A 55,031-nucleotide genomic window follows, 5' to 3' on the forward strand; every position below is an offset into this window, starting at 1 on the left:
CACTTCCCCACGAGGTGGGGAAGAAGAGCACCGAGCCGCTTTCCCCGGATTTATTCCGGGGTCTGGCGGCGTTTCAGATGCAGGCTCAGCCGGACCCGGCACAAGGCCGGGGAAAACAGAGCGGGATGGGCGAGAACTCAGCTGTCCAGGGTGGCGCGGACTTCGGCGCGCAGGATGTCGATCGGGGCGAGACCCTGCTTGGTGCGGACGTGCCAGTAGGTCCAGCCATTGCAGGACGGGGCGCTTTGCAGCTGGGCGCCGACCTGGTGGATGGAGCCGGCGCGGTCGCCGGCGATCAGCGTGCCATCGGCCCGCACACGCGCCGAATGACGGCCCTTGGGGCAGTAGAGCGTGTCGCCGGGCTTTACGAGGCCGCGTTCGACCAGGGCGCCGAAGGGAATACGCGGCTGGGCGCGTTTGGACTGGGTGACGTTCAGCGCTTCGGTCGAGGCCGGCGTGATGGCGGCCAGCCGGGCGCGGGCGACGTCCAGATACTCCGGATCGCGCTCGATGCCGATGAAGTGGCGGCCAAGGCGTTTGGCGGCGGCGCCGGTGGTGCCGGTGCCGAAGAAGGGGTCGAGCACGATGTCGCCCGGATTGGTGGTCGACAGCAGGACCCGGTGCAGCAGGGCTTCGGGCTTTTGCGTCGGGTGCGCCTTCTTGCCGTCCGCGCCTTTCAGGCGCTCGCCGCCCGAACAGATCGGCAGCGTCCAGTCGGAGCGCATCTGCACGCCGTCATTCAGCGCCTTCATGGCGGCATAGTTGAAGGTCGGGCGGGCCTCCTTCGACTTGGCAGCCCAGATCAGGGTCTCGTGCGCATTGGTGAAGCGCGTGCCCTTGAAGTTCGGCATCGGGTTGGACTTGCGCCAGATGATGTCATTGAGCACCCAGAAGCCGGCATCCTGGAGAATGCCCCCGACGCGGAAGATGTTGTGATAGCTGCCGATCACCCAGATTGCGCCGTTCGGCTTGAGCACGCGGCGCGCCTCTTCCATCCAGCCCCAGGTGAACAGGTCGTACTCGTCGAACCCGCCGATCTGGTCCCAGTCATTATCGACCGCGGCGACCTTGGAATTGTCCGGGCGGTGCAGATCGCCGCCAAGCTGGAGATTGTAGGGCGGGTCGGCGAACACCAGGTCGACGCTCGCATCGGGAAGCGACTTCATCACTTCCACGCATTCTCCCTCGAGAATCTGGTCGATCCGGGACTCTGCCATGACACGCCACTCCACTCGTTCTTGCGAGGGGAAGTTTTCCCGCGTCTATGGCTAACGGGCCGTTAAGCATCAATCAAGTTTTCCACAGTCGCCCGCACCTGGGGATAACCCGGCGATTCGCAGGGCTTCGCGCACCGGCGCATAACTTGTTCTGTGGATCGGACAGGGGCCGAGGGCCATCAGGGCCTCGCGGTGGGGCTTGCTGGGATAGCCCTTGTGGCCTTCGAACCCGTAGCCGGCAAAGCGCCGGGCGGCCTCTTCCATCAGGGCATCGCGCAGCGTCTTTGCAATGATCGAGGCCGCGCCGATCGCCGGCTCACGGGCATCGCCTTTCACGATCGCCTCGGCCGGGCAGGGCAGGCCGTCGGGCACGCGATTGCCGTCGATCAGCACACGGTCGGGCCGCACGGGCAATCGGGCGACAGCGCGGGCCATAGCCGTCATCGTGGCGTGAAGGATGTTCAGCCGGTCGATCTCGGCCGGCTCGGCAATGCCGATCCCCACCCAGGCCTTGTCGCGGATCTCGCGGGCCAGCGCCTCGCGGCGGCGTGCTGTCAACGCTTTGGAATCGCCCAGCCCGGCGATCGGCCGCGCCGGATCGAGGATGACGGCGGCTGTCACGACCGGGCCGGCCAGCGGCCCCCGGCCCGCCTCGTCGACACCGGCGACAAGCATATCTGCAGCGTTGTCCACAGCGTTAAGGCAATCCTTGTCTTTTGCTGAAAGGGTCATCGGCAAAGCAGATCCTTCGAGGCGCCGAGTGTATCGCGTTTTTTATTGCGTGACGGTCGAACATGACCTTCGGCTCGTCGCGGTTGCCGCCCTTTTGTGCGCCTTGTCGGCCTTTGCAGCCGTCGGGATGGCGCGCCGCGGGCAGTCGGCACCGGACGACCGGCAGTCTTTGTGGCTGATCGTGACCGGATTCGTCACGGGCGTCGGCATCTGGGGCACACACTTCGTCTCCATGCTGGCCTATGAAGCGCCGGTGCCGGTCGAATACGGCCTGTTCGGCACAGTCGGCTCGCTCCTGCTCGCCATTTTCGTGACCAGTTGCGGCTGGACCTATGCGGTGCGCATGCCGCAGGCCTATGGCGCCCCGCTGGGCGGGGCCGTCGTCGGAGCCGGGATCGCGACCATGCACTTCATGGGCATCGACGCGATGAATGTCGGTGCAAACATCGTCTGGAACGCACCGCTGGTGCTGGCTTCCATCGGGGCCGGTGTGCTGTTTGCGGCCTTGAGCGCAACGCTTCTGGTCCGCGTCCGCAGCCTTGCCGGGCTTGCGGGCGCGGGCGCTCTGCTGGTGCTGGGCGTGGTAAGCCTGCATTTCACGGCGATGTCGGCGATGCAGCTGGTGCCGTCCGTTCCCGGCGTGCTCTACGACGCCGCGGTCTCTTCCAAACTGCTGGCCGTTACCGTGGCACTTGCCGTGGTCTTCGTGATCAGTGTCGGTCTGGCCGCAGCGGCGCTGGATGTCATCCTCGGCGCCCGCCGCAAGGCCGAGGCGCAGCGTCTGCAGGCGCTGGCCGATGCGACCTTCGAGGGCATCGCCGTTGTCCGCGAGGGGCTGGTGCGCGAGGTCAACGAACCGCTTTGCGACATGCTCAGCCTGCGTCGCGCCGATCTCCTCGACATGCCCGTCAGCAAGCTGGCGCTCGACGCGGCTGCGATGTCTGCCCTGGCGGACATTGATGACACGCGGCCCGTGACCTGTTGCCTGCGCGGGCGCAATGGCGGCGGCCTGACGGTGCAGGTGCGGGCGCGCAAGATCGATTTCAGCGGCGAGACGTCGGACGTGCTGGTTTTCCGGGATGTCTCTGCGGAGGAGCGGGTGCGGGCACGAATGACCCATCTGGCGCACCACGACACCCTGACAGGGCTGCCCAACCGGTTGCGTTTCCGCGAGGCCCTGGACGATGCCATCGAGCTGGCCTGGCAGAACGACACCATGGTCGCGGTGGTGATTTTCGATCTCGACCGGTTCAAGGAAGTCAATGACGTCCATGGCCATGCGACCGGGGATGCGCTGTTGAAGACGGTCGCGGAACGCATGCTCGATACGTTGCCGGACAAGGCGATTCCGGCGCGCCTGAGCGGCGATGAATTTGCTGTCCTTTTGCCGGATGTGTCCGGCCATGACGAGGTGCTCGGCGCGGCGCAGCGCGTGGTCGATCATATCGGCGTGCCGGTGGTTATCGACCAGCTGACGCTGAATATCAGCGCGTCCGGCGGGGCCACGGTCTTCCCGCTCGACGGCGAGGACCCGGACCGTCTGATGAACCAGGCCGACCTGGCCCTCTATCACGCCAAGGGTCAGGGCCGGAACCAGGTGCGCGGTTTCGATCCCCAGCTTGGCCGGATGCTGCAGGAACGGCGCCTGCTGGAGGCCGATCTGGCCATGGCGATCGAGGACGAACTCCTGGAACTCCACTTCCAGCCCCAGGTCCGCCTCGGCGATGGCGCCATTGTCGGCTACGAGGCGCTGGTGCGCTGGAATGACGAGAAGCGGGGCTATGTCTCCCCCGCCGAATTCGTGCAGATCGCCGAGGAAACCGGCCAGATCCTCAAGATGGGCGAATGGGTGATGCGCGCGGCTTGCCGGGAGGCGGTCAACTGGCCTGAAAGCCGCCGCGTTTCCGTCAATGTCAGCCCGGCCCAGTTCCGCCGGGGCAATCTGGTTCTGAGTGTGCAGCAAGCGCTGCGGGCGTCCGGCCTCGAGCCGGGACGGCTGGTGGTCGAGATCACCGAGGGCGTGCTGATCGACGACGAGGACCGGGCCCTGCAGGTGATGCGGGCGCTGAAGGATCTTGGTGTGCGTCTGGCGATCGACGATTTCGGGACGGGCTATTCTTCCCTTGCCTATCTGCGCACCTTCCCCTTCGACAAGATCAAGATCGACCGCTCCTTCATAACCGGGATCGAGGACGATCGCGAAGCGCAGATCATCGTCCAGGCGACGATCGATCTGGCGCGGGCGCTGGGTATCAGCGTCGTCGTGGAAGGCGTCGAGACGTTCGGCGAGCTCGCCGCGCTGGGCTGCCAGCCCGACCTCGTCCTGCAGGGCTTCCTGGTCTCGCGGCCGGTCTCGCGCGGGCATGTGCCCGGTTTCGACAGTTTCTCGGCCGAACAGCGCCAGGCCATTGCCGACCAGGTCAATGGCGGCAGCGGCGACCTGCTGCGCGACCGCGGCTGATCTAGCGCGGCTCAGAAAAGACTCGGCTGACCGGCGGAGCCGAGAGGGCGTTCGAATTTGGAAAAGTCGAGCTCGGTGCGCGGTGCGGTCAGGCCGTAGCGGCGTATGGCAGCGCGCACGCGGTTGACGATCAGTTCGGCCAGCGGGCCCTGGCCGCGGCCGCGCGTGCCCCATTGCGGATCGTAGTCACGCCCGCCGCGCATCTGGCGGATCAGCGACATGACGCGTCCGGCCGCATCGGGCCGGGCCGTCTGCAGCCATTCGCGGAACAGGTCCTTGATCTCGAGCGGCAGGCGCAGCAGCACGTAGGAGGCGTTCACGGCACCCGCTTCGGCGCCGGCCTTGAAGACCGCCTCGATCTCGTTGTCGTTGAGGGCGGGAATGATGGGCGCCATCATCAGCGTGACCGGCAGGCCGGCCTCCGACAGACCCCGGATGGCGTCGAGCCGCCGGTGCGGCGCTGCCGCACGCGGCTCCATGTCCCGGGCCAGACGCCGGTCTAACGTGGTGACGGAAATCGCACCCTTGGCGAGGCCATCGGCGGCCATCGGGCCGAGAATGTCCAGATCGCGCAGGACAAGTGCCGATTTGGTGATGAAGCTGACCGGGTGCCGGTAGCGGGCGAAGACTTTCAGGATTTCGCGGGTGTGCTGCAGGCGCCGTTCGACCGGCTGCCAGGCATCGGTATTGGCGCCGATCACGATCGGTTTGGGCCGATAGCCCGGACGGTTGAAAAAGGCCTCCAGCAGGGCCGGTCCTTCGGGCTTGGCGAAGATCACGCTTTCGAAGTCGAGGCCCGGCGAATAGCCCCAATAAGCGTGGCTGGGCCGGGCATAGCAGTAGATGCAGCCATGCTCGCAGCCGCGATAGGGATTGATCGACTGGTCGAAGGAGATGTCGGGCGAGCGGTTGGTCGCGACGATGGATCGCGAGGCATCCTTCAGGATCGTCGTGCCCAGGCGCGGCGCCGGCGCATCCGCCTCGGTCCATCCGTCATCGAAGGCTTCGCGGGCAAAGGCCTCGTACCGGCCGGACGCGTTAGACCGAGCGCCCCGGCCCCGGACGCCGGCCCCCGGGGCGGTGGGGGATCCGGCAGAGGGGGCCGCCTGAGGGGCGTTTAGGGCGTAGCCACCTGGGCGCTCGGTCATGAGCGCACTATGACTCATGACCAGAACAAATCAAGAACAAATTTTCAGGGGCCCTGAAAAACGTGGAAGGCGGGCCGGATCAGCCCACCTTCCGCAGGTCAACCAGGAAGCTGGAGATATTGTCTCGCAGCGCGTTCAGGCTGCGTTCCTGGCGCAGGAGGATGTCGGTCGAGCTGATCACCGTTTCGACCGAGGCCTGGGTGGACTCGGTGGCGGAGTGAACCACACCGATGCCGCTGGAAACCTCGCCGGTCCCGGCGGCGGCCTCGTTGACATTTCGGGCGATCTCGCTGGTTGCGGCGCTCTGTTCTGTGACGGCGGCGGCGATGGCATTGCACGCGGTATTGATGTCCTCGATCGCGGACGAGATGACCGAGTTGGCCGACACCGCGCCGGTCATGGTGCGCTGCAGGTCCTGGATCTGGTGGCTGATATCGTCCGTCGCCTGGGCGGTCTGGCCGGCCAGCGTCTTCACTTCCTGGGCGACGATGGCAAAGCCCTTGCCGGCCTCGCCGGCCCGGGCCGCCTCGATGGTCGCGTTCAGCGCCAGCAGGTTGGTCTGGTCGGCAATGGCCTCGATCAGGCGAACGACATCGCCGATCTTGCCGGTCACGCCGGCCAGGCCTTCGATCGTCGCATTCATGGCGCGCGATTTCTCGACAGCGCCGGCGGCGAGATCGGCCGAACTGACCACCTGGCGATTGATCTCGGAGATGGAGGAGGTGAGCTCCTCGGCCGAGGCGGCGATGCTCTGCATGTTCGTGGATGCCTGCTCGGCGCCGGCGGCGGCGCTGGTGCAGCGCTCCGAGGCGTCGCTGGAGCGGGCATAGAGCTGATCCGCCGTATCGCGCAGCGAGCCGATCGTCTCGGAGACCTTGTCCATGACGTCGGCCAGTTGTGCTTCCAGACCTCCGGCCAGTTCGATGAAGCTCTCATGCCGGGACTTGATGCCGAAGAGCGTGGTGTTCACGGCCTGGGCGGCATTACGGAACGACCCGACCATCCCGGTTTCCGGGATCAGGCGAAAGTGCTTGTTCTTGCGGACATATTCAACGCAGGTCTGGCTTTCGCGCAGATAGGCGTCGGTACGGTCGATCAGAAGATTGATGGCCAGTTCCATCTCGGCGATCTCGGGGTCGTCGGACACGCCGATGATGCGCTTTTCGAAATCGCCTTCGGCAACGGCGCGGACGATCTCCGCCGCGCGGCGGATGGCCTTGCGTTCCTTGGTTACAAACATCGAACGGGCTCCTAGCGATCGCCGCGACGCTGGCCCTGGCCGAGCGTGCAGATGAATTCATCGTATTCGAGGCCAAGATCGGCCAGGTGACGGGTCAGCTTGTCGGTGGAGGCGGCGAGACCCTGTTTGGCATTCTCGTGCCGGGCCTCTTCCTCGCGCAGGGCGGTGTAGAGCGGGATGACCTCTTCCTTGAGGATGCGCTCTTCCGGTTTGCGGCGGTTGGAGTGGTATCCGACAATCTCCCCCGCATCGTTGAAACTCGGCGTGACGTGGGCATAGACCCAGTAGTGATCGCCATTCGTGGCACGATTGATCACATAGGCGAAAATCTCGTTTCCGCCCTGGATCGTCTCCCAGAACATCTTGAAAACGCAGCGCGGCATGTCCGGGTGCCGGATAAAACTGTGCGGCTGCCCCAGCGACTGCTTCTCGGTAACGTTCGACATCTGCTGGAAGATGTCGTTGGCGTAGGTGATGCGGCCTTTCAGGTCCGTCTTCGTGACGATGACCTGGTCCTTGTCGAACCGGCGCTCGACGCCTGTGAGATATGTGTCCCGGGGCATGAGGAAAGAGCCTTCCTGCTCAAGAGTACGGCCGGGCCCGGCAAGCCGGATCGGGGCCAGATTTCGCGGAAGACCGTCGCGGTTTTAGGGTTAATCAACGGTTGCAGATCGGCGGTCATAATAGTTTATTACCAGTGTGATATGCATCACAAATCCATCGTTTTTCACTTGTTTTTCAAATCATTGACAGGGCAGCACACGGAATGCGTGCTGCTTCTAGCCCGCAAGCCGCGCTTCCAGGGCCAGCATGTCCTGCCACGCCAGACGCTTCTCCGGTGGCCGCCGGAGAAGATAGGAGGGGTGGAAGACGGGCAGGACCGGAATGGTCCGGCCGGTCGGCTCGCCCTGCGCATCCCGCAAGGCATATTCGCCCCACTGGCCGCGCAGCCGGGTGATCCCGGTCGATGTCCGCATCAGGGACTGGGCGGAGATGCCGCCGGCGACGACGAGAATATCCGGTGCCTTGAGGGCGATGTGCCGTTCGATGAAGGGCAGGCACATCGTGATTTCTTCCTGGGTCGGCGTGCGATTGCCGGGCGGGCGCCAGTTCAGGATGTTGGAGATGTAGAGATCGTCCGGCCCCAGCCCGATCGCGGCGAACATGCGGTCGAGCAATTGCCCGGACCGGCCGACGAAGGGCAGGCCCTGCTCGTCCTCTTCCTTGCCGGGCGCCTCGCCGACCACCATGATCCGCGCTTCGCGATTGCCGCGGGCGAAAACCGTGTTGCGGGCCGTGCGCTTGAGTGGACAGCCTTCGAATTGCGCAATGGCGGCCTGCAGAGCATCCAGAGTTGAGGCGCCGGCTGCGAGTTCGCGTGCTGAGGGGCCATCATCGGGTGCCTGGCCGTAGCCGGCTGCCCGTGCCGCCGCCGCGGTGGCGGTGCGCTGGGGCGCGGCCTGTTGCGTGTCGCGGACAGTCGCGGGTGTCGCCGAGGCGGCCGTCCGGTCATGCGCCGCGCCGGCCGCCGGCGCGGGCCGGGGCCGCTGGATCGGAGCATCGAGCTCGATCCCGGCTTCCTCCCACCACGCGATCAGGGCCTTGAGAGCCCTTTCGTCGTGCGGGTCGAGTGTGGCACCTGGGTTGGACATGGCTTACGCGTACGTCAACGTAATAACTTTGATCCGGACAGCCGGACACGCTAGATGGGTATTCGATCCTAAGGTATGACCGAAGGCCTGCAAGCGGGGCAGTGCTGAAACCGATGAGAAAAGAGTGGGAGCTGGGATGACCGACGCACCGATCGAACGCGAATCCATGGAATACGATGTGGTGATCGTCGGGGGTGGCCCCGCCGGTCTGTCAGCCGCGATCCGTCTGAAACAGCTCGCCGACGAAGCGGGGCAGGAGCTGTCGATCGCCGTGCTGGAAAAGGGCGCCGAGGTCGGCGCGCACATCCTGTCCGGTGCGGTCGTCGATCCCAAGGCGCTCAACGAATTGATCCCGGACTGGGCCGAGAAGGGTGCGCCGCTCAACGATCCCGTTAAGACGGATATTTTCGAAGTGCTCGGCGCCGCCGGTTCGATCAGCCTGCCGACGCTCTTCTTCCCGCCGCTGATGAGCAATCATGGCTGCCATATCGTCTCGCTGGGCAATGTGTGCCGCTGGCTGGGCGAGCAGGCCGAGGCGATGGGCGTTGAAATCTATCCCGGCTTCCCCGCCGCCGATGTGATTGAGGAAGATGGCGCCATCAAGGGCGTGGTGACGGGTGATTTCGGTCTGGCCCGCGATGGCGGTCACAAGGACGGCTACCAGCCCGGCATGGAGCTGCGCGGCAAGTACACGCTGATTGCCGAAGGCGCCCGCGGCTCGCTCGCCAAGAAGCTGATCGGCCGCTACGGCCTGTCCGAGGGCAAGGAGCCGCAGAAATTCGGCATCGGCCTGAAGGAGCTCTGGCGCGTGAAGCCGGAGAACCACAAGCCCGGCATGGTGAAGCACACCATGGGCTGGCCGCTCGACAATTCCACCGGCGGCGGTTCCTTCATGTACCACTATGGCGACAATCTGGTCTCGATCGGTTTCGTCGTCCACCTCAACTACAAGAACCCCTGGATCTCGCCCTTCGAGGAATTCCAGCGCCTGAAGACCCACCCGGCCATCCGCGACGTGCTGGAAGGTGGCGAGCGCATCTCCTATGGCGCACGTGCCATCACCGAAGGCGGTTTCCAGTCGGTGCCGAAACTGGCCTTCCCCGGCGGGGCGCTGATCGGTTGTTCGGCGGGTTTCGTGAACGTGCCGCGTATCAAGGGCAGCCACAACGCCATGAAGACGGGCATGCTGGCGGCGGAAAGCGTGTTTGCCGCCATCGGTGCCGGCCGCGCGCATGACGAGCTGGCGGAATACCAGACGGCCTATGAGAATTCCTGGGTCGCCAGGGACCTCAAGGCGGTGCGCAATGCCAAGCCGCTGTGGTCGAAATTCGGCACCACGATCGGTATCGCCCTGGGCGGGCTGGACATGTGGTGCAATACGCTGTTCGGCGGCTGGTCGCCCTTCGGCACGATGGGCCACGGCAAGACCGACGCCGAAAGCACCCAGCCGGCGGAGAAGTTCCGCAAGATCGATTATCCCAAGCCCGACGGCAAACTGACCTTCGACCGTCTGTCCTCGGTCTTCATTTCCAACACCAATCACGAGGAGGACCAGCCGGTTCACCTCAAGGTGGCCGATATGCACCTTCAGAAGGCATCCGAGCTGGAGGTCTATGGCGGCCCGTCGGCGCGCTACTGCCCGGCCGGCGTCTATGAGTGGATCAAGGACGAAACGACGGGCGAGGAACGCTTCCAGATCAACGCCCAGAACTGTGTCCACTGCAAGACGTGCGACATCAAGGATCCCAACCAGAACATCAACTGGACCACGCCGGAAGGCGGCGGCGGTCCGATGTATGCGGGAATGTAATCCGGCTCACAGCCATCAGGCCTTGCGCACCGGGCGGTGCGGAGCGAGCATGACGCCATGACAAGCATCCTGCGCGCCTGGCCCGCACTGCTCGCGGCCACGGCTCTGACATCCTGTGTGACCGTGCCGGCCGAGGAGGAAACCTCGGCCTATGGCGCCTTTCTGGCTGCCCGCTATGCCGGCGTGAACCGCGACGCGGCGGGAGCGGCGGACTATTATCTCGAGGCGCTCGACCGTTTGCCGGGCAATTCGGTGCTCGCCGACCGGGCCTTCATAACATCGGTCATCGCCGGCGATCTGGACCGGGCCTCGGCCCTGGCCGTCTCGGCAAGCGAGGCGGGCGATCCCAGCCGGCTGGCGACCCTGTTCCGCGCCTCCGACCGGATCTCGCGTCATGACTATCGGACAGCCCTGAGCGTTCTCGACGCGGCGCCGGACTATGGCCCCTACAATACCTTCTTCCAGGACATATTGCGCCACTGGGCGCTGATGGGCGCAGGCCGGGGTGACGAAGCCCTGACCGAGGTGGGCGATATGCAGGCGCCAGGCTTTCTGGCGTCCCATCTGTGGCTGCACAAGGCGATGCTGTTCGAGGCCGCGGGCAATCCGGCGGCGGCCGAGGCGGCTTACCGTTCGGCGGTTTTCACCTCGACCTTCCGCCGCCTGTCGACGGAAATGTATGGCGGCTTCCTGATGCGCGAGGGGCGCCGCGCCGAGGCCGCGACCCTGTTCGAGACCTATCTGGAAGACGATCCGAACGAGGCCAGCATCCAGGCGCTCTACGAGACCGCCAGCCAGGGCCGGAGGGCGCCGCGCCGGCCGGACATTCCGGGACTGGCCGCCCGCGCCGTGCTGGGGCCGACGGCCGATCTGGCGGCCCAGGCCGACATGGATCTCACCATCATCTACATGCGCATGGTTCAGCGAATGGATCCGGACCTCGCGCCTCTGCACATCGTGCTGGCCGGCTCGCTCGACCGGATCGGACTGCATGATCTCGCCCTGGCAGAATATGCCTCGGTTCCCGAAGGTCCGTTCCGCTTGGGTGCGCAGATCGACCGGATCGTGCTGATGGCGACGCTGGGCCGGATCGAGGCAGCCCATGCTGCTGCGCGCGACCTTGCCGAGCGGACGGGAGCCGCAGAGGCCATCCTGCTCTACGCCGACATGTCCCGGATCTCGGGCGAATGGGCGGCAGCGGTCGATCTCTATGGCGAGGCGATGGCGCTCAACCGCGAGCAGGGCCTGCCGGACGACTGGCGCTATCACTATTTCCGGGCGTCCTGCTTTCTGATGCTGGACAACTGGGAGGCTGCCGAGGCCGAATATCTCGCCGCGCTGGAACTGGCCCCGGGCCAGTCCACCGTGCTCAACGATCTGGGCTATATGTGGATCGATCGCGGCGAGCGGGTCGACGAAGCTTTCGAGATGATCGCGCAGGCCGCCGACATGGCGCCGGAGAACGGCAATGTGATCGACAGCCTGGGCTGGGCCTACTACCAGCTGGGCCATTACGATCTGGCGGTGCAGGAGCTGGAGCGGGCAGCAGAACTCAATCCGGGCAGCGCGACGGCCAATTACCATCTCGGCGATGCCTACTGGCAGGTCGGCCGCCGGCTGGAAGCGGGCTTCCAGTGGCGCCGGGCCATCGATCTCGGTCCCACGGACGAGCAGCGCGAGGGGCTGGAATACCGCCTCGAGCACGGTCAGCCGCCGGAACACACGCCTGTCTATGCCGCCAATGGCGACGCACCGGCCGATCCCGCCGAGGTGCCGGAGCCGTGAGCCCGGGCGAAGTCCGGGAATTCGCACCGGCGAAGGTCAACCTCACCCTCCGGGTCGGACGGGCCCGGGCGGACGGCTATCACCCCCTCGACAGCCTTGTCGTCTTTGCCGACTGGGGCGACGAAATCCGCGTCGATGACAGCCCGGCCTTCCTGCTGACCATGTCGGGCGAACCCTCGCGGCGGCTCTCCGGCGGGCACGACAATCTTGTCATGAAGGCCGCCGTCGCCCTGCAGCGCGCGGCCGGTCTTGATCGCGCGGCGCGCATTCATCTGCACAAGGCGATTCCGGTGGAAGCCGGGCTGGGTGGCGGATCGGCGGATGCGGCTGCGACGCTGCGCGCGCTCAACCGGTTCTGGAAGCTGGACTGGCCGCTCGACCGGCTGGCCGAGCTGGGGCTTGGCCTGGGCGCGGACGTGCCGGCTTGCCTCTACTCCCGGCCGCTGCGCATGCGCGGGATCGGCGAATGGATCGAGATGGTCGAGATCGGGCCGGGCCTGCCGGCTGTCATCGTCAATCCCGGCGTGGCTGTCCCGACGGGACCGGTCTTTGTCGCCTTCGACAGCCGGGATCCCGGACCGCTTGCGCACGGCCCCTGGTATCAGGGCGATCTGGCGGGCTGGCTGGCTGGTGAGGCCAATGATCTGGAAGCCGTCGCGATCGGCCGGGAAGGCGCGATCGGCGATACGCTGGAATGGCTGCACGCCCGGCCCGGCGCCTGGCTGGCGCGGATGACCGGATCGGGCGCCAGCTGTTTTGCCCTGTTCGACACGCTGGACGAGGCGGAAAGCGCCGCCGGGGCCTATCCCGGTTTCGCGCAGGCGGTGACCCTGGGAGCGCCGGAGATGCCGGCATGATGGCGGGGCTTGTCTCTGCCCTGACGGCTTTTCTCGTGGCGCTGATCGTGGCGGGTGTCATGCTGCGGGCCGGCATTATCGACCGGCCCAATGCGCGCTCCAATCACGACAGTCCGACACCGCGCGGCGGCGGGCTGGGCGCGATGGCGGGCGTGTTTTCGGCCTGGGCGCTGCTGGACGCTGGCAGTCCGGCAACCGGCGCAGCGCTGGCCGGGATTGCGCTGGGCGGCGGGATCGCGGCTGCGCTGGGTCTGCTGGACGATCTGGTCACCCTGTCCGAGACGCTCAAATTCATGGTTCTGGCCCTGGTCTCGATTGCCGTTGCCGGCATGGCAGGACCGGTCACCGAGCTGGGGATTGCCTTGCCCTGGCTCGTCGGACTGGCCGGCTCGGCGCTGTGGATTTTCACCACCGCGAATGCGGTCAATTTCATGGACGGGTCGGACGGGCTGATCGCCGCGGTCCTGATCCCGGCTGCGCTGGCGCTGGGTGTTCTGGCCGGGGGCAGTGTCGCCGTGGCAGCGTTTGGCGTGGCAGGCGCAATGGCCGGGTTTGCCGTGTGGAATGCGCCGCTGGCCGGCGCGCGCGGACGCCTGTTCTGCGGCGATGCAGGGGCGCTGGGGATGGCGGTCGTCTTTGCCGGACTGGCGCTGTTCTGGGCCCGGATGTCGGGCGAGGGGACGGTCTGGCTGGCGCCGCTGCTGATCCTGCCGCTTCTGGGTGATGTCCTTTTGACCATGGCCGCACGGGTGCGCGCCGGACGGTCAGCCTTCGTGGCGCACCGGGCGCATGCCTATCAGCTGATGATCGCGCTGGGCGCGAGTCATCGCCGGGTGGCGGGGCTGTGGGCGGTGTGGAGTGCGGGCTGCGGTGCCGTGGCCCTGGCGGCCCAGGCGCTGGGCGGAGGCTGGATCAATGCGCTGGCCCTGGCGGCCGGGATTGCGGCCTTCTGGATCTTCCATCGCCAGGTCCGCAAGCGGGCCGACGCGGCCGGTCTGGACGTCTATCAGTAGCGAAATTGGTGCATCATCCCTATGACACAAGTGCACCATAAGGGGCACATGACGCACCCATTGCGGTGACAATCAGGCATCACGCTCGCGCAGGATTCCGGCATCGCGTTCGCGGCGCGTCGGGAAGCGGTAGAAGATGTGCGTACCGATCCGGCGCGTGCGCACCAGATTGTCGTTCCAGTAGGGATCGACGGCGACGGTGTGATAGTGCGTCGCGCGGCGGGTGACATCGCGGCCGAAGCCCATGAAGGCGTGCTGGGCGACCAGTTGCGAGCGGCGCCAGGAGCGGCCGCGCGGCTCGCGGATCATCGAGCCGTCGCAGGTGAAGGTGAACTGGCAGCCGGTCATCCGCTCGGCGCCCTCGAACACCACACCGCAGATCGTGCTCGGATAGGCCGGATGGCGGACCCGGTTCATGATGACCTGGGCGACGGCCAGCTGGCCGACAAAGCTCTCCGAGCGCGCTTCGTAATAGATCGCGCGCGACAGGCAATCGACCTCGGAGGTCAGATTGGCGGCGGTGGAGAAGTGCGAGCTGTCGAAGGTCTGCAGATCGTCGAGCGAGCGGGCGCGCAGGATGGCGCCGGCTTCACTGTCGGACTCGAGCAGGATGGAGGCGATGCGCAGCGTGCGCGGCGCCTGCCAGTCGGTGTCGACATCGCCGCGGGCGAGATAGGTGCCGGCCAGGCGCTGCCATTGCAGCGTCTCGTCCTGTTCGCGGGCGCGGGCCGAGGCCAGGTTCAGCACCAGGATGGTCAGTGCGCACAGCACCAGGGCGGCCAGCATGTGAAATGCGGTCGCGAGCTGCTTCTGCTGGCTGCGTGCGTCGTCCAGATTCATCCGATCACTGTTCGTTCTGACCATTCGTCGAATCACTCTGCAGATTCTCCGAATCTATCATGGCCGCTGCTTACTGAATCCTTCATGAAATAAGGAGCGCGTATCTATGGGCGTGCGCCGGTCAGGTCAATATCACCCGCCGATTACAAATAAGAAATGACTCTCCCCTCGCAAGGGAAGAGCCGATTTCTCTTGTGTTTTTCTTGCCTTGCCTTGGCCATCCGCAAAGGAATGGCGGGCCTGCACCCGGTCTCGTCAGAGCCGGCGCAGCCGGGCCTGGGCAGCGGCAAGCCGGGCGATCGGCACGCGATAGGGCGAACAGGAGACGTAATCCAGGCCCACTTCCTCGCAGAAATCGATCGAGTTGGGATCGCCGCCATGCTCGCCGCAAATGCCCAGCTTGAGGCCCTCGCGCTCGGCGCGGCCGCGTTCGACGGCGATGCGCACGAGATCGCCGACACCGTCGCGGTCGAGCGAGACAAACGGATCCTTCTCGAAAATCCCGGCTTCCAGATAGTCGTTCAGGAACTTGCCGGCATCGTCGCGCGACAGGCCGAACGTGGTCTGGGTGAGGTCATTGGTGCCGAAGGAGAAGAATTCCGCATCGCGGGCGATATCCCCGGCGCGCAGGGCGGCGCGCGGCAGTTCGATCATCGTGCCGATGAGATATTTCGGCTTGCCGCCGGTCTCCTCGGCCACGGCCTTGGCGACGCCGGCGACGCGGGCCTTGAGGATGGACAGCTCGGCGGCGGTGGCCACGAGCGGGATCATCACCTCGGCGAGGGGCTGGAAGCCGGTCTCTTTCTCGACGGCAACCTGGGCCTCGAAAATCGCCCGGGCCTGCATCTCGTAGATTTCCGGATAGGTGATGCCCAGGCGGCAGCCGCGATGGCCCAGCATGGGATTGCTCTCGGCGAGGTCGCGGGCGCGCGCCAGAAGCTGGTCGGCCGGCAGGCCGGTCGCCTTGGCAACGTCCACCACATCCTCTTCCGAGTGCGGCAGGAATTCGTGCAGCGGCGGATCCAGCAGGCGGATCGTGCAGGGCCGCTCGCCCATGATGCGGAAGATCTCCTTGAAGTCCTCGCGCTGCATGGGAAGGATCTTGTCCAGCGCCGTGACGCGGCCGTCCTGGTCGTTCGACAGGATCATCTCGCGCACGGCGGCGATCCGGTCGGCCTCGAAGAACATGTGTTCGGTGCGGCACAGGCCGATGCCCTCGGCGCCGAAATCGACGGCGGTCTGGCAGTCGGCCGGCGTTTCGGCATTGGTGCGCACCTTCATGCGGCGGTGCGTGTCGGCCCAGGTCATCAGCTTGGCGAAATCGCCGGTCAGCTCCGGCTTGATCATCTTGGCTTCGCCATAGAGGACCTGGCCGGTGGCGCCGTCGATGGTCACGGTCTCGCCGTCCTTGATGATGCGGCGGCCGACCGCGAACTGCCGGTTGGCATAGTCGATCTTGATCTGGCCGGCACCGGAGACGCAGGGCCGTCCCATGCCGCGGGCCACCACGGCGGCGTGGCTGGTCATGCCGCCGCGTGCGGTGATGATGCCTTCGGCCGCATGCATGCCGTGAATGTCTTCCGGCGAGGTCTCGATCCGCACGAGGATGACTTTCTCGCCGGCCTTGCGGCGCTCCTCGGCCTCGTCACTGTCGAACACGACCTTGCCGCAGGCCGCGCCCGGCGAGGCGGGCAGGCCGGTGGTGAGCACATCGCGCTCGCCTTCCGGATCGAGGGTCGGGTGCAGCAGCTGGTCCAGCTGGGCCGGATCGACGCGCATCACGGCCTCGTCCGTGGTGATCAGGCCTTCGGAGGCCATGTCGACGGCGATCTTCAGCGCCGCCTTGGCGGTGCGCTTGCCATTGCGGGTCTGCAGCATCCAGAGCCGCCCGGCCTCGACCGTGAACTCGATGTCCTGCATGTCGCGATAATGGCGTTCCAGCTTGTCGAACACCCGTGCCAGTTCGGCAAAGCTCTCCGGCATGGCGGTTTCCATGGACGGGTTGTCGTCGCCCATCTTTTCGCGCATCGCCTCGGTGAGGCATTGCGGCGTGCGGATGCCCGCCACCACGTCCTCGCCCTGGGCATTGACCAGGAATTCGCCGTAATAGCCGGTATCGCCGGTCGACGGGTCGCGGGTGAAGGCGACGCCGGTGGCCGAGGTCTCGCCCATGTTTCCGAACACCATGGCCTGGACATTCACTGCCGTGCCCCAGCTGGCCGGGATGTCGTGCAGGCGGCGATAGGTCTTGGCGCGCTCGGTCATCCACGAGCCGAACACGGCGCCGATGGCGCCCCACAGCTGTTCGCGCGGATCGGCGGGGAAATCGCGGCCCAGCTCGCGCGCGGCGGCCTTCTTGTACTCGGCCACCATGTGGACCCAGTCATCGGCCGACAGCTCGGTGTCGAGCGAGTAGTCGTTATCGTCCTTGAACCCGTCCAGGATGTCCTCGAACACGGCATGGTCCACGCCCAGCACCACGTCGGAATACATCTGGATGAAGCGGCGATAGCTGTCATAGGCAAAGCGGCGGTCGCCGGACAGTTTCGCCAGGCCCTCGGCGGTCTCGTCATTGAGACCGAGGTTCAGGACCGTATCCATCATGCCCGGCATGGAGGCGCGGGCGCCGGAGCGCACCGAGACCAGCAGCGGGTTGGCCGGATCGCCGAACTTTTTCCCGACCGTCGCTTCCAGCTTGGCCAGCGAGGCCTCGACCTGGGCTTCCAGATCGGCCGGATAGGCGTGGTCATTCTCGTAATAGGCGGTGCAGACCTCGGTCGTGATGGTGAAGCCCGGCGGTACCGGCAGGCCCAGCTTGGCCATCTCGGCCAGATTGGCCCCCTTGCCGCCAAGGAGCTCACGCATACCGGCTTCGCCTTCCGAGTCCCCTCCACCGAAGGCGTAAACCCATTTGGTCTGTGCGCTCATGCTATCGAACTCCCGGAGTTAGATGTGCGACGTGGCCTGCGCCACGACCTTCTTCTCCCCGGCCGGGGAGAAGGTGGCCCGAAGGGCCGGATGAGGGGCGGCCGCGAAAGCGGCCAGGCAAAGAGTCTTCAGCGGCGCCCTGGCGGGCGCGCCCCTCACCCCTCGCTGCGCTCGGACCTCTCCCCGGTCGGGGGAGAGGCGGGACGCCAGGCCGGCGGTCTGGAACAAGGCTGTCTGCAATGAAAAGCATGATGCCTCTAGCCTGCAATCCGGTCGAAATCGGCGACGGCGCGGACGGCCGTGCGGATTTGCGACAATAAGAAAAGCCGGTTGCGGCGCAACGCGGCATCTTCACTGTTGACGGTGACATGCTCGAAAAAGGCATCGATCGGTGCACGCAGCGTTGCCAGGGCCGCCATGGCGGCCTCGAAATTCTCCGCGACCAGCGCCTGCTGGGCCTCGCCCTTCACCGTGTTGACGGCGGCGATCAGCGCGCTTTCCTGGTCTTCCGGGGCGGCGGCGAGATAACCCGCTTCCAGCTCGCCCTCGAAAGCGCCTTCGCCATCCTTCTTCTCTTCCGCCCGCACGATGTTCGAGGCGCGGTTATACCCGGCCAGCAGCGCCGCGCCGTCCTCGGTGTCGAGGAAAGCCTGCAGCGCGCGCGCCTTGGCCGTGACGCGCACGAGGTCGTCATCGCCGAGGGCAAAGACGGCGTCGATCACGTCATAGCGGATGCCCTCGTCGCGCAGGTGGACCTTGAGGCGGTCGGCGAAGAAGGCGAGGAGGTCGGAAACAATCTCGGGAAGCTTAACGTCCAAATGGGCAACGCGACCAGCTTCTGCTCGGTCGATATCCTCATCGGAAACATCGCTATAGGCCTCAAGATCGAGAAGCCCTTCGGCAAGAAATTGCTCTCTGTAGGCGGCCCCAGAAAACTCCAGAACACGGCTAAGCGGGAGCTTTAGGCCATTCTCGAGAGCAATTCGTATAACGCCAAGCGCCGCACGCCTTAGTGCAAACGGATCTTTTGAGCCTGTTGGTTTTTCACCAATCAACCAGAACCCAAAAAGGGCATCGAGTTTGTCAGCGAGCGCGACAGCGATCGACACAGCCTGACTAGGTACAATGTCACTTGGACCTTGTGGCTTATAGTGATCACGGATCGCATCTGCGACCTCTGTGGCTTCTCCTGCTGCAAGTGCGTAGTAGCGCCCAATCACTCCCTGCAATTCAGGAAACTCGTAAACCATCTGGCTCACCAAGTCCGCTTTTGCATAGTGGGCGGCTGTCCAAACATCGTGCTCGTCGGCGCCGACAAGTTTCCCGATCGCTTTCGAGAGACTGGTAAGACGATCAACCCGAGCTTCAACTGTTCCGAGTTCAGCGTGAAACGTTACGTCTTCAAGGCGGCCCACCATGTTGCTGAGCGGGGTTACTTCGCCCCCGAACTCTGGTGGCACGTGTTGATCGACATCCCAGAAGTGGCGGGCATCGGAGAGCCGCGCCGAGAGGACGCGGGCATTGCCGGCGGCGATGGCCTTGCCGCCATCGGGCGCGAGCTGGTTGGCGATGACGACGAATTTCGACGTCACGCCGGCTTCGCCGGGCTTTTTCACCGCGAAATACTTCTGGTGGGTCTTCATGGTGAGGGTGATGACTTCCGGCGGCAGGTCCAGGAAGTCCGGATCCATCTCGCCCAGCAGCGGCACCGGCCATTCCACCAGGCCGGCGACTTCGGTCAAAAGGCCCGGGTCCTCGACCAGTTCCAGACCGGCCTCGGCGCACACCGTGCGCGCGCCCTCCAGGATGATCGCCTCGCGCTCCTCGCGCTGCTGGATCACATGGCCCTTCTCGCGCAGCACTTTCGTGTATTGCGCAAAATCCGTGATCTCGAACGGGCCGCGGCCCATGCGGCGATGGCCTTCGGTGAGGTTGCCGGTGCGGATGCCGAAGACCTCGAAATCCACCACCTGGCCGTCGAACAGGCACAGAAGACGCTGGATCGGACGCACCCAGCGCTGGGCCTTGCCGTCCTCGCCGAACTTCATGGATTTGGGCCAGGGGAAGGCTTTCATCACTTCGGGGATCGCCTCGGCGATCACTTCGGCGGTGGCGCGGCCGGGCTTTTCGATGATGGCGACCCAGAATTCGCCCTTCTTGTCCTCGCGCGTCTCGCAGGCGTCGAGACTGTCGACACCGGCGCCGCGCAGGAAGCCTTCCACCGCCTTGTCCGGCGCGCCGACGCGCGGACCCTTGCGTTCCTCGCGCACGTCTTGCGTCTTCACCGGCAGGCCGTCGATGGCGAGGCCCAAGCGGCGCGGTCCGGCAAATGTGGTCAGCGAGGACCAGGCGAGACCCGCCGCCGTCAGCTTCTCGCCCAGCAGACGCTCGAGATCGGCCTCGGCCTTCGGCTGCATGCGGGCGGGGATTTCCTCGCAGAAGATTTCAAACAGGAGTTCGGACATTATCGGGTTCCGTTACGAGGCGTGCTCTTGTGCCGCCCAGCGCTCCATCAGCGCGTAATAACTGTCGTCGGGCGCTTTTTCATAGGTCAGCGCGTTTTCGTCGAACGTCATCCAGGCCTGGGCCGAACGGGTCCAGATATGGCCGACGGGGCGCAGTCTGGCGCGCTCGTCCAGCGTGCCGGCCTTCAGCGACAGGGCCGGGCGGCCCTCGGTGTCGTTGGCGATGCGCGTGCCGCACTTGCCGCAGAACAGGCCCAGCTTGTTCGATTTTGACTCGGTGGGAATGGCGAAGGCCGCCACCTCGCCCTTGAGGAAGCGGAAGCCGTCGCGCTCGACCAGCATCGACATGCCGAAGGCCGAGGAGGACTGCTGCTGGCAGGTCGTGCAATGGCAGGTGTACAGCGTCAGCGGCTGTTTGGTGACCTCATAACGCACCTCGCCACACTGGCAGCCGCCGCGAAGGGGAAGTTTCATGAAGCGGCCTCCGTACAAGCTCCATCCTCCCCCTTGATGGGGGAGGGGGACCACGGCGCAGCCGTGGTGGAGGGGGTGGGGGCGAGATGCTTGAAAGGGCGAACACCGGGATTCACCCCATCCGACCCGAGGCTTCGCCTCGGCCCGCCTTCCCCATCAAGGGGAAGGATGTTTGCTGTCCGCACCATCACACCTGCTCCAGCATCGCGCGTTCGCTGGCGACCCAGGCTTCCGCGCAGCCCTTGGCGAGCTCGCGGACGCGGGCGATCCAGCTGGCGCGTTCGGCCACGGAAATGGCGCCGCGGGCGTCGACCAGGTTGAACAGGTGCGAGGCCTTCAGGCAGAAATCATAGGCGGGCAGGGGCAGGGGCTTGTCCAGCGACAGCAGCGCCTTGCACTGGTTCTCCGCACCCTTGAACCACTCGATCAGCATGTCGACATCGGCATGCTCGAAATTGAAGGCGGAATACTGGCGTTCGGCTTCCTGGAAGACGTCGCCGTATTTCAGGGCCTGATCACCTTTGGCGCCGTTGAAGTCCAGATCGTAGACATTCTCCACGCCCTGGACATACATCGCCAGACGTTCCAGCCCGTAGGTCAGCTCGCCGGAGACGAGGTCGACATCCAGCCCGCCGACCTGCTGGAAATAGGTGAACTGGCTGACTTCCATCCCGTCGCACCAGACTTCCCAGCCCAGGCCCCAGGCGCCCACGGTGGGGTTTTCCCAGTCGTCCTCGACAAAGCGCACATCGTGCAGGTCGCGGTCGATGCCGATGGCGTCGAGCGAGCCGAGATAGAGGTCCTGGATGTCGGCCGGGCAGGGCTTCAGCAGTACCTGGAACTGGTAATAATGCTGCAGCCGGTTGGGGTTCTCGCCATAGCGCCCGTCGCCGGGGCGGCGCGAAGGCTGGACATAGGCGGCGCGCCAGGGGCGCGGGCCGAGCGAACGCAGCGTCGTGGCCGGATGCAGCGTGCCGGCGCCGACCTCCACGTCATAGGGCTGCAGGATGGCACAGCCCTTCCCCGCCCAATAGGTCTGAAGACGCAGGATCAGCTCCTGGAAGGAGGGCGCAGTGTCGGCGGCCATATCTCAAAGTCCCGGCGAAAGAATACGCGGCAGAAATCGGGCGGACACTAGGCAAGCCCGCCCGCCTAATCAAGCACGGGAGTCCCTGTCCCGCTGCGCTTCCTGTTGCGGCGCAGCACCGCCATCGAGCCGCGCCTGCACCGCCCGGCGCGCCGCATCGGCGGCCGCATCGCGGCTGGCCGTCTTCCGCCGCCCGAAAGCGAGCCAGAGAATGACGGCGAGGAGGACAAGGAGCGCGGTGGCGATCATGGGATGCTGATACGGTCTATCAAGCGCCCGGACCAACCATCCTTCCCCTTGATGGGGAAGGGGGACCGCGCCGAAGGCGGGGTGGATGGGGTGGCGGCGAGGTGGCCGGATGGACAAGCACCGGGTTTCACCCCTTCCGACCCGAAGCTCCGCTTCGGCCCACCTTCCCCGTCAAGGGGAAGGACGAGAGGCGAGCCTGCGATCATCCGCCCATCTCCACCACGGCGCGGCCGCGCAGAATGGCCTCGGCCTCGGGGGTGTGGCGCTCGCCGGCATGCAGGATGAGCGGCGGCAGAAGCACCAGCGGCGCGCGTCCGCCGATGCGGGCGGAGACGATGACGCGCTTGGCCGGCTTGTCGATGCGCGGATGGACGGGCTTGATCACGAGCGAGCCGAAACTCTTTTCCAGCCCGTGACAGATATCGCCCAGCCGGTCGGCGCGGTGGATCAGGGTCAGCCTACCCTTGGCGTTGAGGCTGCGCGCGGCGGCCTGGATCCAGATGCCCAGGGGCGCGCTGCCCGACAGCCAGGCGTCGCGCTTGCCTTCCTTCGGTGCACGCAGGGCGTCCGGATCGTCGAAATAGGGCGGGTTGAAGAAGACCTGGTCGGCGCCGTGCCCGGCGCCCAGGCGGGCGATGTCTGCCGTCTCGATCTCCACATTGCCGTCCAGCGCGTTGGCGGCGACATTCTCGCGCGCCAGTCCGGCCGCGGCGGCGTCCTTCTCGTAGCCGGTGATGCGCACGCCCGGCATCCGCCAGGCCGCACACAGAAGGGCCGCACCGGCCCCGCAGCCGAACTCGACCAGATGTTCGCCGGGACGGGCATCGATCGCCGCGGCCAGCAGCACGGCATCCATGCCGGCGCGATAACCGTCCGCGCCCTGGCGCAGCAGCACCTGTCCGTCCAGCAGCCGGTCCTCGGTGATCTTCTGCGCTGCGCTCATTCGCTTTCCGCCAGCGCGTCGTCGATCAGCTGCCGGGCGCGATCGGCCTCCTCGTCGATGACGGACAGGCGTTTCTTCACGAATTCGATGCCGCCGCCATACATCGAGGCCATGCCCTCATCGAGCACGAAACTCTCGATCCCGGCGTCGCGCAGCACCGCGCGGGCAAAGGAGAGTTTCACCGGATCGGCCGTCTTGAGGACATCTTTCACGGGCTTTTCATTCCCTGTGCTGTTTCGTCACCGCCTCCGCGGCTTGCCGCGCGGGGATCGGATTTCTATTGTCTCGATCCGTTTCACCGGGTGCAAGAGGAAGCTGGCTTGGACAGCATGCTGAAAGCCGACACGGCAGACGTTCCGGCGCGGGAGAACGCCGCCGAACGCCTGGCCGCCCTGGCCTATGACGACATGCGCCGTGTCGACGCGCTCATTCTCGAGCGCCTGGACAGCCATGTCGCGCTGATCCCGGAACTGGCCCGCTACCTGATCGAGGCCGGCGGCAAGCGCGTGCGCCCGATGATCACGGTCGCCGCGGCCAACATGCTCGGCCATACCGACATGGCGCCGATCCGGCTCGCCGCGGCCGTGGAATTCATCCACACCGCCACCCTGCTGCATGACGATGTCGTCGACGAGAGCGGCATGCGCCGCGGCAAGGTCGCGGCCAATCTGGTCTGGGGCAATGCGTCCAGCGTTCTGGTCGGCGACTTCCTGTTCGCGCGCTCCTTCTCGCTGATGGTCGAGGCCGGCTCGATGAAGGCGCTGGGCGTGCTGTCGGCGGCGGCGTCCACGATTGCCGAGGGCGAGGTGCGCCAGCTCTCCGCGGTCAAGGATATCGGCGTCTCCGTCGACACCTATATGCAGATCATCGACGCCAAGACCGCCGCGCTCTTTGCTGCTGCGGCACAGGTCTCGGGCATTGTCGCTGGCCGCCCGTCCGACGAGGAAGCCGCGCTGGAAACCTATGGCCGCGAGCTGGGTCTGGCCTTCCAGCTGGTCGACGATGCGCTGGATTATGGCGGGGCTGCCGCCCAGCTGGGCAAGTCGACCGGGGATGATTTCCGCGAGGGCAAGGTCACCCTGCCGGTCGCGCTGAGCCTGAAACAGGCCGGTCCGGACGAGGCCGCCTTCTGGCGCCGCGTGATTGCCGAGACCGACCAGAAAGACGGCGATTTCGAACGGGCGCTGGACTATATGCACGAGCACGGCGCGCTGAATGCCACCGTCGAGCAGGCCCGCGATCACGCCGCCCGCGCCCGGGCGGCCCTGTCCGGTTTCCCGGACAATGCCTGGCGCCGGGCGCTGGGCGATCTCGCCGACTTCGTGGTCGAACGCGCTTACTAGGCCGGGTTTTTGACGGTCGCGTGATCGAACCGGCGAACCGGGTTCCACTTCACCTGATCACGCTCGACTTGAGCGGTCGCGTGATCGAACCGGTCAACCGGTACCCACTTCACCTGATCACGCTCGACTTGAGCGGTCGCGTGCTCGAACCGGCGAACCGGGTTCCACTTCACCTGATCACGCTCGACTTGAGCGGTCGCGTGCTCGAACCGGCGAACCGGGTTCCACTTCACCTGATCACGCTCCTTCCATCTCCGGCAGCGCATTGGTGAAGGCCTCGATGGCGCACATGCGCGCATACCAGTCCTTCAGCCGACCCGTCGCCGGCCGCCAGCCGGCCAGGCCCAGCTGGGCGATATTGCTGGCAATGGCCAGGTCGGCGATGGTCGGCGTGGCCGTGCCCGCGATCCACGCCCGGTCGGCCAGGCGTTTCTCGATCATCGGTGCCAGCTCCGCCATCCGCGACTTGCCGCGCGCGATCGCATCCTCGTCGCGCAGGTCCGGCGGTGCGAAGACCGAGTTGAACACGATATCGATCACGGCCTGCGCCATGCGGCTCTGGCACCAGTCGGTCCACTGGTCGACTTCCGCGCGCACGGTCGGCGCCGACGGATACCAGTTTTCCAGCGCATGACGATTGCACAGGAAGCGCAGGATGGCGGTGGATTCGTGGATTTTCAGATCGCCCTCGACGAGGGTCGGAACCTGGTGGTTGGGGTTGATGGCCAGATAGGCGTCGGACAGGTGCTCGCCCTTGTCCATCGCGACATGGCGGGCGGTCCAGGGCAGGCCCTCGGCCTCCAGCAGCGTGATGACGCGCCGGGCGTGCTGGGAGAAGGGGAAGGTGTAGAGGACGTACATGGTGGGCGGATCCCGATAGTCCGGCACTGCCCCGCGCAGCGCCGTTCGCCCAATGTTCTTACGCCGTGCGCCCTGACAGCATGGCGTCAGCAGTCTCGTCGTCAGCGTGCATTTGCGCGAACATCGCGGGACAGTCATTGTTAATCATATCGCGGCATGATCCGGCCAAACGCGAATTGCGCGAAACCCGAAGCGGAGACGACATGGCGACCGCCGACACCGGCACTCCCGACCGTATCTGGCTGTGCATGGCCGACAGCAACCGCACCCGCGTCGTGTCGCGGGCCCTGGCCAAGGGGCTGGGCATGACGGTCTATATGGGCCCGACCATGGACGAGGAAGGCCCCGTCGCGCTGGTCGTTGCCGACGACGCCCATGCCGCGCGCATCGCCGAGGCAAAGGGCAATGCCGCCCCCGGCCAGGTCTCGCTGCTGGTGACGGCGGCCGCCCGCCGGTCCGGCGCCGACGTCTTTCTCGATCACGACACCGATGCCGGCACGCTGACCAATGCCATCGAGGGCCTGCGGGCCTGGCGGGCCTATTCGCTCGCCGTGCCGCACGCGCGCGATATCGGCCATGGGGCGATGGCGGCCTTTGCGGGCGGCGAGTTTTCCGTGCAGACGCTGGAGCAGGCGCGCGATGTCGCGATCTTCATCGGCCATGCCTGTCCGGACCCGCGCCGGGCCGCCGTCGGGCTCTATGTGCTGATCGCGAACGGGATCGAGCACGGCAATCTGGAATTCGACGCGACCGAGAAGGCCAAGGGCCTCGCCGACGGCAGCTGGGCGCGCAAGCTGAATGCCCGCATGGCGGAGCCCGCCTTTGCCGGCCGGCGCGTCCGGGTCGGCTTCCATCGCGGCATGCGCACGATCAGCGTGCTGGTACAGGATGACGGGCAGGGCATCGATGCGGAGACCGCGGAAATGGCCAATCCCGCCCGCGCCGGCTATCGCGGCAAGACGGCCCGTCTGGCCCGCTCGATGGGCTTCTCGCAGGTGAACTGGCTGGGCACCGGCAATACGGTGGAGGCCTCGATCGTCCTGCCCGATACCGATAACGGTGCCACGGAAGCGCCGCGCCGCACGGCCGCCGCGTCCTGATTTCCGCCTCCCGGCGGCAAAGATGAACGCCAGCTGACCGGACGGGTCATCGCAGGCTCAGCGCCGCTGCGGGATAGTGTCCTCGTATCATTCACGAGGACGACCGACATGCCGCGCACATCATCCCGATCCATCGCCGCCGCCGCCCTGGCCGCCCTGCTGAGCCTGCCCGGCCTGGTATCGGCCCAGACCGTGCCCGCGGTCGACGGGGTTCGCGGTGTGCCCCTGGCCTCGGGCGATGTCTGCGGCCTGCAATTCTATCGTGCCTATCGCTCGGGACCGCTGCTGGCGAAAGTCGAGGGCGGCCGCCAGGGCCATTACACGCTGACGCTCTGGCGCCGCGGGCCGGGCAATGCCGTGCTGGCCGAGCTGGCCGGCGATTATGACAGCCGCGGCCGCCCTGAAGCGGTGCTGGCCGAGTCGCAGCTCGAACGTCACTTCATCCAGATGCGGGCGCCGGGACCGCAAATGGGCAGCAGCCAGGTGGACCCGTCGCGCATCGCTGCCCAGCTGGACGTCTATGACGCGCGCGGGCGCCGGATCTGCTCCAGCCGCCGTGTCGACGCGATCGGTATCGGCGCCCTGCGCCCGGCTCCGTCTGCCCGCCCGGGCCTGAGCGCACCGGCGCCCGTCCGGCAGCCCGCCGCCCGCCGCTACTAGTTTCAGCCGCTCTCCATCCGGCCCCGACTGAAGGCCCGGAACATCCTGTTCCGGGCCGCTTTTTTGTCCGGACACGTCCGGTCAGCTGGCGTTCATCCACCTGATCGAAGTCTGAACGCGGCTCTCAGCATCCGCTCATCGGGCCTTCGCTAAACAGGGATCAGGCTTCGATGCATTGGGCGTCGGCCAGTTGGAAGGAGTACAGATCATGAAAGCACGTCTTCTCATCGCCAGCGCCCTCGCGGCGGTTTCGGTTCTTGGAACGGTGGGCGTCGCCGAGGCGCAGTCGCGCAACCGCGTGAGCATCGCCCAGGAAGGCTATCGCAATGATGTCGCCGGCCGTCAGACCGGCTATCGCCAGCGCATGGTCATCAACCAGCGCGGCGAGCGCCAGTATGTCACCGTCATCCAGGATGGCGCGCGCAACGGCACCACGGTTGGCCAGCAGGGCCGCTACAACGAGGCCCATGTCGACCAGTACGGCCGCGACAATGACGCCGTGGTCGGCCAGCTGGGCCGCAACAATTACGCGACCAGTGTCCAGACCGGCCGCCGCAACATCTCCGGCATCTCGCAGATGGGTGCGAACAACACGGCCGTCACCGACCAGTATGGCTCGAACAACGCCGCCGGCGTGATCCAGGTCGGCAATGGCCAGGACGCCCGCGTCACACAGACGGGCAGCGGCAATGTGACCCTGGTTATCCAGGGGGACCACTAGCCCGGTGACCGTCCCGGGGGCCTGGCCACCAGGCTTCCCGGGACCCGTCCGGGACAGGAAGACAGCAAGCAAAGGAGGCTGTCATGACAGGTAAACTGGCAATTCTCGCATCGGCCGTTTCGGCCGCCGGCCTCTGGTTCGTCGCCCAGGCCGATCCGCTTCCCGATCTCGTCTCGGATCACATCCGCGGCGGCGAGGCGGCCTGTGGCATCGACGTCTCGCAGACCTCGGACGGTCTCCTGCTGACGGCGTGGAGTGCCCCGTCCCGGACCCGGACCTGGCGGATGGTCGTCACCCAGCGCACCGGCGGTGGCGGATTCGATATCGTCCAGGAAGGCGATGTGCCGCCCGGCGACGGCGCGGTCGCGGTCTCCGATCTCCTGATCGATACAGGCGCGGACTTCTCTGCCCGGCTGACGGCCTGGGACGCCAATGGCGATCCGGTCTGCCGCTTCGGCGACCGGGTCTAGCCGGCCTCGACGACGCTCATGTCCCCGGCTGCCCGGCCGGGGGCAGGCGTGTCCAGCGACATCGGCGCATGCCCTTTATTCTCTTGCAACGCCGGACCGGCGTCCCATCTCCTGCCGGTCAACTGGTCTTGCGGGAGGAAACCATGACCACAACCCTGTCCGACATTGCCCGGATCCAGCTCGATCAGACCTTCCGGGCCCTCGATACAATCCTCGCCAAGGGGGCCGCGCACGCAAGGGAGCGCGGTGTCGACGAGGCGGTCTATCTGGACTGGCGTCTGGCGGCCGACATGTACCCCCTGACAAAACAGATCCAGCTCGTCAGCGACTTTTCCGTGCGCGGCCTGTCGCGGATGGCCGGGCGCGACCCGGTTTCGATGGCCGATGACGAGACGTCCTTCGAAGCGCTTCGTCTCCGGCTCGCAAAGGCGCGTGAAGCGATCTGGGCGCTCGATCCGGCGGCCCTTGATGCCGATCCCGAAGGCACCATCACCTTCCCCGCCGGCGCGATCGGCGATCTCACCCTGCCGCGCGGGCGCTATCTGCAGAACTTCGTGCTCGCCAACACGCAGTTTCATGCCGCAACGGCCTACAACATCCTGCGCAATATCGGCGTGCCGCTGGGCAAGGCGGACATGATGGGGGCGACACAACTTGTGGCAGAATAATATTATACTACGTTTAAATCGTTGAAAATAAAAGGCAATAATCGTCCAAATTAATTGGATGTTAACAGGGCGGGCCGAACGTCCGGGACATCTTGTCACGGGAGGGACAGATGCCCGCAACTGATCGCTCGGTTCGCCCCGCTTTCCGCATGTCCATACGCACGGGCTAGGGGGGCGGCGATGTTTTTGTGCCGTCTTGCCTTCTTCAGCCGCCGCAACTGGTATTTCGACACGCCGGACGAGAATAACGGCGTGCTCCGCTCGATCCTGACGGCCGGCTTGCGCAATAATCCAAAGCGCGGCCTGAGCGGTGTGCTCGTGGTCGACGGCAATCTCTTCGTCCAGATCCTCGAAGGACCGCGCGGCATGCTGTCGGACACCTTCTGCCGGATCCAGAATGACAGCCGCCATGGCGGTCTGGTTCTGGCCGGTTTCGAAGAGGTTCCCGAGCGGCTGTTTCCCGACTGGAGCGTGGTGGTCCGCGACGCACCGAAGATCCAGCGCCGCCTGCCCTGGATCCCGGAGCCGGAGTCGGCGACTTTCGAGACGCTTGTGCACAACGCCCACCGGCTCCTGAAATCCGGTTCCGAATTCAGACGTATAACCGTAGAGCGCGAAGTGCCGTGATAGTAAAATACTTCTGGCTTGGTGAGGCTGGATGCGCTTGGTAGCTTCGTATAAAGACATACAAAAACTGCGGTTACTGGGTAATGGATTGGTCGCGTAAAATCAGAGAGTTGCGTTTTCTCGAGAATCTAAAACAGGATGCGTTGGCGCAGCAGCTTGGGGTCAGCCAGGCCAGCGTGTCGCAATGGGAGCGAAGCGTTGCCCAGCCCCCGGCCCACATCAAGGCCAAGCTGAGACGCCGTCTTCTGGTCTCGCCCGGCGAGCGGCTGAATGCGGCCGTGCGCACCAGTGTTGTCGAGAGTCCCAATCTGTGCGGCCTGCTCACCATGCGCGATGGCGAGGTGGTTGTTGAACTGCTCAGCCATGACAGTTACCGCCTGTTTCCCCTTCTGACGCCGGCCGATCTGGGCAAGCCCCTGCGCGGCAAGCTGGGCCGGGATATCGACCGCCTGCTCGACCGGCTGGTCGGCGAGGGCGCGTTCAACGGCCGCGTGCAGTACGCAAAGCTGGCCCTGACCGCCCACCGAAACGGGCTGTCTGCGGCCGGCATCGCGACCGTGACGCCCGTATGCAGTCAGGCCGAGGCCTGTGTGCTGCGATGCGAGGTCCGGCTTCTGGCGCCCGGCGAGCCTGTTCCGAAGCTGGAGCAGATCACGCATTTTTCCTGGGACGAGGCCGACGCGGACGCCTGAAGCGTTTTCAGCGCAAAACCGGTCCCCACTTTTGCTGAAAATGCCGGTCCTTGGCGACCGCATTTTCGAACCGCAAAACCGGTACCCACTTTTGCTGAAAATGCCGGGTCCTGAGTGGCCGCATTTTCGAACCGCAAAACCGGTCCCCACTTTTGCTGAAAATGCTCTAATCTGCCCGGTAAAACGGGGAGGACAGAATGACGTCTTTGCTTGCAGTGCTTGCCGTCGGCCTGGCGGCCGTGCAGGAGCCGGCCGAGGTGCGGGCCTTCGAGCCGCAGGGTTTCGTGACGTCGGTCACCGTCGAGATCGCGGCGCCTGTCGCCGAAGTGTTCGATGCGGCCACGGGCGATGTGACCGGCTGGTGGGATCACAGTTTCTCGGAGAATCCGGCCGAAATGGTCATCGAGCCGCGCTTCGGCGGCCGGTTCTACGAGCGCTTCGAGCCCGGCAGCGACAATGGCAGCCTGCATGCGCGGGTGATCTTCGTGAATGCGCCGAACCAGCTGCGCCTGCACGGCCCGCTGGGCCTGTCCGGCCGGGCGGTCGATCTCGTCTCGTCCTGGCAGCTGGAAGAGACCGCAGAGGGTGAGGCGACACGCTTCACGGTCGAGCTGCACATGGCGGGCGAGATCGATGCAGAGCTTGCGGGCATTGTCCGCAATGTGTGGCAGCACTTCATCGGCGCGCGGCTGAAACCCTATGTCGAGGCTGGCTGCCATCTGGCCCCCGAGGCGCCCTGCAGCGCCTTTGCCGGCTAGCCGGGGTTGGCGCGGCCGGACCCGGGACCTATTTCCTCCGGCATGGGCAAGACACGGACACTCCCGGACGAACTGCCGCTCTTTCCCCTGGGCGGTACGATCCTGCTGCCCGGCGAACGGCTGCCGCTCAACGTGTTCGAGCCGCGTTATCTCAACATGCTGGACGATGTGCGTTCCGGCGACGGGTTCATCGGTATCATCCAGGTGCGGCCCGGCGGGACGCCGGATCGTCCGGCCCTGGCCGGCGTGGGGACGGCAGGCCGTCTCGACCATTTCGAGGAAACCGATGACGGGCGCTATCTGATTGCGTTGACCGGTGTGTGCCGCTTCGTCCTGACCGGCGAGGTGAAGGCGCGGACGCCCTATCGCGTGGCGCGGGCCGACTACGGTCCCTTCTTCATGGATATCGAGCCGCGGCGCGAGGTGGAGGCGGATCGCAGCCGCCTGATCCGCATGCTGCAGGCCTGGTTCCAGAGCGAGCATGTGGCGGCGGACTGGGAAAGCGTTGCCGAGGCGCCGTTGGTCACCGTGGTCGATCAGTTGTCGATGTCGGCGCCCTTCGGCGCGCTCGACCGGCAGCGCCTGCTCGAGGCCGCCGACAGTACGGCGCGGCTGGGCGAGATGGAGGCGATCCTGGCGGAGCGGCTGGCCGGCGGGGCCGGCGGGCCGGTGCAATAGGCTAGGTTACTGGAGCGTGATCAGGTGAAGTGGGTACCGGTTCACCGGTTCGATCACGCGACCGCTCAAGTCGAGCGTGATCAGGTGAAGTGGGTACCGGTTCACCGGTTCGATCACGCGACCGCTCAAGTCGAGCGTGATCAGGTGAAGTGGGTACCGGTTGACCGGTTCGATCACGCGACCGCTCAAGTCGAGCGTGATCAGGTGAAGTGGGTACCGGTTGACCGGTTCGATCACGCGACAGCACAGGATTCCGGAGCAGGGTCGGTTCCGCAGGAAGCCCTCCTGCTCTAGCCTTTCAGCCAGGCGCGGGCAGCGGCCTTGGACGTGAACCAGGCGGCCGTGTCGCCCAGGCGTTCATGCGCCTCGACGAACTTCTCGACGCCTTTCACCTGGTCCGGCCGGACGACATAGGCGGTCTGGTAGCTCTTGAGCTCCCGCGCGATGAAGCGCATGCGTTCCTCCCACTCGAAGGGTGACAGGCTGAAAACAGCGCTGCGCACATCATTGAGGATCAGGCGCGAGTCAAGACGGCTCGCAAGGGTTGCGAATGCGCGTGCATGGGCTTGTTCGGACCCCTGGCCCAGATCGCCGTCGGTATAGAGTTCGATGACGCCGTCATTCAGCGTCAGCGAGAACCCTTCCATGGAGTAGCTGGCCGTCACGATACCCTCTTCGTCTGCTGCGCTGGCGCAGGTGTGGTGCCGCATGATCCGGCCTCGGCGATGCCAGGCCAAAGCATTTTCAGCAAAAGCGGGCACCGGTTTTGCGGTTCGAGAATACGGCCACTCATGAAGCCGCAGCGGAGCGAAATCGGGAGAGACAAGAAGGGTTTGGTGAAACAAGCTTGCGGCATTTCCCCCTCGTTCGCGCTTTATTGTTACGAGAGCGGGGCTTTTTAACGACAATCTTGCCAAGAATGAGGCAAAATCGAAATGCTCTCGCGTCGCGCGGGCATGGCCGCCATGCGTCAAAGCAGGTCCGGCGCCTCCGGACGGGCCTTCAGGCACGCACAATGGCGCATCTGCGTTTCGCACAGCTGGTCGAGCCAGGCATCCAGCGCAGCCGAGAGGATACGTTGCTGGGACTGGCCTGTCTGCACCGAAACGGTCCGCAGCCGCCGCTTCTGCTCCGCCGTCAACCGCACTTCGGCGCGGCCGGAGCGGGCGATGCCGGCATGGGGATCTTCCGCAAGGTCCGGCAGATCGCCCCCGCCGCAGCAGGCCGGCGGCAGATCCTCCGCTGCGCCGGCAGGCTTGCGGGCGATGAGTGGCCGGTCGCTGCGCTGTTCGACATCGCGCCGCTCGTCGGGCACCGGGACGGGCTGGGCCGGCCGGTCGACATAGCTGGCGCCGGCGAAGCCGGAGGGGATGGCGGGCGCGGCCTCACCCTTGCGGGCAAGCAGTCCGGCGTGAAGGCTGGCATATTTTCTCATCGACCGTCTCCGTCCTCAGGCCAGGTGGCGGCGTCCGAAGGGCATGTGCGGGCGGCGGCGATCGGCCTGGCCCTTCGGCGGCCCCTGATCGCTCTTGCGCCGCTCCACCCCGTCCCAGTTCGAGTTCGAGGCTTCCGGCGCGGCGGGTGCCGCGGGGCGCGGTGGCGGCTGGCTGCCGGTCCCGAAGCGCGGCGGCAGGGCATAGCCGGGCCGGTCCTCCAGCGCGACCTCCTCCTCCTCGCCATCGTCCAGACCGGCCATGCCGGCGCGGGCGGGGGTGAGGATGTCCTGCTCGAAGGTCTGGCGCGGTGCCCGGTCGAGCATCGCCCTCGCGTTGCCGCGCAGGCGGAACAGGCGGTCCTCGAAATAGGCCCACAGATTGGCGACTTCCTGGGCCGAGCGGCCGGTCTCGTTGACCTCGCCCACCGTGCGCCCGTCAATCATCGAGGCAGCGAAATCGACCCGATGGTGCAGCGTCACCGGGGCGACGGTGCCGTGCTGGGAGAGGGCGACGGCGGTCTCGCCGGTGATCCGCGCCCGCGCCGTGGCGGAATTGACCACGAAGACCAGCGGCTTGCCCTGCATCTGGACGATGTCCACCGTGGGACCGACGGCGCGCAGATCGTGCGGGCTGGGGCGTGTCGGGATCACGACGAGATCGGCATGGGTGATCACTTCGGCAATCGTCGAGGTGACCGCCGGCGGCGTGTCGATCACGATCAGCCGGTAGCCGGCGCGCTCGAGAAAATCGATGTCGCGGCCCAGATCGGGCACCGAGACCTGGGCGAAGGCCGGCGTCTCGCTGGCGCGCGCATTCCACCATTTCGCCATCGAGCCCTGCGGGTCGGTGTCGATCAGCGCGACCGGACCGGCGCCGCAGCGCTCGGCCTCCACGGCCATGTGGGCCGACACGGTGGTCTTGCCGGATCCGCCCTTCTGCGAGGCAAACACGACGACCTGGGCCATGCGCCGGCGCGGTTTCTCTTCGGACATCGCTCACCTCTCAACCCGTCCGTCCTGGACGGTCCCTCTGGTGCATCCGCCATCGATGAAAGCAGCGATGTCTTGCGGCCCGGTTCAGCGCAGCACCCGGATTTGAGGCGAATTTTCGCCGTATTGTCGCGGTTTGCTGCGATACACGTCCTGCAGGCCGCGCGGGAACGCTTCTCTGCGTCCGCACGTTGCAGACGCAGGATCAACGAAAGGGACATATGTCATGGCTCGGGAACAGACCGTCACCGGCGGCGATATTCTCCGCATCATCGCCGCCATCCTCCTGCCGCCCCTGGGCGTCTTCCTGCAGGTCGGTATCGGCGCCCAGTTCTGGATCAACATCATCCTGACCATTCTGGGCTATATTCCGGGTATCGTGCATGCTGTGTGGATTATTGCCCGCCGTTAGAGATCGACCCATGGCGAAACTCCCCGTCTCGCGGGCGGATGAGAAGGCGCGGATCGAGCGGCTGGCGCGCTGGCTCGATGCGCGCTTTGTCATTCCGGGCACCGGCATCCGTTTCGGACTGGACAGCCTGATCGGCCTCGTGCCGGGCGTGGGCGATCTCGCCATGTTCGCCCCGGCGGTCTGGATCATCGCCCGCGCCGTGGCGCTGGGCGCACCGGCGCATCTCATTGTCCGCATGGCGATCAATACCGGGCTCGACCTGGTGATCGGCGCCATCCCCGTGCTCGGCGACCTGTTCGACCTCGGCTTCAAGGCCAATCTGAGAAATGCCCGCCTGCTGTCGCGCTGGCTGGATCGCACCGGGGACGGCCAGACATAGCGACTGGCCAGGCGGCCTCCGGCTGCCTACATCCCCGTCACGGCCAACGGGGAGACAGCCATGATATCGCCGGACCATGTGCGCCTGATGGCGCAATACAATCGCTGGCAGAACCGCTCGCTCTACGGCGCCGCCAACACGCTGGACGAGGCGGCGCGGCGGGCCGATCGCGGCGCCTTCTTCAAATCCATCCACACCACGCTGGCGCATATTCTCTGGGGCGACGAGGCCTGGATGTCCCGCCTGGCCGGCCGGCCCTTCCCGGACGGAAAAGGCCTCGAGGCCGACTATCTGGAAACCCGCGACTGGGAGACGCTGAACCGCGACCGCGCGGCGTTCGACGCCTGGCTGATCGACTGGGCGGCCGGCCTCACAACGGCTGATATCGAGCCCGACCTGCACTGGACCTCCTCGACCGGCAAGGGCCGCTTCGTCACCCCGCGCTGGGTCTGCCTCACCCACCTCTTCAACCACCAGACCCACCACCGCGGCCAGGTCCACGCCATGCTGACGGCGGCCGGCGCAAAGCCGGAGGACACGGATATCCCCTTCATGCCGGACGCGCCGTGGAAATGAGGTGAGGGGGCGCTCTTCCTCCAACGCTCCACTTCCCCCGGAATAAATCCGGGGAAAGCGGAATGGTATGTGAGGCATTCACGAAGATAGCGACACGCACGGGACAAGGCTTCCCCTGCGTGAGCGGGGGAAGTGGCCGAGCCCGGCCTTCGGCCGGGTGAGGTCGAAGGGGGCAAGTCCATGCGCGCTGCCGCGCTCCGCGGCGCTTCGCACCGCCCCCTCAGTCCGCTGACGCGGACAGCTCCCCCGCAAGCGGGGCGAGCCCCTGGACCCGGCATTCCCCTCTCCCCCACCGGGGAGAGGGCAGGGTGAGGGGCAGCCGCGCAGCGGCCAGTCAGGGACTGCTCACAGGCCAGGCTCCGCCGCGCGCCGGTGCAGGGGCGCCCACAAACCGCAGGCCGGCGGGCCGTCTCCGCTTGTTCAGGCCAGGCGCGCCCAGGGCGCCGCTCCGCGGCTCCGCACGCAAGCCGGATAGCTGGAGCCGGGCTTCCGGGGGCCATGCGCTTTGTGGGGAAGGGCGTCGTCGGTGCTTGCCGGCGGAAATGGTGTGTGTCCCCGTTTTCCGGCCCCACCTAGCGTCATCCTGATGAAAGTCAGGACCCAGATCGTAAAGGGAGATTTACGCCAGACGGGCTCGGATCGCGATCGGCGACGTGCGGAACAAGTGCGAACTCACGAATACCCCGCCCTATGAACTGGGCCCTGACCTTCGTCAGGGTGACGGTGAATGTTGCGGCATCAACACCCCCTCTCCCCCACCGGGGAGAGGGCAGGGTGAGGGGCGGCCGCGCAGCGGCCACCACAAATCGTATGCCGTCGAGCGGATTGTGGGCGCTTACTTGCGAGCCAGTTTTTGAAGGGCCTTCAGATCCGAGGCACCGATCTTGTGGATGACGCGATGGCAGCTGGGGCAGAGAAGGGCGAAATCTTCTGGCACTCGGAAGGATGTGATCTGGCCTGTTGCAAGTGTTTCAAGTGGGATGAGGTGGTGAACCTCAAGCACTTTGGGGCCGATGTCGCCATAGAGGTCTGTCATGCTGCGATCACAGCCCATGCAGACGTCCGTGTTGAAGTAGGCTTTGACCTTCTTGGCGTGTGACGCATCACGCTCCACCGTCCGGTGCGCGACATATTTCTTTTTAAAGGGCAGGTCTTCGCCCTCGAACCCGTCGCCGTCGGCTTCCTCGATGATGTCTTCTGTGGAGCGGTAGCCGCCGTTCGCTACGAGGAATTTGTAGTGCGCTAAAGCTTCTTCGAGGTCAGCAACCAGTTCGGTCTCTGATGGAAGCGCATCGGTTTGATAGTGCGCTCCGACCACATGGCCCGCTTCGTATAGAGGTCCGAGACGATGGCTTGGCGGAGTGCCAAGTGTGATCGGTTTGACGCCTAGGCGCGCCAAGCGCCCTCTCAAGCGCGCTCGCATAATCGCGGCCCGCCGCTCGAGTTCATCCTTTGCGGAAGGTTTGCCGATGTCATCGCTAAGTTTTTTGCAGCCTTGGTTGAGCGTCAGATAGAGACGGGTTCCGTCTTTGCTGAGGAGATAAACGATATAGTAGCCGTGCTGGGTGGTGTTGGTGATGGCGCGATCGAGTACGGCAACCCAAGAGATATCTGCCCAAGGGCCTGCGCCCGTGCTGCCTCTTATTTGATAGCGATCTGGTTCGGCGACCCGACCCGCAATCGAAGCCGGCAGTGTCTGTGTTGCGGCAATATGCGAGGGCGCGCCGGCTTTGCCTGCTGCAAGGTCTCTCTGACTATCGCTCAGGTAATTGGTGGCCCAGTTGAGAAACTCTGCCCGCATTCCTAGCCCCTCCCAACTCCGCATTGTTGTCGTAGGCTAAGCGCCCATTGCTGATCCCGTCTAGATTGCATGACCTGAAAGAGAAAGCTAATTTAGGTTGTTAGCAATTTGCCGATGATTCGGGGGAGAAGGCGTTGGACTCGGAAATCAAATTTCGATTCGATGGCGGCTTAGCGTCAGAAAGTGTCTTGGATTTTTATGAAGCTTCAAGATTTCAATATGGCGCATCTCGTTTCATTTACACGCTGCACCATTTTCGGAAAACAGGCCGCGTGATTCAAAGGATATCGCCTGGCCAGGTGGATTCAACATTTAGAGTTACCACGCCTCAGCACGGAAGTTGGGAAATACTAATAGAGGAAGCGCTTAAAATTACAGCAACCACCGCTATTCAAGTTCCAATACAGGCTATGATTCAATATGGATTGCAGTCTATATTTCCTCTAAAATGGCTTGGTTCTAAAGCAAAAGGTGATTTCGGATCGAAGGACAACGATGCTTTAATGAGGGCCCTAGAGATTATCGAGAAGAATGACGAATATAACCACAAGCATATCGAAACTCTACATACCTTGCTAGCTGAAGCCAAATCAAATGCGAATGATAACAACCTAGATAGGTTATCTGAACGGATTGGCGCACTCGAAGATTCTGCTTCAAGGGCTGAATATCTTAAGGCGTACCCACAGTTGCGCGAGGTGGATTCTGACGCGCGGGTCGAACTTATCCAGAAAACTAGGCCCCAAGTTCGTGAAATTGGGTATCCGCTAAAGAAATCTGCAGAAAAACTGGATATTGGGGTGTCTGAAGAGCGGGCGGATTACAAAAATACACTGCATCTTTCAGATGTGGAAAGCCTTGACGATTCAAAAGTGTTAGATGAAGTCGTCGTTGTTGTTGGTTCGTTAAAAAAATTTGACAAAGAAACGGGATGGGGGGAGCTCAGGCAGCACAATACTGGAAAAATACTGCGGTTTGTTGTAAAGCGATCGGAGAAAAGAAGAAAACTCTCAGATATATTGGACGCGATGAGTGGTGATATTGTGGTGATTTCTGGAAACCCTGTTGTTGATGCGAATAATGCAGTTAAGTATTATATCTTCATTGAATTTATCGGTGACCATGACGATGGGTAGTAGCTACGTTGAGATCTATTTGTCTCGGCACGCGCCGCGCCGAACGCGATAGCTGTTCTCTCTAGGTTCTATCGTGCTTGGCGACGTCGATCTCCGAAAGGTAGGTTCATTTAGCCAGGTAACCATATGAGCCCGAATCCGCGTTGCCTCCCCACCCCTCACTCCCCCGCAACCCCATAATCTCGTCCCTTAACTTCGCCGCCGTCTCAAACTCCAGATCCGCCGCGGCTTCCCGCATCCGCTTCTCCAGATCCGCGATCACCGCCGTGATATTCTCTCCGGCCAGCGCGGCCTGACCGCGATCCGAGACGCCGCTCGGCTTGCCGCTGGCTTTCTTGCCTCTCCCCTTGCTCGCGACTCCCCGTCCCTTCGCTTGGCTCTCCATCACTTCTTCCAGGATGTCGCTGATGCCGCGGGTGATGGTGCGGGGGGTGATGCCGTGTTCTTCGTTGTAGGCGAGCTGTTTCGTTCTCCGGCGTTCGGTTTCGTCCATGGCGCGCTGCATGGAGCCGGTGACCCGGTCGGCATAGAGGATGACCTTCGACTCCGAATTGCGGGCCGCGCGGCCGATGGTCTGGACGAGGGACGTCTCGGATCTGAGGAAGCCTTCCTTGTCGGCGTCGAGAATGGCGACGAGGCCGCATTCGGGAATGTCCAGGCCCTCGCGCAACAGGTTGATGCCCACGAGGACGTCATAGACGCCCAGGCGCAGATCGCGGATCAGCTCGATCCGCTCCACCGTGTCGACATCGGAGTGCATGTAGCGGACCTTGAGGCCCTGCTCGTGCATGTATTCGGTGAGGTCCTCGGCCATGCGCTTGGTGAGCGTGGTGACCAGGGTGCGCATGCCGCGCTCGGCGGTGGCGCGGGCCTCGTCGATCACATCATCGACCTGGGAGGCGCCGTCCTTGGCGACCGGGCGCACCTCGACCGGCGGGTCGATCAGGCCGGTCGGGCGGATCACCTGTTCGGTGAAGACGCCGCCGGTCTGGTTCAGCTCCCAGGAACCCGGGGTGGCGGAGACCGAGACGGTCTGCGGCCGCATGGCGTCCCATTCCTGGAATTTGAGCGGGCGGTTGTCGAGGCAGGAAGGCAGGCGGAAGCCGTGATCCGCCAGGGTTTTCTTGCGGTTATAGTCGCCCTTGTACATCGCGCCGAGCTGCGGGATGGAGACATGGCTCTCATCGGCGAAGACGATGGCGTCTTCCGGGATGTATTCGAACAGGGTGGGGGGCGGCTCGCCCGGCTTGCGGCCGGTCAGGTAGCGGGAATAATTCTCGATACCGGCGCAGGAGCCGGTCGCCTCGAGCATTTCCAGGTCGAACTCGGTGCGCTGCTGCAGGCGCTGGGCCTCGAGCAGCATGCCCTCGGCCTCCATCCAGGCGAGGCGTTCCTTGAGCTCCTTCTTGATCTGGACGATGGCCTGGTTGAGCGTCGGGCGCGGCGTGACGTAGTGGGAATTGGCGTAGAATTTGACGCTTTTCAGCTCGGCCATCGCCTTGCCGGTGAGCGGGTCGAATTCGGTGATCGCCTCCACCTCGTCACCGAAGAAGGAGATGCGCCAGGCGCGGTCGTCATAGTGGGCCGGGAAAACCTCCAGATTGTCGCCGCGGACGCGGAATGTGCCGCGGATGAAGGCGGCGTCATTGCGCGTGTATTGCAGATCGACCAGCCGGCGCATGATCTCGCGCGGATCGACCTCGTCGCCGGGCTTCAGCTCGAAGGTCATGGCGGTATAGGTCTCCACCGAGCCGATGCCGTAGATGCAGGACACCGAGGCGACGATGATCACGTCGTCGCGCTCCAGGATCGAGCGCGTGGCGGCGTGGCGCATCCGGTCGATGGCCTCGTTGATCGAGCTTTCCTTCTCGATATACGTATCCGTGCGCGGAACATATGCTTCCGGCATGTAGTAGTCGTAGTACGAAACGAAGTATTCCACGGCATTGTGCGGGAAGAAGCTCTTGAACTCGCCGTAGAGCTGGGCTGCCAGCGTCTTGTTGGGGGCCAGGATCAGGGCCGGGCGCTGCACGGCCTCGATGATCTTGGCCATGGTGAAGGTCTTGCCGGTACCCGTCGCGCCCAGGAGGACCTGGTCGCGCTCGCCGTTGTTGAGGCCTTCCACGAGCTCCGCGATCGCCGCGGGCTGGTCGCCCATGGGCTGGAATTCGGAGACACAGCGGAAGCGCTCGCCGCCCTCGGACTTTTCCGGGCGGTCGGGCCGATGCGGCGTCCAGGCGGCCGGCGCGGAGGGCAGCTGGTCCAGAACGAAGTCTTCGGGCGCAGTGAGGGTGTCGTCGACGGTGAGCCTGGTCATGCGCCGAATATGCGCACTCCGGCGCCGCTCGGCCAGTGCTTCGGGTGCAGGCGGGGTGAGGTCCCTGCCAGCGTTGTGTCATGAGGGTGCATCGGCCGGGTCATACACAATGAGCGCCGGATCATACGGAATGATCCGCCGGTCACCGGGCGTTAAGCATGGAGCGCGCATAGTGAAGCCTTAACAAGGGAGGCCCCGATGTCCGAGCTTGCAGACAGTGCCGTCAACATTCTTCTGGTCGATGACAGCCCTTCGGTGCGCACCGTCCTGCGAACCCTGCTCTGCGGCCTTGGTGTCACCCGGATCTACGAGGCGACCGACCGCGAGGAGGCCTTCATCATGGCCCGCGTCTGCCGCCCCGATCTGGCGCTGATCGATCACGATCTGGGCCGGACGAGCGGGGTGGAGCTGGTCGCCGCCTTTCGCGATACCGCGACCAGTCCGATGCCGGAACTGCCGCTCATCCTGCTGGTGCCGACGGGTATGGAATACCTGGCCGAACAGGCGCGTGAAGCCGGTGCGGACGCTGTCCTGCCCAAGCCGGTCACGGCGCGCATGCTCGGCGAGCGCATCCTGCAGCTGACCGGTCAGGCTGAAGCCGGCGAAGCGCTGGCCCGCAAACAGGCCTGATCCCCCCCAACACTCACTCACCGGCGCCGTGGAGCGGGCCGGTCATGTACGGCGGTTCCATGCTGGATGGACTGAGAATCCTGGTCGTCGAGGACATCCCCTCGATCCGCAGCCTCATTGCCCGGCTGCTGGAACGTCTCGGCTGCGGCGATGTCTACGCGGTCGGCAATATCGCCGATGCCTTCACCTATCTCGACACGCTCGGCTTCGACGCCGTGCTGCTCGACTACGAGCTGGAGCACGAGAACGGTCTGACCCTGGTGCGCCGCCTGCGGCGCGATACGGCGGCCCGCAATCACGATGTCTCCGTCATCGTCCTTACCGGCCACACCGAAACCGCCGTCATGCAGGCGGCCGTGCAGTCGGGGGCGAATTCCTACCTGGTCAAACCGGTCAAGCCGGACCGCCTGGGCGAGCGCATCCTGGATGTGCTGTCGGCGCGCATTGAGCCGCGTCCCGGCGACGATCCGGATGCGCCGGACCGCCCCGACGCCGACACTTACTGGGTGCTGGAAGGCTGATCGCCGGCAGCGGCCGGCAGGCCGTCGCGCGGCATCGCCTCGATATCTGCCCATTGCTGCGGGAAGATCAGGCCCTGGGTATCGAAGCCGCGGTCGCGCAGATCGGCCAGACGGGCTTCGATGAAGGCATCGCCGGGCTGCGGCTCGCGGGCGAGGATCCACAGATAGCGGCCCTGCGCTTCGGAGATCACCGCCCAGCTATAGTCCTCGGCCAGGTCGATCACCCAGTAATCCCCGAAGAAGGGACCGAAAAAGCTCACTTCCAGCTTGGCCGTGTCGGCGGGATCGGGATAGCGGGCGCGGCCCTCAGCGATGTCCAGCTCGCCGTCCAGCGTATTCTTCCAGCAGCGATTGGTCACACCGACCGTGCCGTCCGGCTGCGGGGTGTAGAAGGCGGTCACGCCCTGGCAGTCGCGCTCGAAACTGTGGTCGGCGCGGGCGATCTCGAACCACAGCCCGGCATAGCGCTCCAGATCGACGGCCTCGACGGTCTGTGGCGGCGCGTCGCCGGCCAGACGGTCGCGCGGCGGCGAACAGGCGGCCAGCGCCAGCGCGGGCAGGATGAGGGGCAGGATCAGGGCTCGGCGCATCGGGACCTCCGGACATGTCGCAATGCCGGTAGAACTAGTGCGGTGCCATGCCGGTTCCAGCGCTGTGGCGCCGGCGCGGCACCGGGATGGCCGCGTCAGGCGTCGTCGTAGACGTCGGCCTCGATTACCGCATCCAGGCCGATTTCCAGCTGGTCGCCCAGCAGCGGTGCGCCGAGCAGGTATTCCGCGGTCGAGCCGGTGCGGCGGGCGCGGGCCTCGCGCACGGCGTCGGGGAAGTCTGCGCCGTCATAATCGCCGCGGCCGATCCAGTAGAGCGCGACGAGTTCGGCCTGGGCCTCCTCGTCCAGCGAGTCGATCCAGTCCTCCAGCTCGGAGCGGATCGGGTCGTTATCCCCGGTCTGCAGCGTTTCGACGGCATCCGTCTCGCCGCTGTCCGGGTCGCGTTCGTAATCCTCGATCATTTCCTTGCTGTCATAAGCCCGGGCCTGAAGGACCAGTTTCCGGACCATTTCTTCCGCAATATTCATGACGACGCCCTTTCGGTCGGTTGCGACAGTCTCGGCGGTACTCGAAAAAACACTAGCACGGATCAGGCGGTACGCGGAGTGGCGAAGCGGGGATGCGGCACTTCGGCACATCCGCGCGGTTCCGGCCAGTGCGGTCAAGACTTGGTTAAGGACGAATTGGCACTATCGCGGTGCACACCTGATTCACCGCGGCCCCCAAGAGATTCCATGTCCGGTAGCTTCGACCGTATCCGCGTCCTGATCGTCGAGGACAATGCGCACATGTCGACCATCCTGCGCACCATTCTGCAGGGGTTCGGGGTGCGCACGATCGTGGAGGTGCGCGATGCCGCTGATGCGTTCGAGACCATGCGCGACGTCAATCCGGACTTCGCCCTGGTCGACTACATGCTGGGCGATCTGAACGGGCTGGAATTCACCCGTCTCGTCCGCACCGCGTCCGACAGCGCCAACAAGTATCTGCCGATCATCATGGTGACGGGCCACACGGACCGCTCGAAAGTGATCGAGGCGATCAATGCGGGCGTCAATGAATACCTGGCCAAGCCGGTCCGCCCGGTCGACCTCTTCCATCGCATCACGGCGCTGATCGAGCGGCCCCGTCGCTTCATCAAGGCTTCGACCTATTTCGGTCCGGATCGCCGCCGCCGCCAGGACCCGCGCTATACCGGCCCGTGGCGCCGGTCGACGGACGAGGAAAAGGCCACGGGCTGAGCCATCGCTCACGCCGCCGCATCCAGATCCACTTTCCGGTAGACCGAGAAGACGATGACCACGTCCTGGGCGCCGACCGCCTTGCGCTTGCGGATGATGGTGCCGAAATCGGGATTGTTGACCAGATAGTCCGGTCCGATCCGCACCAGTTCCTCGCGCGCGATCAGGGCGGTGTCACAGCTCAGAGGCGCGCCGCATCCGGAATGACAGGCCATGGCGTCGGCCTGTTCGAGAACCCCCGCCATGCGCGCGCCCGCGGCCCGGTCCGAAATCACCACCCGGCCATAGGGATCGAAACCGAGCTGGTCCAGATCGAAGACGATACCGACATTCGCAGACATGGCGATCTCCCGCATTGCACGCACAGGATGTACACCTTTTGTTCCGCGCGTTCAAGGGGTGCGTGTTCCAGAAAATCTGTGCGGAAAATCTACGCCCGTGCTGCATCCAGCAGCGCGGAAATCTCGCTGGCCTGGGTGCACCAGCTGGTGACGAAGCGGCAGGAGCCGTCCGGCCACTGATAGAAGCGGGCTCCGGCCGCCACCAGACGGTCGCCCAGAGCTTCGGGCAGGCGGATGAACACCTCATTGCCCTGGACCGGATGCATCACCTCGACACCATCCAATGCATCGAGCCCGCCGGCCAGGGCCCGGGCATGGGCGTTGGCGGTGCCGGCCAGGTCGAGCCACAGATCGTCCTTCAGCCAGGCTTCGAACTGGGCCGCGAGAAAGCGCATCTTCGGTGCCATATGGCCGGCCCGTTTCTGGCGGGCCTGAAGCTCTTCGAACCGGTCCATGACGGACGGGAAGAGGATGATGGCTTCAGCACTGAGCGCGCCATTCTTGGTCGCCCCGAAGCACAGCGCATCCACCCCCGCCTTCCAGGTCAGTTCGGCCGGCGTGCAGCCGAGCGTCACCAGCGCGTTGGAAAAGCGGGCGCCGTCCATGTGTACGAAGGCGGGGCGCTGGTGAATCCGGTCTGCCCGTTCGGCCACTTCGGCCGGCGTATAGGCCGTTCCGCTTTCGGTAAGATTGGAGAGTGACAGCACGCGGGCCGGGCTGGAATGGACGAAGCCTTCCGGAATCTCGCCCAGCGCCCGGTCGAGCGCCTCGAGCGAAATCTTCGCATGGGCGCCGGCGAGGGGGATCAGCTTGGCGCCGCCGGTGAAGAATTCCGGCGCGCCGCGCTCGTCGCGATGAATATGGGCCTCGTCATGGCACAGGATTGCGCCATGGGCCGGGCACAGGGCTGACAGGGCAAGCGCGTTCGACGCCGTGCCCGACACCGCGAAGAGAAGTTTCAGATCGGTCTCGAAAATCGTCTTCAGGCGGGCTTCCACCCGGGACGAGATTTCGTCGGCGCCGTAGGAGGCGGCAAAGCCGGCATTGGCGGCGCCGATCGCCTCGATCAGCGCCGGGTGGGCGGGGGCGGTGGTGTCGGACAGGAAATTCATGGCCGCAATGGACTTTGCCGCAGCGCCGGCGTCAATCGCCGAATGCCGGGTCCGGCACCAGTGGCGGCAGGCTGTCGCGCATCTGGTCGGCCGAGGAGGTGGTGCGGCCCGTCGGATCGGCCAGGGTCGACTGACCCTCCAGGTCGCGCACCGGCAGGCCGCGGCCGGCATAGAGGGCACGGATCTGCATGTCCGACAGATTGGCGAAAGCGGCTTCAGCTTTGGCGATATTCTCGGGACTGGCGAATTGCAGCATGGGCAGGCCTTCGGACCCGTCGCCGGGCGGGCAGCCGAGCGCGTCGCGATTGGCGTCTGAGCTCGAGAGGCAGAAGACATCCCGTACGACACCGCTTGCGCCGCCGCCATTGATGCCATCGGGAAGAGGCATGGCTTCGCCGATGAACTCGGTCGGCCGTTGCGGCGCGCCGCCGCCAGCCGGAGCTTCGTCCTCTTCCGGGCGTTCTTCAGGGATTGCAGGCGCGGACGTCTCAGCCCGCTCGGTCGACTGCTCCGGCTCGGGCGGGATGGTCTCCACGGTCTGGGACGCCGGCTCTTCGGCGACCGGCTCCGGTGTGTCGGGTTCAGGTTGAGCGACCGGCTGCGGGGCTGGTTCTTCCGCCTCCACCGGCTGCGGCGGCAGGGTCACGAAAACCACATCGATTGCGTCCGGTCTTTCTATGGAGGCAAACCGGTGCGGCAACAGGATGAGAAGAAGCAGAAAAGCCCCGTTTGCGGCGATCGACAGCGCACCGGCGAGCAAGCGGCGGCGCAGGACCTCGGTCGGGGGCGCGAACAACGCAACGCCCAATCCAGCCTCCCTTCGGCCCCCGCCGTGCCTCATGCATAGCGGAGCGCGGCGGGCCTGACCAGTGCGGCCGGGGGTTACGAATGCTTCAGGTGGTCACCGCGACCGGTTCGGCCCAGACCACATAGCGCAGCGGGCCGGGGGTGACGGCATCGAAGGGCCAGCAGGTCACCAGGGCCAGCCGGGCCGGTCCGCCATCGTTCGTCTCGATGCCGGAGCGGGCCGCCTCGACGATCTCGCTGCCGGTGACCCGGAAGGCGAGGGGCGGCGCATCGGCCCGCTCGATGATCACGGTCTGGCCCGGCTCGACATGCTGCAGGAAGCGGAAATGCGTGTCGCGATGGGCGGCGATGATAGAGATGCCAGCTTCGCCGGGCCTTGCCGAGGCCGTGAGCAAGGAGGGGCCGAACGCCAGCGCTTCGCCTCCCGCCTCGGCCAGCACGATGGCGTGTTCGCCGAGGGCCGGAACGGAGAGCCGCGCCACGGGCCAGGTATCGGCCCAGGGCCATGGTGTGGGCGCGGACTCTCCGTCGATCGCACGGGCCCAGGCTCTGGCGAGCAGGACCTGTGCAATTTCGGCCTTGGCGCCGATCCAGACACCCTGCCCGGCAAGGGCGGTGCCGGCGGCAATCAGGGCAAGCGAGGCGGACTTGGCGAACAGGGCCGGGTTCAGCATGCGGACTGCCTCCGCTGCACCATCCGCCAGGCCAGACCGGAAAGGGCCATCAGGGCGCCCAGCAGGATCAGCCATTCACGCGGCGTGGCGGTCGCCGGCAAGGCCAGCCCATTGCGGGCCTGCGCATCGCCTGCCCCTGGCGGCGAGCCGGGGGCGAGGCGGTCGATGAGGGCGGGATCGAGTGCGGCGCGGTGCTGCCGCTCCGGATTGCGGTTCATCACCGCGTCGAAATCCCAGCCGTGCGGTACCATCAGGGGAACATCGCGCGCGGTCAGAACCTCGTCCGCCGGCCGCGCGGGCGTCACATCGACCGCCACCAGGCTGGTCAGGCGGGAGACGAGGTGGAAGTCGAGCGCGGTTTGCAGGACTTCGGCATCGATCGCTTCGGCACTGGCACCCTGATAGCGCAGCTCCTCGATTGCGCGGATCCGGTTGCGGGCCCATAGCGTGGCGATGCCGTTCGCTGGCCGGGCATCGGACAGGGACAGGTCCTCCTGCCACAGGGCGTCGCCCATCCGGCCTTCCAGCCGCATGCTGCCGGCCGGATTGTCGAGGCGGGCCGTCATCAGCACCGGTTCGCCATAGTAGAGATCCGGCAGGGGCGCGGGCCAGATCTCGCTCAGCGCGCCTTCCGGGAAAAGCGCGTCCAGATCGGTCATCACCGGACGTTCCAGGGCCGCAAAGAGCGCGTCCATCGCGCCGGCGACTTCGGAAACATCGCCGATATGGGTGAAGGTGCCGCGTCCGGCCCTTGCAGCGCGGCTCATGAAATAGGTGTTGGGGGCTGAGCCGATACCGACCGGGAAGAGGCGCGACCGGCCCAGCCCGTCATGGATGACGGCGAACAGCGCGTCCTCATTGCCGATGGCGCCGTCCGTCAGGAAGACAACCTGGCGCACGCGCGCCGTGTCCTGCGGCGTGGCATCGACCAGGGCGGCCTGCATGGCGGGCAGCATCTCGGTGCCGCCATTGGCGTCGAGCCCGCGAACGAAGCGCCGGGCCCGGTCGAGATTATCCCGGGTCGCGTCGACCGGCGCGGGAAAGACCTGTTCCATCGTATTGTCGAAACGGATGACGTTGAACCGGTCACCGGGCTGCATCCGGTCGAGTGCACTCAGGAGAGCCTGTTTCGCCTGCCGCATCGAGGCGCCTGCCATCGATCCCGAATTGTCGATCACGAACACCGTCTCGCGCGGCTGGCGCGGTGCGTCATCGCCGAGTGTGGCCGGCGGCAGGACCTGGGCGAGAAGATAGGTTTCGCCATTCAACGTCTGAGTGAAGAGGGCGGCGCTGGGGCGGTATTCTTCTGCCGGACGCCAGGTCAGGACGAAGTCGCGATTGGCGGGCACCGGACCGTCGGCGAGCGAGATCCGCGCATCGCCCTCGCCCGGGCGCTCGACCAGGGTGGCGTGGTAGAGGCTGGCGATCTGGCCGGGCTCGAAACCCGGCTGCAGGCGGGCGGTGATCGAGACGGGCAGGCGCAGGGCGTTGGCCGGTTCGCCGTCCGGATGCATGAGCGGCGGCGTGATGCGGCGGGCGTCGGGCACGGCCGCCGGGGCGTTGCGGCTTTCGGCGACGAATTGCGGCGCATCGCCCGGGACATAGCGCGTCGTGATCGCCAGCGGCACGCGCAGCTCGAACGTGCCATCGGCGAGGCGGGCGACGTCCTGGTATTCGATCTGCACGATGATCGTCTCGCCGGGGCCGATATTGGCGACCGATGTGGTGAACATGTTGGGGCGTTCCTGCTCGAGCAGGCTGGCGCGCTGGCCGTTCGCCCGGGCGTCCTCATAGATCCGCCGCGCCTGGCGCCGCTCATGGATTTCGCCCTCGATGAAGCGGTCGCCGACCTGCATGCGCAGGCGGTCGATGCCGGCATCGGCGGGCAGGGGGAAGACGTAGGTCCCCTCGACCCAGGCATCCGACGGGTTCTCGAAACGCTGGGTCACCGTGGCGCGCACGACCGGGCCGGCGATGTCGAGGGCGATATCGGTCGCAACCAGCGGGGCGGGGACGTACAGCCCGGCATCGACGGTGCGGATCAGCAGCGCGCTTTCTTCCATCTCCGAAAGACGGACCAGGCCGGCGTCCGGCGGGGCCGGCGTGTCGGCCCGGGCCTCCGTCCACAGGAAAAGCGATACAATAAAGACGGCGATGGCCAGAACGAGGGCGAAACCGCCCTGCGAACCGGAGCCGCGCCTGTGGCGTGTGGATGTCATCTGAATACTCCCCGAAACGCGCCGGCCGCCCCGCCTCTGCGAGGGTGCGGCAGGGGGCGGCCGGCCTCCCTGTCCAAGGGCACGCTGGACCGCGAACGCGGATGCGGCAGGGCGGGAATGCGGCGATCAGGGGAAAAAGTGGGGCGATTGCGGGGCGGCTGAACGCTTCCGCCAGCCATGCAAAAACGCTGTGCGGTTTTGGCGATACTGCATGGCTGAGCTATTGGCGGGCCCGGCAAGCCCGACTAGGGTCATGTCTTCGCATGCAAGATCCGGGACACTGTCATGACCTTTACGCCCTCCGCTGCGCTGCAGCGCGTGCAACCCTCCGCCACGCTCGCCGTGACCCAGAAGGCCCGCGACCTGAAGGCGAAAGGCATTGACGTCATTTCGCTGGGCGCCGGCGAGCCGGACTTCGATACGCCGGACCACATCAAGGAAGCAGCGATCGATGCGATCCGCCGCGGCGAGACCAAATACACGGCGGTCGACGGGATTCCCGAACTCAAGGATGCCATCGTCAAGAAATTCCGCCGTGACAACGGCCTGGAATACATGGCGGCCCAGGTGCATGTGTCCACGGGCGGCAAGCCGGTCATCTACAACGCGCTGCTCGCCTCGCTGAATCCGGGCGATGAAGTGATCATTCCGGCGCCCTACTGGGTGAGCTATCCGGAAATGGTGAACCTGGTGGGCGGTACGCCGGTACCGATCCGGGCCGGCATCGAGAGCCGTTTCAAGATCACGCCGGAACAGCTCGAGGCCGCGATCACGCCGAAGACGCGCTGGCTGATCCTCAACTCGCCCTCCAATCCGACGGGTGTCGGTTATACCGCGGCCGAGCTGAAGGCGCTGGCCGACGTGCTGCTCAGGCACAGCCATGTCTGGGTCATGACCGACGACATGTATGAGCACATTGTCTACGAGGGCTATGAATTCGCGACCATCGCCCAGGTCGAGCCGAAACTCTATGACCGCACGCTGACGATGAACGGCGTGTCCAAGGCCTATTCCATGACCGGCTGGCGGATCGGCTATGCCGGCGGTCCGCAGGCGCTGATCAAGGAAATGGGCAAGGTCGCCTCGCAGACCACGTCCAACCCGTGCTCGATCAGCCAGTGGGCGTCGGTCGCGGCGCTGAACGGCGATCACAGCTTCCTGGAAGCGCGCAATGCTGCTTTCCTGCGCCGCCGGGGTCTGGTGCTTGAAGCGATCAATGCGTCAGACGGTCTCGTGGCACCGACGCCGGAAGGCGCCTTCTATGTCTTCGCCGATTGTTCCGGCACGCTGGGCAAGACGGCACCGGACGGAACGCGCATCGAGAACGACACCGATTTCTGCTCGGCCCTGCTCGAGGCAGAAGCTGTGGCGGTCGTGCCGGGTGTGGCCTTTGGCCTGGAGCCGGGTTTCCGGATTTCCTATGCGACGGATGACGCGTCGCTGAAGGAAGCCGGCCTGCGGATCCAGCGCTTCTGCGCTTCGCTGAAATAGGTATAGGCGAAGTTTATGGCTGACCCAGTTAATCCTCATTTGAATTATGGGGATCGGGGGCTCATATAAATGTCGATGCCGCGGCCCGGCCGCACGCGAACCACAAATGGAGAACACAATGAGCATCAATATGGGTCTGTCCGAAACGCAACGCGAAACCATGGCGAAGGCCGTGACCGCCGTTCTTGCCGACACCTACGCGCTCTACTTCAAGACGCACGCCTATCACTGGAACGTCACCGGTCCGCGTTTCCACGATCTGCACGGCCTGTTCGAGGCCCAGTACAACGAACTGTGGACCGCGACGGATGAAATCGCCGAACGCATCCGCGCCCTCGGTCTTGTCGCGCCGCGTACCTATAACGAGATGGCCGAAGCCGCCTCGATCAAGTCCGGCGGTGAGGAAACCCAGGCCAATGACATGCTGAAGGATCTGGTGAAGGGCCATGAGGCTGTCGTCGCCACGATCCGCAAGGCGCTGTCGCTCGCGGACGAGAATAATGACGAGGCCACCGCCGATCTGCTCGCCCCGCGCGTGACTGCGCACGAGAAGGCGGCGTGGATGCTGCGCTCCACAATCGGCTGATCCGGCAAACCCCATGCCATGGCGCCAGATTTTCTGGCGGAAGAGATGCCCCGGAAGCCCCGCTTCCGGGGCATTGTCGTTTCGGGCACAAAAAAGCGCCCCGGTCCTGAAGGACCGGGGCGCCGAGGATATTGTGCGGGCGGGGTTGCCCGAAAAGGGTAGGCGCCGGACCCGATAGGGGAGGAGACGGGGCCCGGCGCGAAGTGCATACCGTATGGGGAGGAGACGGGTATGCAGAACTCAGATGGGGGATCTGAGAGCGCGACGTCGCCGCCGCGTTGGCGAGGCTTATGCCGCAGTTGCGAAATGGCGACCAGAGCCATGCGGGCATGTCGGCCATGCAGAAACGCGGCAAGGACACATTCTTGCCATGCATTCCGGCCGATTTGGTCACAGAGCGATCAGCTCTGCCAGCGGCGGGCCTGTTCGATCAGGAAATCGCGAAAGGCGACAATGCGCCGTGAGCCGCGCAGCTCGCTGGGATAGACGAAATACACTTCGAAATCGGGGCCCACGAGCTCAGGCAGGACGCGCTCGAGGCGCGGGTTTTCCCGCGCGACATAGTCGGGCAGGGCGGCGATGCCCATACCAGCCTCGACGGTCTTCATCACGCCGTAGATCGTGTTGACCTCGACCACGGCCGGGCGCGGCGGCGCCCCCGCTTCGCGGCCGGCCTTGGCGGCCCAGTCCAGACCCGGGATCGGCGCGAGCTGAGGCGGGCCGTAGTGGATGATGGAATGATCGTCGAGGTCCTCGGGCGTTTGCGGCCGGCCATGACGTTCGAGATATTCGTGGCTGGCATAGAGGTGCTGGCGCACGGCCAGCAGCTTGCGCTGGACCAGATCATTCTGCGTCGAGGCCCAGGGGCGGATGCCGACCTCGGCCTCCAGCCCGGCGAGATCGAGCTCGTGATCGTCCAGCATCAGCCGGATCCGGATATTGGGGTACTGGTCGTGGAATTCCGACAGACGCGAGGCGAGCCAGATCGCACCCAGCGCGGTCGGCGCTGTCACCTTGAGTTCGCCGGAGGGTTCGTCGCGGGCGTCGTGAACGCGCGCCTCGGCGACGGCCACCTTGCCGTGGATCTCCCGGGCAGCCTCGTACAGCAGATTGCCCGGTTCGGTCGGGATCAGGCCGCGCGCATGGCGGTGGAAGAGGGTGACGCCGAGATCGTCCTCCAGCGCCGCGATCTGCCGGCTGACGGCCGATTGCGACAGGCCGAGCATTTCGGCCGCACGGGTCAGGGACCCGGCCTGTGCAGCGGCATGGAAGGTCTTCAGCTTGTCCCAGTCCATGCCCTGCGTCTCCCCGGAATCGGCATCTCCCGGCGACACTCTATCTGTATGGGCACAAATCGCGAGATGTTATTCGCTGTCGTCGGGGCTGTCGATCTCGGTTGGCGCAAGACGAAGCTCATTGCCGTTCTCGTCGGTGGGAATATCGACCGTGTAAACCTCGCCGTAGCGGCCTTCCCGTATCAGCTCGATCCGGCGTTCCTGAACGGCGTTGAGCAGGACGAGTGCGTTCGAAGGCAGTGCCGTGGAGCAGCTTGTGCCGGCTGCAACAATGCCTGATGACGGGTCCGGGGAGCCAGAATACATCGTAGCAGCGCCGCCCGGACCGACGCAGCGCGTCGAACCGTTGATCAGGTCAGCAATGTGCCAGTCCTCGATTGTTGCATGGACGGGCCGGCCCGGAGCCAGTTGTTCGGCTGTGTCGGCATTGGCGAACGCCGACAGATGAGCCCGAAGGTCACTGTCGAAGTCGGGAAAGAAGTGCGCCGCCTCCTCATAGAGATGCGAGACGCGGAGTTCGCGCCGGGCAACCTCGACGCCGCGCAGTGAATTGACGAATTCCTCGGCATTCCGGTCGAGTTGGGTCCAGACGCTATCCCCATTGAAAGCCGTGCGCGAAATTTCCGGACCGCCGATTGCACCGTTGAAGAAACCGTAGATCACCCGCGGATCATCCCACTGCCGGTAGACGATTCTCAGGCGGATATCGTTGAGGCTGAGGGGTACGCCGGCGATGTTGAGAATTTTGGCCTCGAACATGTTCTCATTCGTACCGTAGGCCTCCTGCCGATTAACTCGAGTGAGGGGATAGTTGAGCATGATCTGCTCAATCACTGCTACATTATGGAGGTTCAGCCAGTACGCCAGCTGTTCATTGCTCGACAGCGTGGCCAGATCGACGTGGCCAGGTAGCGATTCGAGGTCCTGCCGGTAGGCCGAAATAGCCTCCTGATACTCATCGGACATCAGATGATAGGCGACGCGGTTTGCCTCGAACCGGTAGCGCGACTCGTTGGCGGTGGATATCCGGGTGCCCGTATTGACCGCGCGGAGCCGCTCCGGTTCGCGATCCATCACCGGTACGTTCAGGACGATATCGTGCAGAAGATCGGTCCAGATGTCGTAGTCGACATGCCGGTTCGAATTGTCATCGTATCGGGAGAACCGGGCCAGTTCGGACGATGAAACCTGCGCGGAAGCGCTTGTCGTTCCGAGCAGTACCGCAGACAGGCCGACCAGAAGCGCGCGTTTCATCTCTTAATCCTCCAAACTAGCGTACTGCACCCATAGGGTGTCGTGGTTTGGCGGGAGCTTACGTACTTATGACTCAATGTTAAGGGGGAAGCGTGACGCGCGCTTCCCCCTTTTTACACAAGCGTGTGCGACCGTTAGCTGGATGCGTTAGGCGTTGATATTCGCCATGCGGGCTTCGGGGTAACGGCCGCCCTTCACATCGTCCGCCAGGCGGTCGAGGCGTTCGGTCTGGGCTTCGCTCAGTGAGACGGCGCCTGCGCCGAGATTGATCTCCAGATTGGCGAGCTTGGTCGTGCCCGGGATGGACAGGATGTCCTCGCCGCGGGCGAGCACCCAGGCCAGTGCCACCTGCGAGGGATGCGCGCCGACTTCGCCGGCCACTGTCTTCACTTCCTCGACGAGGGCGAGATTGGCCTCGAATGCGCCTTCCGCGAAGCGCGGCTGATGCGCACCCTGCCGGAAGTCATTCTCCGCCGGCTTGTAGTCCTGCGAGTAGCGGCCGGTCAGCAGACCCCTGCCCAGCGGCGAATAGGCGACCAGCGAGGCGCCGATCTCCCGCACCGCCGGAAGCGGTCCGTCCTCGATATCGCGGCTGAAGATGGAATATTCCGACTGCAGCGCGCTGATCGGATGAACCGCATTGGCCCGGCGCAGCGTCTCGGCAGAGGCTTCGGACAGGCCGAGTGCGCGGACCTTGCCTTCCTCGACCAGTTTCGCCATTGCGCCGACGGTTTCCTCGATCGGGCGCTTGAGATCGATCCGGTGGAGATAGTAGAGGTCGACATGGTCGGTCCTGAGGAATTGCAGCGACTCCTCGATGGCACTGCGCATATTGGCTTCCGACCCGTCGACATCCAGAAAGGCGCCGGTTTCCTTGTCGCGCACGGGGCCGAACTTGGTGGCGATCACCACCTTGTCGCGGCGGTCGTGGAAGGCTTCGCCCAGCAGGCGCTCATTGGCACCCATGCCGTAAAGCTGGGCCGTGTCGAAATGATTGACGCCGGCGTCAATGGCAGCGTGCAGCAGGGCAACGCCGTCGCGCGTGTTGACGGCGGGGCCGTAGAATTCCGACAGACCCATACAGCCAAGGCCGATCGGGTTTACGAAAATGCCGGAATGTCCGATTTCGCGTGTCTGCATGATGGTCTCCCCTGGTGGAGATGAGGTTTGATGGATTGTGTGGCAGTGCGAACGCGTGCAAATGACGTGAGCGCTCACTCACATATGGGGCGCCCGATGAGAATGCGCAAGCCCTGCCGGTCATCATAACGGTTCAGATAGTCTAGCGGTTCAGGCGCCAGGAGTCCCAGGCGGTCTCGATCGCCATGTCGATTTCGGATGCTGTCCAGTCACGCCCGGCATTGGCCTGTTTGAGCATCGAAACCATGGGCGGGAAGAAGAAGGCCGTGAGCACGGTTCCGGGAATGTCCTTGATCTCGCCGCGGGCCTGGCCGTCCTCGATCAGCGTGCGGATATGGCGCACGAAGCCGTCATGGATCGGTGTGCTGTCGCGGTCCGACAGCGGATACTCGGAAAAGCGCTGGCCGTAGGTGAAGGCGGCCGGATCGGCCCGGTAGGCATTCCAGACACCACGCCACAATTGCCGGAACCGGTCCCGGAAACTTCCCGAGTCGCCGGTCTCCGCCATGACGCTGCGGTAGACGGCTTCCTTGATACCGGAATAGACCGCGACGAAGAGTGCGTCCTTGCTGTCGAAATGCCGGTAGAGCGTGCCCTCGGCCACGCCCGCACGTTTCGCGATGGCCGCTGTTGTCGCGGCGGAG

56 protein-coding genes and 1 pseudogene (1 of these 57 running past the window's edge) are annotated in these 55,031 nt (G+C 65.2%); 24 read left to right on the forward strand and 33 right to left on the reverse strand.

Annotated elements, in window-relative coordinates:
* Positions 1 to 137: 137 nt before the first annotated feature.
* Positions 138 to 1,217 (reverse strand): site-specific DNA-methyltransferase, encoded by a 1,080-nt coding sequence (locus PKE71_RS16515; protein ID WP_271188112.1) that lies wholly within the window; start codon positions 1,215 to 1,217, stop codon positions 138 to 140.
* Positions 1,218 to 1,286: 69 nt separating this feature from the next.
* Positions 1,287 to 1,892, reverse strand: a complete 606-nt coding sequence (rnhB, locus tag PKE71_RS16520; protein ID WP_271188113.1) for a ribonuclease HII — start codon at positions 1,890 to 1,892, stop codon at positions 1,287 to 1,289.
* Positions 1,893 to 1,977: 85 nt separating this feature from the next.
* Between rnhB and PKE71_RS16525 the strand changes: the two genes are divergently transcribed.
* A complete protein-coding gene (locus PKE71_RS16525; protein ID WP_271188114.1) occupies positions 1,978 to 4,410 on the forward strand; it encodes a bifunctional diguanylate cyclase/phosphodiesterase in 2,433 nt (810 codons plus the stop codon).
* Between the two features lie 11 nt (positions 4,411 to 4,421).
* On the opposite strand, the gene PKE71_RS16530 is transcribed toward PKE71_RS16525, so the two are convergent.
* From PKE71_RS16530 to PKE71_RS16545, 4 genes are all read right to left on the reverse strand, one after another.
* A complete protein-coding gene (locus PKE71_RS16530) occupies positions 4,422 to 5,558 on the reverse strand; it encodes a PA0069 family radical SAM protein (RefSeq protein WP_271188115.1) in 1,137 nt (378 codons plus the stop codon).
* Positions 5,559 to 5,637: 79 nt separating this feature from the next.
* Positions 5,638 to 6,798, reverse strand: a complete 1,161-nt coding sequence (locus PKE71_RS16535; protein ID WP_271188116.1) for a methyl-accepting chemotaxis protein — start codon at positions 6,796 to 6,798, stop codon at positions 5,638 to 5,640.
* An 11-nt stretch (positions 6,799 to 6,809) separates the two neighbouring features.
* Complete coding sequence (locus tag PKE71_RS16540) at positions 6,810 to 7,361, reverse strand: PAS domain-containing protein (RefSeq protein WP_271188117.1); 552 nt, start codon at positions 7,359 to 7,361, stop codon at positions 6,810 to 6,812.
* 216 nt (positions 7,362 to 7,577) lie between these two features.
* On the reverse strand, positions 7,578 to 8,450 hold the full coding sequence (locus tag PKE71_RS16545; protein ID WP_271188118.1) for a uracil-DNA glycosylase: 873 nt from the start codon (positions 8,448 to 8,450) through the stop codon (positions 7,578 to 7,580).
* Positions 8,451 to 8,586: 136 nt separating this feature from the next.
* Between PKE71_RS16545 and PKE71_RS16550 the strand changes: the two genes are divergently transcribed.
* From PKE71_RS16550 to PKE71_RS16565, 4 genes are read left to right on the forward strand one after another with little or no spacing between them, the layout of a single operon-like run.
* Positions 8,587 to 10,260: an electron transfer flavoprotein-ubiquinone oxidoreductase gene (locus PKE71_RS16550; RefSeq protein WP_271188119.1), complete on the forward strand. Its 1,674-nt coding sequence runs from the start codon at positions 8,587 to 8,589 to the stop codon at positions 10,258 to 10,260.
* Positions 10,261 to 10,317: 57 nt separating this feature from the next.
* Positions 10,318 to 12,045: a tetratricopeptide repeat protein gene (locus PKE71_RS16555; RefSeq protein ID WP_271188120.1), complete on the forward strand. Its 1,728-nt coding sequence runs from the start codon at positions 10,318 to 10,320 to the stop codon at positions 12,043 to 12,045.
* Positions 12,042 to 12,902, forward strand: coding sequence for a 4-(cytidine 5'-diphospho)-2-C-methyl-D-erythritol kinase (locus PKE71_RS16560; protein WP_271188121.1), 861 nt, complete (start codon positions 12,042 to 12,044; stop codon positions 12,900 to 12,902). The genes PKE71_RS16555 and PKE71_RS16560 overlap by 4 nt, the downstream gene beginning before the upstream one ends.
* Positions 12,899 to 13,915, forward strand: coding sequence for a glycosyltransferase family 4 protein (locus PKE71_RS16565; RefSeq protein WP_271188122.1), 1,017 nt, complete (start codon positions 12,899 to 12,901; stop codon positions 13,913 to 13,915). Before PKE71_RS16560 ends, PKE71_RS16565 begins: the two co-directional genes overlap by 4 nt.
* A gap of 72 nt (positions 13,916 to 13,987) precedes the next feature.
* Here the strand turns inward: PKE71_RS16565 and PKE71_RS16570 are convergent, their stop codons facing one another.
* The 8 genes from PKE71_RS16570 to PKE71_RS16605 all read right to left on the reverse strand — a co-directional run bounded on the left by PKE71_RS16570 (position 13,988) and on the right by PKE71_RS16605 (position 23,113).
* Complete coding sequence (locus PKE71_RS16570) at positions 13,988 to 14,755, reverse strand: cell wall hydrolase (RefSeq protein WP_271188123.1); 768 nt, start codon at positions 14,753 to 14,755, stop codon at positions 13,988 to 13,990.
* 255 nt (positions 14,756 to 15,010) lie between these two features.
* Positions 15,011 to 17,683, reverse strand: coding sequence for a pyruvate, phosphate dikinase (ppdK, locus tag PKE71_RS16575; protein ID WP_271188124.1), 2,673 nt, complete (start codon positions 17,681 to 17,683; stop codon positions 15,011 to 15,013).
* Positions 17,684 to 17,940: 257 nt separating this feature from the next.
* Entirely contained in the window at positions 17,941 to 20,148 is a 2,208-nt protein-coding gene (gene glyS, locus PKE71_RS16580; protein WP_271188125.1) for a glycine--tRNA ligase subunit beta, read from the reverse strand.
* A 12-nt stretch (positions 20,149 to 20,160) separates the two neighbouring features.
* Positions 20,161 to 20,622, reverse strand: coding sequence for a GFA family protein (locus PKE71_RS16585; RefSeq protein WP_271188126.1), 462 nt, complete (start codon positions 20,620 to 20,622; stop codon positions 20,161 to 20,163).
* Between the two features lie 187 nt (positions 20,623 to 20,809).
* Positions 20,810 to 21,709 carry a glycine--tRNA ligase subunit alpha gene (locus PKE71_RS16590; protein WP_271188127.1) on the reverse strand — a complete coding sequence of 300 codons (900 nt, stop codon included), beginning with the start codon at positions 21,707 to 21,709 and terminating at the stop codon, positions 20,810 to 20,812.
* Positions 21,710 to 21,778: 69 nt separating this feature from the next.
* Positions 21,779 to 21,958 (reverse strand): hypothetical protein, encoded by a 180-nt coding sequence (locus tag PKE71_RS16595; protein WP_271188128.1) that lies wholly within the window; start codon positions 21,956 to 21,958, stop codon positions 21,779 to 21,781.
* Between the two features lie 202 nt (positions 21,959 to 22,160).
* Positions 22,161 to 22,901 (reverse strand): tRNA1(Val) (adenine(37)-N6)-methyltransferase, encoded by a 741-nt coding sequence (locus PKE71_RS16600; protein ID WP_271188129.1) that lies wholly within the window; start codon positions 22,899 to 22,901, stop codon positions 22,161 to 22,163.
* Positions 22,898 to 23,113, reverse strand: coding sequence for a putative signal transducing protein (locus PKE71_RS16605; RefSeq protein WP_271188130.1), 216 nt, complete (start codon positions 23,111 to 23,113; stop codon positions 22,898 to 22,900). Before PKE71_RS16605 ends, PKE71_RS16600 begins: the two co-directional genes overlap by 4 nt.
* 117 nt (positions 23,114 to 23,230) lie before the next feature.
* On the opposite strand from PKE71_RS16605, the gene PKE71_RS16610 reads away from it, so the two are divergent.
* Positions 23,231 to 24,244 carry a polyprenyl synthetase family protein gene (locus PKE71_RS16610; protein WP_271188131.1) on the forward strand — a complete coding sequence of 338 codons (1,014 nt, stop codon included), beginning with the start codon at positions 23,231 to 23,233 and terminating at the stop codon, positions 24,242 to 24,244.
* Here PKE71_RS16610 and PKE71_RS16615 read toward each other — a convergent pair.
* Positions 24,241 to 24,477: a hypothetical protein gene (locus tag PKE71_RS16615; protein ID WP_271188132.1), complete on the reverse strand. Its 237-nt coding sequence runs from the start codon at positions 24,475 to 24,477 to the stop codon at positions 24,241 to 24,243. The two genes, PKE71_RS16610 and PKE71_RS16615, sit on opposite strands and share 4 nt — an antisense overlap.
* A 4-nt stretch (positions 24,478 to 24,481) precedes the next feature.
* On the reverse strand, positions 24,482 to 25,105 hold the full coding sequence (locus tag PKE71_RS16620; RefSeq protein WP_271188133.1) for a glutathione S-transferase family protein: 624 nt from the start codon (positions 25,103 to 25,105) through the stop codon (positions 24,482 to 24,484).
* Positions 25,106 to 25,308: 203 nt separating this feature from the next.
* Here PKE71_RS16620 and PKE71_RS16625 point away from each other — a divergent pair, with 203 nt between their 5' ends.
* From PKE71_RS16625 to PKE71_RS16665, 9 genes are all read left to right on the forward strand, one after another.
* Complete coding sequence (locus tag PKE71_RS16625) at positions 25,309 to 26,205, forward strand: hypothetical protein (protein ID WP_271188134.1); 897 nt, start codon at positions 25,309 to 25,311, stop codon at positions 26,203 to 26,205.
* Between the two features lie 108 nt (positions 26,206 to 26,313).
* Positions 26,314 to 26,865 (forward strand): hypothetical protein, encoded by a 552-nt coding sequence (locus PKE71_RS16630; protein WP_271188135.1) that lies wholly within the window; start codon positions 26,314 to 26,316, stop codon positions 26,863 to 26,865.
* Between the two features lie 208 nt (positions 26,866 to 27,073).
* The gene (locus PKE71_RS16635) at positions 27,074 to 27,586 is read left to right on the forward strand and encodes a curlin-associated protein (RefSeq protein ID WP_271188136.1); all 513 of its coding nucleotides are present in this window, start codon (positions 27,074 to 27,076) and stop codon (positions 27,584 to 27,586) included.
* Positions 27,587 to 27,669: 83 nt separating this feature from the next.
* Positions 27,670 to 28,056 (forward strand): curli-like amyloid fiber formation chaperone CsgH, encoded by a 387-nt coding sequence (gene csgH / locus PKE71_RS16640; RefSeq protein WP_271188137.1) that lies wholly within the window; start codon positions 27,670 to 27,672, stop codon positions 28,054 to 28,056.
* Positions 28,057 to 28,199: 143 nt separating this feature from the next.
* The gene (locus PKE71_RS16645; RefSeq protein WP_271188138.1) at positions 28,200 to 28,724 is read left to right on the forward strand and encodes a DUF1993 domain-containing protein; all 525 of its coding nucleotides are present in this window, start codon (positions 28,200 to 28,202) and stop codon (positions 28,722 to 28,724) included.
* Between the two features lie 180 nt (positions 28,725 to 28,904).
* Positions 28,905 to 29,351 carry a BLUF domain-containing protein gene (locus PKE71_RS16650; protein ID WP_271188139.1) on the forward strand — a complete coding sequence of 149 codons (447 nt, stop codon included), beginning with the start codon at positions 28,905 to 28,907 and terminating at the stop codon, positions 29,349 to 29,351.
* 83 nt (positions 29,352 to 29,434) lie between these two features.
* The gene (locus PKE71_RS16655; RefSeq protein ID WP_271188140.1) at positions 29,435 to 30,043 is read left to right on the forward strand and encodes a helix-turn-helix domain-containing protein; all 609 of its coding nucleotides are present in this window, start codon (positions 29,435 to 29,437) and stop codon (positions 30,041 to 30,043) included.
* A 197-nt stretch (positions 30,044 to 30,240) separates the two neighbouring features.
* Positions 30,241 to 30,801, forward strand: a complete 561-nt coding sequence (locus PKE71_RS16660; RefSeq protein ID WP_271188141.1) for an SRPBCC family protein — start codon at positions 30,241 to 30,243, stop codon at positions 30,799 to 30,801.
* Positions 30,802 to 30,843: 42 nt separating this feature from the next.
* Entirely contained in the window at positions 30,844 to 31,479 is a 636-nt protein-coding gene (locus PKE71_RS16665) for an LON peptidase substrate-binding domain-containing protein (RefSeq protein WP_271188142.1), read from the forward strand.
* A gap of 6 nt (positions 31,480 to 31,485) precedes the next feature.
* On the opposite strand, the gene PKE71_RS16670 is transcribed toward PKE71_RS16665, so the two are convergent.
* The 4 genes and pseudogenes from PKE71_RS16670 to PKE71_RS17675 all read right to left on the reverse strand — a co-directional run.
* Entirely contained in the window at positions 31,486 to 31,716 is a 231-nt protein-coding gene (locus tag PKE71_RS16670; protein ID WP_271188143.1) for a hypothetical protein, read from the reverse strand.
* Positions 31,717 to 31,769: 53 nt separating this feature from the next.
* The gene (locus tag PKE71_RS16675) at positions 31,770 to 32,189 is read right to left on the reverse strand and encodes a hypothetical protein (RefSeq protein ID WP_271188144.1); all 420 of its coding nucleotides are present in this window, start codon (positions 32,187 to 32,189) and stop codon (positions 31,770 to 31,772) included.
* A 260-nt stretch (positions 32,190 to 32,449) separates the two neighbouring features.
* Positions 32,450 to 32,914, reverse strand: coding sequence for a hypothetical protein (locus tag PKE71_RS16680; RefSeq protein WP_271188145.1), 465 nt, complete (start codon positions 32,912 to 32,914; stop codon positions 32,450 to 32,452).
* Between the two features lie 351 nt (positions 32,915 to 33,265).
* Positions 33,266 to 33,880, reverse strand: a pseudogene (locus PKE71_RS17675) (AAA family ATPase); the annotation flags it as partial.
* Between the two features lie 250 nt (positions 33,881 to 34,130).
* Here PKE71_RS17675 and PKE71_RS16690 point away from each other — a divergent pair.
* The 3 genes from PKE71_RS16690 to PKE71_RS16700 are packed head-to-tail and all read left to right on the forward strand — an operon-like array spanning position 34,131 to position 35,271.
* On the forward strand, positions 34,131 to 34,316 hold the full coding sequence (locus PKE71_RS16690; protein WP_271188147.1) for a YqaE/Pmp3 family membrane protein: 186 nt from the start codon (positions 34,131 to 34,133) through the stop codon (positions 34,314 to 34,316).
* A 10-nt stretch (positions 34,317 to 34,326) separates the two neighbouring features.
* On the forward strand, positions 34,327 to 34,695 hold the full coding sequence (locus tag PKE71_RS16695; protein WP_271188148.1) for a DUF4112 domain-containing protein: 369 nt from the start codon (positions 34,327 to 34,329) through the stop codon (positions 34,693 to 34,695).
* Between the two features lie 60 nt (positions 34,696 to 34,755).
* Entirely contained in the window at positions 34,756 to 35,271 is a 516-nt protein-coding gene (locus PKE71_RS16700) for a DinB family protein (protein WP_271188149.1), read from the forward strand.
* An 835-nt stretch (positions 35,272 to 36,106) separates the two neighbouring features.
* Here the strand turns inward: PKE71_RS16700 and PKE71_RS16705 are convergent.
* On the reverse strand, positions 36,107 to 37,072 hold the full coding sequence (locus PKE71_RS16705) for an MrcB family domain-containing protein (RefSeq protein WP_271188150.1): 966 nt from the start codon (positions 37,070 to 37,072) through the stop codon (positions 36,107 to 36,109).
* Positions 37,073 to 37,206: 134 nt separating this feature from the next.
* On the opposite strand from PKE71_RS16705, the gene PKE71_RS16710 reads away from it, so the two are divergent.
* Entirely contained in the window at positions 37,207 to 38,208 is a 1,002-nt protein-coding gene (locus tag PKE71_RS16710) for a DUF7946 domain-containing protein (protein WP_271188151.1), read from the forward strand.
* A gap of 106 nt (positions 38,209 to 38,314) precedes the next feature.
* On the opposite strand, the gene uvrB is transcribed toward PKE71_RS16710, so the two are convergent.
* Positions 38,315 to 40,525, reverse strand: coding sequence for an excinuclease ABC subunit UvrB (gene uvrB / locus PKE71_RS16715; protein WP_271188152.1), 2,211 nt, complete (start codon positions 40,523 to 40,525; stop codon positions 38,315 to 38,317).
* A 198-nt stretch (positions 40,526 to 40,723) separates the two neighbouring features.
* On the opposite strand from uvrB, the gene PKE71_RS16720 reads away from it, so the two are divergent.
* Both PKE71_RS16720 and PKE71_RS16725 read left to right on the forward strand, forming a co-directional pair.
* Positions 40,724 to 41,155 (forward strand): response regulator, encoded by a 432-nt coding sequence (locus PKE71_RS16720; protein ID WP_271188153.1) that lies wholly within the window; start codon positions 40,724 to 40,726, stop codon positions 41,153 to 41,155.
* Positions 41,156 to 41,199: 44 nt separating this feature from the next.
* A complete protein-coding gene (locus PKE71_RS16725) occupies positions 41,200 to 41,676 on the forward strand; it encodes a response regulator (RefSeq protein WP_271188154.1) in 477 nt (158 codons plus the stop codon).
* On the opposite strand, the gene PKE71_RS16730 is transcribed toward PKE71_RS16725, so the two are convergent.
* Positions 41,655 to 42,266, reverse strand: a complete 612-nt coding sequence (locus PKE71_RS16730; RefSeq protein ID WP_271188155.1) for a lipocalin family protein — start codon at positions 42,264 to 42,266, stop codon at positions 41,655 to 41,657. The two genes, PKE71_RS16725 and PKE71_RS16730, sit on opposite strands and share 22 nt — an antisense overlap.
* 95 nt (positions 42,267 to 42,361) lie before the next feature.
* Complete coding sequence (locus PKE71_RS16735; RefSeq protein WP_271188156.1) at positions 42,362 to 42,754, reverse strand: DUF3775 domain-containing protein; 393 nt, start codon at positions 42,752 to 42,754, stop codon at positions 42,362 to 42,364.
* 207 nt (positions 42,755 to 42,961) lie between these two features.
* On the opposite strand from PKE71_RS16735, the gene PKE71_RS16740 reads away from it, so the two are divergent.
* Complete coding sequence (locus PKE71_RS16740; RefSeq protein WP_271188157.1) at positions 42,962 to 43,468, forward strand: response regulator; 507 nt, start codon at positions 42,962 to 42,964, stop codon at positions 43,466 to 43,468.
* Between the two features lie 8 nt (positions 43,469 to 43,476).
* Here the strand turns inward: PKE71_RS16740 and PKE71_RS16745 are convergent, their stop codons facing one another.
* From PKE71_RS16745 to PKE71_RS16765, 5 genes are all read right to left on the reverse strand, one after another.
* Positions 43,477 to 43,809: a hypothetical protein gene (locus PKE71_RS16745; protein ID WP_271188158.1), complete on the reverse strand. Its 333-nt coding sequence runs from the start codon at positions 43,807 to 43,809 to the stop codon at positions 43,477 to 43,479.
* 89 nt (positions 43,810 to 43,898) lie between these two features.
* Positions 43,899 to 44,921, reverse strand: coding sequence for a threonine aldolase family protein (locus tag PKE71_RS16750; protein ID WP_271188159.1), 1,023 nt, complete (start codon positions 44,919 to 44,921; stop codon positions 43,899 to 43,901).
* A gap of 31 nt (positions 44,922 to 44,952) precedes the next feature.
* Positions 44,953 to 45,729 carry a hypothetical protein gene (locus PKE71_RS16755; protein WP_271188160.1) on the reverse strand — a complete coding sequence of 259 codons (777 nt, stop codon included), beginning with the start codon at positions 45,727 to 45,729 and terminating at the stop codon, positions 44,953 to 44,955.
* 85 nt (positions 45,730 to 45,814) lie between these two features.
* Positions 45,815 to 46,402, reverse strand: coding sequence for a class GN sortase (locus PKE71_RS16760; protein ID WP_271188161.1), 588 nt, complete (start codon positions 46,400 to 46,402; stop codon positions 45,815 to 45,817).
* Positions 46,396 to 48,621, reverse strand: a complete 2,226-nt coding sequence (locus PKE71_RS16765) for a marine proteobacterial sortase target protein (RefSeq protein ID WP_271188162.1) — start codon at positions 48,619 to 48,621, stop codon at positions 46,396 to 46,398. Before PKE71_RS16765 ends, PKE71_RS16760 begins: the two co-directional genes overlap by 7 nt.
* 285 nt (positions 48,622 to 48,906) lie before the next feature.
* Between PKE71_RS16765 and PKE71_RS16770 the strand changes: the two genes are divergently transcribed.
* A complete protein-coding gene (locus tag PKE71_RS16770) occupies positions 48,907 to 50,112 on the forward strand; it encodes a pyridoxal phosphate-dependent aminotransferase (RefSeq protein WP_271188163.1) in 1,206 nt (401 codons plus the stop codon).
* Positions 50,113 to 50,230: 118 nt separating this feature from the next.
* The gene (locus PKE71_RS16775) at positions 50,231 to 50,698 is read left to right on the forward strand and encodes a Dps family protein (protein ID WP_271188164.1); all 468 of its coding nucleotides are present in this window, start codon (positions 50,231 to 50,233) and stop codon (positions 50,696 to 50,698) included.
* A gap of 401 nt (positions 50,699 to 51,099) precedes the next feature.
* On the opposite strand, the gene PKE71_RS16780 is transcribed toward PKE71_RS16775, so the two are convergent.
* From PKE71_RS16780 to PKE71_RS16795, 4 genes are all read right to left on the reverse strand, one after another.
* Positions 51,100 to 51,993 carry a LysR family transcriptional regulator gene (locus tag PKE71_RS16780; RefSeq protein WP_271188165.1) on the reverse strand — a complete coding sequence of 298 codons (894 nt, stop codon included), beginning with the start codon at positions 51,991 to 51,993 and terminating at the stop codon, positions 51,100 to 51,102.
* Positions 51,994 to 52,062: 69 nt separating this feature from the next.
* A complete protein-coding gene (locus tag PKE71_RS16785) occupies positions 52,063 to 53,247 on the reverse strand; it encodes a DUF547 domain-containing protein (RefSeq protein ID WP_271188166.1) in 1,185 nt (394 codons plus the stop codon).
* 147 nt (positions 53,248 to 53,394) lie between these two features.
* A complete protein-coding gene (locus tag PKE71_RS16790; RefSeq protein WP_271188167.1) occupies positions 53,395 to 54,387 on the reverse strand; it encodes an aldo/keto reductase in 993 nt (330 codons plus the stop codon).
* Positions 54,388 to 54,529: 142 nt separating this feature from the next.
* Positions 54,530 to 55,031 carry the 3' portion of a TetR/AcrR family transcriptional regulator gene (locus PKE71_RS16795; protein WP_271188168.1) on the reverse strand. The gene runs 74 nt beyond the window's last position, so only the last 502 of its 576 coding nucleotides appear in the window; the start codon falls outside the window, past its right edge — the gene reads right to left on this strand; its stop codon occupies positions 54,530 to 54,532.

Origin of the sequence: Maricaulis virginensis (assembly GCF_027922185.1) — a bacterium.
Taxonomy (GTDB): domain Bacteria; phylum Pseudomonadota; class Alphaproteobacteria; order Caulobacterales; family Maricaulaceae; genus Maricaulis; species Maricaulis virginensis.

What these genes read in the sequence shown, in the direction of transcription:
- PKE71_RS16515 (WP_271188112.1), bottom strand. Translation starts at nt 1,217, where the DNA reads ATGGCAGAGTCCCGGATCGACCAGATTCTCGAGGGAGAATGCGTGGAA.
- rnhB (WP_271188113.1), bottom strand. Translation starts at nt 1,892, where the DNA reads ATGCTTGTCGCCGGTGTCGACGAGGCGGGCCGGGGGCCGCTGGCCGGC.
- PKE71_RS16530 (WP_271188115.1), bottom strand. Translation starts at nt 5,558, where the DNA reads ATGACCGAGCGCCCAGGTGGCTACGCCCTAAACGCCCCTCAGGCGGCC.
- PKE71_RS16535 (WP_271188116.1), bottom strand. Translation starts at nt 6,798, where the DNA reads ATGTTTGTAACCAAGGAACGCAAGGCCATCCGCCGCGCGGCGGAGATC.
- PKE71_RS16540 (WP_271188117.1), bottom strand. Translation starts at nt 7,361, where the DNA reads ATGCCCCGGGACACATATCTCACAGGCGTCGAGCGCCGGTTCGACAAG.
- PKE71_RS16545 (WP_271188118.1), bottom strand. Translation starts at nt 8,450, where the DNA reads ATGTCCAACCCAGGTGCCACACTCGACCCGCACGACGAAAGGGCTCTC.
- PKE71_RS16550 (WP_271188119.1), top strand. Translation starts at nt 8,587, where the DNA reads ATGACCGACGCACCGATCGAACGCGAATCCATGGAATACGATGTGGTG.
- PKE71_RS16555 (WP_271188120.1), top strand. Translation starts at nt 10,318, where the DNA reads ATGACAAGCATCCTGCGCGCCTGGCCCGCACTGCTCGCGGCCACGGCT.
- PKE71_RS16565 (WP_271188122.1), top strand. Translation starts at nt 12,899, where the DNA reads ATGATGGCGGGGCTTGTCTCTGCCCTGACGGCTTTTCTCGTGGCGCTG.
- PKE71_RS16570 (WP_271188123.1), bottom strand. Translation starts at nt 14,755, where the DNA reads ATGAATCTGGACGACGCACGCAGCCAGCAGAAGCAGCTCGCGACCGCA.
- ppdK (WP_271188124.1), bottom strand. Translation starts at nt 17,683, where the DNA reads ATGAGCGCACAGACCAAATGGGTTTACGCCTTCGGTGGAGGGGACTCG.
- glyS (WP_271188125.1), bottom strand. Translation starts at nt 20,148, where the DNA reads ATGTCCGAACTCCTGTTTGAAATCTTCTGCGAGGAAATCCCCGCCCGC.
- PKE71_RS16585 (WP_271188126.1), bottom strand. Translation starts at nt 20,622, where the DNA reads ATGAAACTTCCCCTTCGCGGCGGCTGCCAGTGTGGCGAGGTGCGTTAT.
- PKE71_RS16590 (WP_271188127.1), bottom strand. Translation starts at nt 21,709, where the DNA reads ATGGCCGCCGACACTGCGCCCTCCTTCCAGGAGCTGATCCTGCGTCTT.
- PKE71_RS16595 (WP_271188128.1), bottom strand. Translation starts at nt 21,958, where the DNA reads ATGATCGCCACCGCGCTCCTTGTCCTCCTCGCCGTCATTCTCTGGCTC.
- PKE71_RS16600 (WP_271188129.1), bottom strand. Translation starts at nt 22,901, where the DNA reads ATGAGCGCAGCGCAGAAGATCACCGAGGACCGGCTGCTGGACGGACAG.
- PKE71_RS16610 (WP_271188131.1), top strand. Translation starts at nt 23,231, where the DNA reads ATGCTGAAAGCCGACACGGCAGACGTTCCGGCGCGGGAGAACGCCGCC.
- PKE71_RS16620 (WP_271188133.1), bottom strand. Translation starts at nt 25,105, where the DNA reads ATGTACGTCCTCTACACCTTCCCCTTCTCCCAGCACGCCCGGCGCGTC.
- PKE71_RS16625 (WP_271188134.1), top strand. Translation starts at nt 25,309, where the DNA reads ATGGCGACCGCCGACACCGGCACTCCCGACCGTATCTGGCTGTGCATG.
- PKE71_RS16630 (WP_271188135.1), top strand. Translation starts at nt 26,314, where the DNA reads ATGCCGCGCACATCATCCCGATCCATCGCCGCCGCCGCCCTGGCCGCC.
- PKE71_RS16635 (WP_271188136.1), top strand. Translation starts at nt 27,074, where the DNA reads ATGAAAGCACGTCTTCTCATCGCCAGCGCCCTCGCGGCGGTTTCGGTT.
- csgH (WP_271188137.1), top strand. Translation starts at nt 27,670, where the DNA reads ATGACAGGTAAACTGGCAATTCTCGCATCGGCCGTTTCGGCCGCCGGC.
- PKE71_RS16645 (WP_271188138.1), top strand. Translation starts at nt 28,200, where the DNA reads ATGACCACAACCCTGTCCGACATTGCCCGGATCCAGCTCGATCAGACC.
- PKE71_RS16650 (WP_271188139.1), top strand. Translation starts at nt 28,905, where the DNA reads ATGTTTTTGTGCCGTCTTGCCTTCTTCAGCCGCCGCAACTGGTATTTC.
- PKE71_RS16655 (WP_271188140.1), top strand. Translation starts at nt 29,435, where the DNA reads ATGGATTGGTCGCGTAAAATCAGAGAGTTGCGTTTTCTCGAGAATCTA.
- PKE71_RS16660 (WP_271188141.1), top strand. Translation starts at nt 30,241, where the DNA reads ATGACGTCTTTGCTTGCAGTGCTTGCCGTCGGCCTGGCGGCCGTGCAG.
- PKE71_RS16665 (WP_271188142.1), top strand. Translation starts at nt 30,844, where the DNA reads ATGGGCAAGACACGGACACTCCCGGACGAACTGCCGCTCTTTCCCCTG.
- PKE71_RS16675 (WP_271188144.1), bottom strand. Translation starts at nt 32,189, where the DNA reads ATGCGGCACCACACCTGCGCCAGCGCAGCAGACGAAGAGGGTATCGTG.
- PKE71_RS16680 (WP_271188145.1), bottom strand. Translation starts at nt 32,914, where the DNA reads ATGAGAAAATATGCCAGCCTTCACGCCGGACTGCTTGCCCGCAAGGGT.
- PKE71_RS16690 (WP_271188147.1), top strand. Translation starts at nt 34,131, where the DNA reads ATGGCTCGGGAACAGACCGTCACCGGCGGCGATATTCTCCGCATCATC.
- PKE71_RS16695 (WP_271188148.1), top strand. Translation starts at nt 34,327, where the DNA reads ATGGCGAAACTCCCCGTCTCGCGGGCGGATGAGAAGGCGCGGATCGAG.
- PKE71_RS16700 (WP_271188149.1), top strand. Translation starts at nt 34,756, where the DNA reads ATGATATCGCCGGACCATGTGCGCCTGATGGCGCAATACAATCGCTGG.
- PKE71_RS16705 (WP_271188150.1), bottom strand. Translation starts at nt 37,072, where the DNA reads ATGCGGGCAGAGTTTCTCAACTGGGCCACCAATTACCTGAGCGATAGT.
- uvrB (WP_271188152.1), bottom strand. Translation starts at nt 40,525, where the DNA reads ATGACCAGGCTCACCGTCGACGACACCCTCACTGCGCCCGAAGACTTC.
- PKE71_RS16720 (WP_271188153.1), top strand. Translation starts at nt 40,724, where the DNA reads ATGTCCGAGCTTGCAGACAGTGCCGTCAACATTCTTCTGGTCGATGAC.
- PKE71_RS16725 (WP_271188154.1), top strand. Translation starts at nt 41,200, where the DNA reads ATGTACGGCGGTTCCATGCTGGATGGACTGAGAATCCTGGTCGTCGAG.
- PKE71_RS16730 (WP_271188155.1), bottom strand. Translation starts at nt 42,266, where the DNA reads ATGCGCCGAGCCCTGATCCTGCCCCTCATCCTGCCCGCGCTGGCGCTG.
- PKE71_RS16735 (WP_271188156.1), bottom strand. Translation starts at nt 42,754, where the DNA reads ATGAATATTGCGGAAGAAATGGTCCGGAAACTGGTCCTTCAGGCCCGG.
- PKE71_RS16740 (WP_271188157.1), top strand. Translation starts at nt 42,962, where the DNA reads ATGTCCGGTAGCTTCGACCGTATCCGCGTCCTGATCGTCGAGGACAAT.
- PKE71_RS16745 (WP_271188158.1), bottom strand. Translation starts at nt 43,809, where the DNA reads ATGTCTGCGAATGTCGGTATCGTCTTCGATCTGGACCAGCTCGGTTTC.
- PKE71_RS16750 (WP_271188159.1), bottom strand. Translation starts at nt 44,921, where the DNA reads ATGAATTTCCTGTCCGACACCACCGCCCCCGCCCACCCGGCGCTGATC.
- PKE71_RS16760 (WP_271188161.1), bottom strand. Translation starts at nt 46,402, where the DNA reads ATGCTGAACCCGGCCCTGTTCGCCAAGTCCGCCTCGCTTGCCCTGATT.
- PKE71_RS16765 (WP_271188162.1), bottom strand. Translation starts at nt 48,621, where the DNA reads ATGACATCCACACGCCACAGGCGCGGCTCCGGTTCGCAGGGCGGTTTC.
- PKE71_RS16770 (WP_271188163.1), top strand. Translation starts at nt 48,907, where the DNA reads ATGACCTTTACGCCCTCCGCTGCGCTGCAGCGCGTGCAACCCTCCGCC.
- PKE71_RS16775 (WP_271188164.1), top strand. Translation starts at nt 50,231, where the DNA reads ATGAGCATCAATATGGGTCTGTCCGAAACGCAACGCGAAACCATGGCG.
- PKE71_RS16780 (WP_271188165.1), bottom strand. Translation starts at nt 51,993, where the DNA reads ATGGACTGGGACAAGCTGAAGACCTTCCATGCCGCTGCACAGGCCGGG.
- PKE71_RS16785 (WP_271188166.1), bottom strand. Translation starts at nt 53,247, where the DNA reads ATGAAACGCGCGCTTCTGGTCGGCCTGTCTGCGGTACTGCTCGGAACG.
- PKE71_RS16790 (WP_271188167.1), bottom strand. Translation starts at nt 54,387, where the DNA reads ATGCAGACACGCGAAATCGGACATTCCGGCATTTTCGTAAACCCGATC.